Genomic DNA, 57,671 nt, shown 5'->3' on the forward strand with positions numbered 1-57,671 from the left:
TGCTGTTTCTGAGAAGGCCGATTCATAATCTGCCCGTCCTGCCTGGGGGAATTTAGCCGACCACAAGTGGGGGAGTTTGAAGTGACCGTCCGGGTGGATGGCTGCTGCGGGCACGCCAGATGAATCAGGCCTTCGCGGCCCGGTAGCCAGCGCTCGGCGGGGCACCAGACGGCTTAACGTGCAATATTTTCCGTTTTCTGAAGCGACCCCTACGTGCACTGGACGCTCGCGCGCGTCAAGCGCCGCTATGGGTCGCTGGCCGAGGCAGGCCGCCCAGCCGGCCGTGCTCAAGCTGCTGTTGGCGCAACGACGCGGCGATCGAATACTCGGAGCGCGGGCGCCTGCGCACGGTGCCTGCAGACCAGGCGCCGAGCCCGGAGACGGTGTTCAAGCGGCTGCTGCACACGCACCGGCGCCGCTTCCGCTCGCGCCGGGACGCCTCGGCTCGTGGCGGTCGAAATTGCGGGGGGCGTCTTCGTGCCGCGAATGGCACCGAGCAGGCGCGGAAGAAGACAGCAACGGGAATTCGGAGAGTTTGCTGGATCGTTGGCCACGGCTCCGTTATGGAAGGCATTGCCTCGAGTCCCTTTTAAGGATGAGGTCCAGCAGAGGGGAACGATATGCAATCGAGATAGTGGACGACACCGGCGCGCAGTACGGGCAAAGGGCGTTGCCTTTATTGCGGCTGGTGCCACGATGGCTTCCATGGGTCGCTGATCGACACGGCGCGCTTGCTCCAACGATCCAATGTAGCTGTCACTGTAGTCGACCTTATCCCGAATCTCGGCCCAGGTGAGACGGAGGGCAAAAGACCGACGAAGGCCCTTTCTTCTCGCCGCCCGCTGGTCGAGGTATCGGCATCAGCGGCTATCGCCCACATCCGTTTCCCTTACGAGGCGCATACCGACCAGCGCGTAGCGCGTCTGCGGCGTGTTCCAGTTGCGATACGACGACCTGGCGTAGAACGGCCAAGTGTGCCACGATCCACCGCGACGCACGCGCACGTCGCCGGACGCAGGACCGTGGGGATCTTCACTGGGCGCTCTTGCGTAGTAGTTTTCGTCGTACCAGTCCGCCACCCATTCCCACGCGTTGCCATGCATGTCATACAGGCCCAGTGCGTTTGGTGCGAAGCTTCCCACCGGCGCGGTGAATCGGAAGCCATCGTGCCCCTGCGTCACATAGCTCTTCCACTTCGGCCAGTTCTCTTGGGTATCGGCATCGAACGTATTTGCAGTTCATAAGGGCATTCTGGATGCAGCGTAACCTGCTTGCGGTTTTTCACCCTCAATGAATCGCTTCATCCGGCCTCCAAACTGAATGCGTTTGCTCAACGGCGCGGCCGTTCCTACCCCACAGGGCGAATGTGCCTTCGGAACTCGCCCGGCGAGATGGACATCCGTTTGCGGAAAATCTTGGCCAGCCGGTCGCCGTTGCTCATTCCAATCCGGCGCGCGATCTTATCGATCGGCAATTCGGTTTCGATCAGCAAGCTGCACGCGGTATCGAGCCTCGCCTGCAGCAGGTAATCCGAAGGCGTTATCCCCATCTCTAGCTTGAAGCAGCGTAGGAAGTGGCGCTCACTCATGGCCGCGATCTCGGCGGCATCGGCGACGGAGATCGTGCGTTCGCAGTTCTCATGCAGCCAGCGCGCCGACGCGCGGATCTTGTCGCCCAGGCTGGTGGTGCCCGCGTCGTTCAGCCGCGGCACCAGTTCGATGCTCCACGCCGGCATCAGCCGATCTGCAACGCCGCGCGCGACGTCGACCCCCAGGTCGCGCTTGATGATCGCCAGCGCGCTCTTCAAGGAATCGTGGTGGATGCCGGATTCGCTGGGCGAACGTATCGCGCACGCGCGGGGCTCGCGCGGCGCTTCGCGGTTCCGGACGATGCCGGCGGCGGCCAACACGGCGCAGCCTTCCGCAATCGGCGTGACGTTGGCGGTCTTGGGATAGATGGTGCGCAGCCAGCAAAGCAGCCGCTCGTTGCCTGCGGCGCTGTGCGCTCCAACCCCGCCCGCGATGAAGAGGACATCGAAGCCGATGTAGTCGCCAGCATCGAGACCCTCGGTCCAGATCCGGACGGATGAGGAGCACGCGATGTTGCCGCCCTCGAGGGAGAGGAAGCAAACTTCGTAGACGAAATCATCGCTAGCATCCGACGAGGAAATCTTGTTGGCCATATGAAACAATTCTGCGACGAGTCCTGCGCCAAGCAACGAAAAGCCGTCGAACAGCAGAATTGCAACACGGCGCGCAGCCCTTCTGGCATGGTTGTTTGATGCTTGCAACCAATCTACGCTAGCAGGTTTAAGACCGACATACGGCATACGCTCCCCCGACGAATTCAGTTCTGCTGCAGTGCGTCTTATGCGATGCAGCAAAAGCCCAGAAAGGGTGCTGTGGGGAAGTAGCGAGGTGTCGGTGGATTGGATTCCAGCCTTGACTCGCATTCTTCGGACATCCGTCGCACCAACCGAATCGCTACGGCTAGCTCGCTTTATACCCATCGCGGCGCCGCAACAAAAGAGGGTAAACCGCGGCGAATGCGGTGCTGCACACATAGTCCATGGCTTCGTTCATCAAGAACGCATCTTGATGAATTGTTGCAGTGAGATTTTGATTTATGCGCGATTCCGCACAAAACAAGCCACGAGTGGTGCAGGGAGAGTGTGACGCAGTGTGAAACTTGTCCTACAGTGATCGTTTCTGTAGGCGCGCCCGTAACCTGGCATTTTTCGACCGCAAAGGCCACCCGCCATCGAGCATCTTGCCCTGGGCGCGGGCCACGCGCCACCACACCCGCAGGCGTTCGAGCAGCACTGGCGACAGCATCGCGTACCGGTCCCGGCGGCCCTTGCCTAGCTCGATGCGCAAGGTCATGCGCTGGCTGTCGACGTCGCTGACCTTGAGCACAACCACTTCGCTGGCGCGCACTCCGGCGCCGTAGGCAACCGAACAGTGCGGTCTGGTGCTTGAGATTGCCGGCGGCGGCGATCGGTCCGGCCACTTCGTCGGGGCCGTGATCGACCAGATGCAGCTGGTAGCATCGCAGTTCCTCGACGGTGGCGGTGTCCGGCGAGCGTCCGAGGAAGCGGGCGAACTCGCGAACGACGCGAACATAACCGGCTTGCGTCTTCGGTGCGAGCTTGCGCATTCGCATGGCTTCGATCATGCGCTGGCGTAACGCGCTGGTATCCATGAGTCATGGCTCTGCTCCTGTTGAGCAACGAGGCGGCTTGCCTCGTCGATCAACATGAAAACAGAGTCGGCTTCTTGTCCAACACCGACCACGCCGGTTCGGACCCCCTTCGCGCCGCGTGTTCCAGTCTGGGGCAAGACCCGCCGAACCGATGGCACGTTTCCAAAGGTGAATTTCCGTTGGGACGAGCAAGCCAACGAGTACAGCTGCCCCGGTGGGAACGCTCTGCGCAGCGATTGGCGAGCATATACGAACCCACGCACTCACGTCACGAAGACCGACACTGTCATCTATCGAGCCAGCCGGCGCGACTGCGGCGGATGCGTGATGAAGGATCAATGCTGCCCGAACATGCCGTTCCGCAAGATCGCATGTAGCGTCCACGAGAATGCATGCGACGTAGAACGGAAGCTCGCGGCGACACCCGAGTTCAAGCAGTCGCGCCGACAGCGAAATTGCTATTTGCTCATCTAAAACGGATCTTGAAGCAGGATCGCTTGCGGCTACGAGGGGCTAACTGGAGCGCAGGACGAGTTCTTATTAGCAGCAACAGCGTAAAATCGGCGAAGAATGGCAAAGCGGTTGATGCCGTTCGGTGAAGATATGAATGCGATGGCGATCTAGCCGCAATGCCCCGGGTCGGAAGACCCCTCCGAGCTCGGCGCCCGCAGATCAACGCGAGCCCCGCCGGGAGCGCGTGCCTATCCTGGTCGAGATCCAAACCGAGTTTTTCAATAGAATCGTGCGTTAGCAGACATTCGCGACGCCGAGCCAAATGCACCCTAAAAGTCCCACTGGAAGGTTCCTCTCAACCTTTCATTCGCCTCGCCGCGCCTCCCGGTGCCGGCGGGGCCTTTCTCGTCTCTCGTTGGAGGCAGCCAGCAAGGAAATACTCTAAGCGGTGCACTTCTGGAAGGCGGTCATCGATCTATGACCGCCGCGCCCGATTCTGATCTACGTAAAAGTAGCACGAAGAAAAATTCATTCGGCCTAACATCAGATTCAACTAAATCATCAATGGCTCGCTCCTCTCAGAAGCCGAATTCCGAAACCGGCCGGCTCAAAGGCTCCTGCGACGTTTGGCGGGGCACCCTTGGAGCGAAGACTCACGCCGGGCAGGGAGAGGTCGGCGATATCCAGCGTCAGAAGTTGGTCGTCGGGCGTCAGTTTTCCGAGTGAATTTCTAATAGCCCCGATCCAGACTCTGGCGCGGGCATCAGTGATGCCAATAGAGCAATCAAGATGATGGTGGGATTAGCGCCCCAATGTAGGGATTGCTTCCGGGTCCTTCAATGCCGCTCGTGGCTAGGGGCCGCGCTCGGCTGACTTCACAATCCGCCGAGCGTGGCCCGCACCCCCTTCGGCCAGCGCGCCAGATCGAAGCCGTGGTGGCGCAGCAGCGCTAGCGCCATGCGTTCGATGCCGAAGCCAGCGCAGCCGGTATGGGCCGGCGAGCCGTCGGCAGTGCGCAGCGCCCACACCTGGGCAAAGTGGTTCATGTGATAGTTGAAGCTCATGCACGCACTGGGCGGCGCCCCGTCGTGGATAGGCACAAGTAGCTCGAATTTGAGCTGGAGTTCGCGCTGGCTATCGGCCACGATCTTGCCGCAGCGGCCGAAGAAGGGATCGTTGGCCAACCGCACCTCGTGCGGCAACTCGAGCAGTGCCGCGAACTGCTGGCCGCGTTCTATCCAGAGCTGACGAAACGCGATCACCTGCTCGGCAGTGCCCAGACGGACGTACTCGCGCTGGCGGAACATCTGCATGCGCATCGGGTCTAGCGAAGGTTCGTGGCGAAAGCAATAGGACATCGCGTCAACCACGCACCCTTCTGGCGGCATGGCGCCGCGCCGCGCGATCACCGGGTAGATCGGATAGCATGCCGCCGGCGTCAGTACCACGCGCGTTGGCCGTTGTTCGTCAGCCCATTCCTCGCTGTCCTCCAAGCGCGCCAGCAGGCGATGATGATCGCGATCGTTGCCGTAGAAGCTATGCACAGTGCCGGCCAACTGCGGGAAACTCTTCAAATATTCGCTTTTCTCGAAGTCAATGCGGGACATCCCCGGAGGAAAGCGCATCACCTCAGCGTGCTGGTCGACACCGAGCGCAGTGAAGGCAATATTCAGTCCGTCTACAATGGACTCGAACTCGGCGCTGCGCCCGTAAACGCCATCAACCCCGCCCGGGATCAGCAGTCCGGCCTCGATCAGCGCCTGTTGGTAACGATGCTGTCCTGCCTGCAAAGGTTGCGGAGTGGTGGCAACCGGGAAGTCGCCATCGACCACCGACGCGGAATTCGCGCCATCGCGCGCACTGACTTTGGTATCCATGTCATGTCCCTCCGTTGAAACGCTCACGCCGGCAGGAGCCTGGCGATACTAGGTAGTGATCCGCTCCTTGCAGAACATTGGCGGCGCCGACCGGAAATCGTGCAGATGACGTGACCGCGGTACGCGATGCAGCAGACTGCCGTGGCCTGCCACTCCGAAACGAAAGCGTGGACCGTCGACATGAACCTCCTCCACCTGGCAACGTGGCTTGCGCTGAGGACCAATGATTGTGCTGCCTGCGGGTGGGGTATGTTTGCCTGCGCACACACGGATGCGGAAGAGGGTGGTTAATTCTGTCCCGTTCCGCTCCTTCGGAAAACGGCGGCGGCGCACCCCGAAGGCGGCACAATGCGAGATCCGTAGTGATACACCCAGCCGCACGGGAGTAGATCTCCCCCTAAAGGATCGGGACCGGGCGACCTAAGATTGTTTGCAAGCTGCAGCCAAGCCCAGAACTGGAGTAGCGGAGTGCATACCCATCGCGCATGCATTAGAGGCGCCATCGCCATACTATGCGCGATTGCCAGTCTTGGCCTTGTTCAGCGTACGGAAGCCAATCCACTTTTTGCCAGACAAACCGGCTTGAACTGCTCCGGCTGCCATACGGTCTATCCGGAGCTGGCGCCATTCGGACGGAAGTTCAAGCTTGCAGGTTACACCCTGGGGAAACGCGAAAAGGTGCCACTTGCCCTGATGGCAGTGGTCTCACGCAATTCGATCAACGACAATACCGACAAGTCGACCGGCGACAAGCTTTTCGGCAAGAACAACGAGTTTGTTGTGGAGGCCGTCAGCCTGTTTTCCGGCGGAAAGATCACGGATAACTCCGGGGCCTTCATCCAATGGACCTACAACAATGTCAGCACCACGGATAGCCAGACGTTCTCCGGCCATAGCGCGCTCGATAATGCCGATCTGCGCCTGATGAAACTGTTCGGGTCGGAGGAGAAGCCAACGCTCTTCGGTCTGACCCTGCATAACAACCCCACCGTTCAGGACGTCTTCAACACAATTGCGGCATGGAGCTTTCCGTACTGGAGCCCGAGTATCGCGGCGCCAGGCCGAGGCACCTCAACGTTCCTGGAGTCGGGCGTGCGGGTAGCCGGGATTGGAGGCTATGCCTACCTGCTGGATTCGCTCTACCTGGAGGCGACTTCTTATCAAACGGCGAAAGGCGCGCTATCGGTTCTCCGCGCCGGCTCGCCGGACAATCAAAGATTGCGGCCATCCGAGCACTTGTCGTACAGTTTTGGGCTGGACGGACGAACATCTGCATCAGTTCAGCATTCGTGGCAGGCGTTACGGCGAAGCTCATGAGGACGTCCTGCAGTTCTCCACAGTGGCAAACGAACTGACGCTGACCGCGTTTCGTCTCCGCGAACACGAAGGCTTCGTCTATGTGTATGACTTCAACGCGTGGTGGCGCCACGATACACGGGTGGAGCGGCGTATGCTGCGACAGCGTCCTGGCCGGCTGCCACGTTGCATGGCGGGTTGCGGGCCTTGCCCGCCAGGGCTTTGTCACATTGGCGAACGGCTCGCGTAAGATGGCTCGATGACGAAGACGAAATCGCTCTATCACGGTCACCGCTTTCCGGCAGGGGTCATCAGCTGCGCGGTGCGCTGGTACTTCCGGTTCAATCTGAGCCTGCGCGACATCGAGGAGTTACTGTTCGAGCGCGGCGTGGTCGTGAGCTACGAAACCATTCGTCGCTGGTGCCGACTTCGTGAAACATGGCAAGCTTCATCTTTTCTCCAAGGTGGGGTTGCCTGGATGTTCGATCGGGAAAGCCTTTCGGAGAAGGCCAGCAAGCTGTGCCGCGATGGGGCAGAGTGCCTGGCGATTGGGGCCTGCAATGGCATTGAAGACAAGCTGGGCGCCAGCGTGCGATCATCGATACCCCGGATTTCACGCAAAGCCACGTGCCATGCCGGCGGCAGAGGGGGTGTTCACCCTGCTGCCAATCCCCAACGCCAGCGAAGGAAGACTCGCGCTCATGACGCAACAAACCACTTTCGGCCTCGAACCCAACCCGAACGCGCTCGACGCGGCCACCCGAGATGCACTGATGCGCGACCCCGCGTTCGGCCGCGTCTTCACCGACCATATGGTGACGATCACCTGGCGTGAAGGACAGGGTTGGCAGAACGCCAAGGTCACCGCACGCAAGCCGTTCTCAATCGATCCGGCGTGCTCGGTGCTCCACTATGGCCAGGAGATCTTCGAGGGCATGAAGGCCTATCGCGGCGCGGATGGCGCCGTGACGCTGTTCCGCCCGCTCGAGAATGCGCGCCGCTTCCAGGCGTCGGCCAAGCGTATGGCCATGCCGGCGTTGCCCGAATCCCTCTTCCTGGAAGCGATCGAGCAGCTGGTGCGGGTCGACCAGGCCTGGGTGCCGGACGGCTCGGGCAGCCTCTACCTGCGCCCCTTCATGTTTGCGAACGAGGTGTTCCTCGGCATCAAGCCGGCCTCCGAGTTCATTTTCTGTGTGATCGCCTGCCCGGTGGGCCCGTACTTCAAGGGCGGCGACAAGGCCGTCTCCGTCTGGGTATCCGAGAGCTACACGCGCGCCGCGCCCGGTGGCACCGGCGAGGCGAAGTGCGGCGGTAACTATGCCGGCAGCCTGGTCGCGCAGAGCGAGGCCACCGCGAACGGATGCGACCAGGTGGTCTTCCTGGATGCCGCCGAGCACCGCTGGGTGGAGGAACTTGGTGGCATGAACATCTTCTTCGTGATGGACGACGGCACCCTGGTCACGCCGCCCCTTAGCGGCTCAATTCTTCCGGGCATCACCCGGGCTTCGGTGATCGAACTGGCCAGGGAGATTGGCATAGCGGTGGAAGAGCGCCGGTATTCGTACCCCGAGTGGGAGGCGGATGCCCAAAGCGGACGCCTGGCCGAGGCCTTTGTTTGCGGAACGGCGGCGACGCTGGTGGCCATTGGCGAAGTGCGGTCCGCGCGGACGCGCTTTGCGATCGGGAACGGCACCGCCGGCAACACCGTCAAGGTGCTAAGGGAGCGGCTGGTGGAGATTCAGCGCAACCAGGCCGCTGGCCCTGCCGGCTGGGTCCATTACGTCAGTTTGTAAGGATGCCTTGCGGGACGCTTAGTTTCGGGCCTGCCTGATCTGCTGTTTGGCGAACGGCAGGCCAAACGGGAAGCCATCGCCCCCCCGGCTGCCATACGCGCTCAAGTCGATCGCGGCGGAAGCCGTGCTGTCGATCTGCTAGGCCGCGAACGGGGCCGCCACCGGCTAACTCGCGGCGCTGCGTGCGGAGGCCCGCCACCACGCGAGCGAGGCGGAAGCGCAGCGCGACCAGGCGTGGGCCGCAGTGGCGGTGGTCGAGAAGGAGAAAGCCGCCGTACCGGCCGAGCTCGACGCGGTCCAGCGAGTGCGCGTGGCGTTACATGGGAAGTTGGACGCTGAGCGCTAGGCCCACGCGCCCGCGCAGGCGCATCACGGCAAGGTCGAGGCGCTGGAGCGGCAGCTTGGCGAGTCGCGTACCCAATTCTCGACGGTCCTGGAGCGCACCCGCACCGAGCGCTGCGCGAGAGCGGCCAGGATACCTGCCGGCAAAGTAGGGCAGGGTGGCCATCGACGCAGTGCTGTCGTGGCGAAGCTGCCTCGCTTCCCGGTGGAGCGCGCGCGTCGTTTTCTTGACGCGGTCTAGCCATTGTTGTGTGCGACCTGCGACTTGCCTGACCGTCCCTCCGCAGCCAGCTCCTTGATCTGCTCAACGACCTCTGGATTGGCGAGAGTGGACACGTCGCCGGGGTCCTGCTGATTTGAGATCGCTGCAAGTACGCGCCGCATGATCTTCCCCGAACGTGTCTTGGGCATATCGGGAACGATGATGACTCTACGCGGCCGCGCGATTGCCCCGATCTGGGAAACGACGGATGCCGAAACCTTGTTCGCGATCTTCGAGGAAGGGGCCAGTCCCGGCTTCAGCGACACGTAGAGGTCGGGCACCTTGCCCTTGAGTTCGTCCACGACCGGAACCACAGCCGCCTCGGTGACATCGGGCACGAGAAGAGCAGCAGACTCGATTTCCTTGGTGCCAAGGCGATGGCCGGCGACGTTGATCACGTCGTCAATGCGACCGAGGATGCGAAAGTAGCCATCCGCGGCCTGCATCGCACCATCACCGGCCAGATAAGGCCAGTCCCGCCAGTCCTTGCTCTCGGGGTCCTTGCAATAGCGCGCGTAATACTGGCTCACGTATCGATCTGGATCCTTCCAGACCGTCTGCAACACGCCTGGCCAGGGGTTGCGGATACAAATGTTCCCAGCCTTGCCAGACCCGCCCGGGAGTTCCTTGCCATCCTCGTCGAAGATCACCGGATGAATGCCCGGAATGCCGGGCCCCGTGCTGCCTGGCTTCATCCTGTGGATCGCCGGCACTGTGCTGCAGAGGAATCCGCCGTTTTCAGTTTGCCACCAGGTATCCACGATGACCGCCTCGCCTTTGCCAACCACCTTGTGGTACCACTTCCAGACTTCGGGTTCGATCGGCTCGCCCACGGTAGTCATGTGCTTGAAATGGTGGTTGTGCTTCGTAGGTTCGTCGGGTCCGCTGCGCCGCAGCGCCCGGATCGCAGTAGGCGAAGTATGGAAGATGTTGACGTCAAGGTTCTCCGCGATGCGCCATGGCCGGCCGGCGTCCGGATACGTCGGAACGCCTTCGTACACGACCGTGGAGGCGGCAAGCGCAAGTGGGCCGTAGACGATGTAGGAATGGCCCGTGATCCAGCCGATGTCCGCCATACACCAGTAGACGTCCTCGGGATGAATGTCCTGGATGTACTTCGATGTCCACGTGACGTAGGCAAGGTAGCCCCCGGTGGAGTGCTGGCAGCCCTTTGGCCGCCCAGTCGTGCCGCTTGTGTACATCAGGAAGAGCGGTGCCTCCGCCGGCATCTGCACGGCGTCTACGCGCCTGCCACGATACTTCGCCAGGACATCATTGATGATGACATCGCGTCCCTCCACAAGCTTTGTGGGACTCGAGTACTTGCCAGGGTAGCGTTGCCATATCAGTACTTTGTCGATCTGGTGGCCGGCACTGGCGGCCTCCGTGACCGCGATGTCAGTCTTTTCCTTGTGGTCGAGCAACTCGCCGGCGCGGTGGTAGACGTCCATGGTGATCAACAGGCGGCTCTCGGAATCGGCGATGCGGTCCGCGCAAGCCTTTCCACTGAATCCGCTGAAGACTTGCGAGTGAATCACGCCGAGTCGCGCACAGGCAAGCATGGTGATCGGCAGCTCAGGCACCATCGGCATATGCAGGGTCACCCGGTCGCCGGCCTGCAGCCCAAAGGATTCGCGCAAGAGCGCTGCCAGCTCGTTCACGCGTACAAAGAGGTCCTGATAGGTGAGGTGCTGTACTGCTTCATTCTCGGGCTCGGGAACGAAGTGGATAGCTGTCTTGTTCTTGTGCCTGGCAATGTGACGATCCACGCAGTTATAACAGGCGTTGATCCTGCCTCCGACAAACCAGCGCCAGAATGGCGGATTGCTGGCATCCAAGGTTGTTTCCCAGTACTTGTACCAGTCGAGCAGGTCCGCGAACTCTTTGAAGCACTCTGGAAAATGCTCGAGGGAGAAGCGCTCGAAGATGTGCGCGTCGGTCAGATTGGCCTGGGCGATGAACTGGCTGGGCGGCGAGAAATAGTCCTCCTCCGGCCAATGGACCGCAATCTGGGCCTCGGAAATATCAGCTGTTTGCTGCTCCGCGGCATGGCGCGGCGACTTGTCTTCTGACATGACCGTTCCCCCTAGAGCTTTCCGAGACGCCGATGCAGGCAACGTTGATGCCACCTGTCACGTCCGTCCGGAGGCGCCGCAGTGCCGCGATTCCGGCCTTGCCGGCGCGTAAGCGTGACATCTGAAACGACTATGTAAATATTAAGTGTAGGGGTGCCGAGTTGCCAGGCAAACGGAACTGATGTCCTGAGGGCAAAGTGGGCAGTTTATCTGTCCTGCTATTTACCGGACAGGGCACCAGCGCGTCGGGCTTTGCTTGCAGCGTCCCGTGAGCTAGATTTTTACTAGATTGCAACGGGGACTAGGAGATGGCGATGGATCTTCTCGTGGAACGCGTGGATGTGTGGGCGGCATCCATACCAGACAGACCCGGCGGCCTTGCAGAAGTGCTGGCGACCTTGCGCGACGCGGGCGCGGATCTGCAATTCATCATCGCCCGCCGTACCGCGGATGAGCCCGGCAAGGGCGTAGTGTTCGTTACGCCGCTACAGAATGACAGGGAAGTCCGCGCGGCTGCACAAGTCGGGTTCAATGTTACTCACAGCCTTCACTCCCTTCGGGTCATCGGCCCGGACCGACCCGGCATCGCGGCGGACCTGACTCAGCGGCTTGCTGCCGGGGGGATCAATCTGCGCGGCTTCTCGGCCTCCGTGCTCGGAACACAGTTTGTCGTGTTTGTGGGGATGGACTCACTGGAAGACACCATTAAGGCTGAAGACATACTGGCGAAGGCTTGAAGCGCCCGCTCGGCTGTACTTGGGGAGATCGCTCCAGTGTGGTATCGATTTCCTATTCAAATCAGCGGCTTAGCAGAGATGTGGCGGATTTTTTGCGAATCCCCGCCATCCCTCGTACAGGCTCGATGGCGCTTCTGGGCTGGTGTCACGCCGGCGCGGCCCTCTGCAGGGCGCGTCGATCGATGGATCGAGTGGCGGCACGCGCCGCTGCCCGCATTCGTTAAGAGTCAGTCAGCTTGTGCCGAAGACCAAACGGAGCGCTCTCGACACAGCGGCCGTAATATCTGTAGCTAGTTGTCCATCGAGCGCCCGACCCCGAAGGATGGAATGGCGGGGGCCAAGAGGCATTTCGTCACAGCAATCCTGTTCAGACCGGGCACGTCGGATAGGTCACATAGAGGTGACAAAGTCGTTTGCTCAAAGTAAGGCTGCCGTATTGTTTGCCGTCGCCCATCTCGGCGGCCAGTACGCTCGCGGTGATCGGGCCCACTCCTGGAATGGATAGCAGGCGCTGGCCGGTGTCGTCATCGGCGAGCTGGAGGCTCATCTCCTTGTCGATCTCGCCAATCTGTTCGGCGAGGTACTTGAAGTGGCTGTGCAGGCGTTCGAGGATCGCGACCAGTTGCGGTGGCAGCGGATGCTCAGCCAGCACCGCCGGCAGGCGCTTGATGACCGCTTGGCCGACCGGCAGGCTGACGCCGAACTCCAGCAGGAAGCCGTGCATCTGGTTGACGGTCTTGGTGCGATCGCGGATCAGCGATTCGCGCGCCCGATGCAGGGCAGACAGTGTTTGCTGGGATTCCGTCTTCGGTGTCACGAACCGCATGGACGGGCGCGAAGCCGCCTCGCAAATCGCCTCGGCATCCACGAAGTCGTTCTTGTTACTCTTGACGAAGGGCCGCACGAACTGCGGTGAGATGAGCTTAACCTGATGACCCAAGGCAGCCAGCTTGCGGACCATGTGGTGCGAGCCAGCACAGGCTTCCATGATGACGATGGTGCAGGCGTGGAACGTCGCGAAAAACTCGACCAACTGCTTGCGGCTCAGCTTCTTGCGAAACACGCCTTTACCCCTGCGTTCCTGGCCGTGTAGGTGAAAGGAATGCTTGCCAAGGTCGATACCAACCTGGGTCACGTCTTGCAGCATGATGGTCTCCAGTCAATTGGTGCCGCAAGCGTAGCGCACTCGACATCCCATTACGGAAATATTGCACGCTAAGCCGTCTGGTGCCCCGCCGAGCGCCGGCTACCGGGCCGCGAAGGCCTGATTCATCTGGCGTGCCCGTTTGACCTCGTCGCTCTGCAGGTAGATCGAGGTCGTGGCCACCGAAGCATGTCGAAGGTTGTCGCGCACGCTGGTCAATTCCGCGCCGCGGGCCAGGGCATGTGTGGCATGGGTATGGCATCCAGTGTGGGCTGGCTCGGCAGGGTTGCGCCGACCAGTTCGCTGGCGCGCAAGCCGGTGGCATAAGCAAAATCCATGATAAAGCGAAGGCGCTGGGCTGCGGAGGCATCCCAGCCATAGGACCATTCCAGGCCGTCGGCAATGGTACGCACCAGCAGCCATTCGCCCTCGGTAAATCCTCTGGAGGTATCGAGGGCGGCGACGCGAGTGCGGCCACGTACCTTGATCCCCGCAAACGGATTGGCCAACACGTAGCGTTGCTCGATCAGCCAGCGGAACAAGGCGCCCAGCACCGATAGCGCGTATACCGTGGAGTGAGCCGAAAGCGCTCGTGCGAACGGCCGCCAATCGGGGGCGCTACGTGCTCGCGGCGGCCCGACCCACCGCTCGCGCGGCGCCGGCCTTCGCAGAAAGGCGCGATAGGCGATGGCGTCTTCTGTCGTGAGCGATGACAGCGCTCGACGGCGTTCGACAATCGCCCACAGGATCAGCCGCTCGGCTTCCTTCCGATAGGCGCGCTGCGTGGTCGGCGCTTCGTGCAGGGCGAGCCAGGATAACGCGCCAAATCCCGCCTCCCATCCCCAGCGCCTCCGAATCTCCCCCCTTTCCAGATGAAGCCGCGCTTGCCGCGTTGCGCGCGTGGTATGCGGGCCTGTCGCCCTGCGCGGCGGTGGAGCACTATCTGGCCCATGCCAAGGCGCCGGGCCAATCGGCGCGCGGCATCCTCGGCCGAATCCGCCGGCAAGTGATCGCGTTCGCGCAGCACCGCCAGCGCGACGACCTCGCCGACCTGTAGCGGCCGGTCAATCATCGCCGAAGCGGACGTTCGACGCTTTCGTTCAGCGGACGTCGAGGTGGTTCGCTGTCACGAAGGGTTAGGCCTTGCGGCGAGGCCGATCACGGTGTGGTTCGCTGCAGACCTTTGGCCTTTAGTACTGACGTTGCCTCCGGTCCGACGAGGAAGTTGATAAAAGCCTTGGCCGCCTGAGACGCCGGGGCGTTTGACGCTTCGCCCGCCGTGAATACTGTGTAGTTTTGCAGCTCCGGTGGTAAAAGGCCGGCCAATTCGACGCCGGGCGTGCCAATGATGTTCGGGACGGTGATGACGGTTAACTCCGCGTCGCCCTTGGCGACAGCGGTCATTACCCCGCTTCCCGCATATGACTTCAATCGGATTTTCGCCTCGGCGCCAATTCCCAGGCGATCGAACAGCGCAGCGAAGTAGGTGCCACTGGCGCTGTCGGAAGAATACGACATCGACCTTGCCTTGAGCAGTGTTTGCTTGAACGCGTCGACCGTACTGATGTCCGGCTTCGGCGCGCCCGCCCGTATTGCCACACCCACGGCTGCCTGGGCGATATTGGTGCGCGTGCCTGCAGCGATCTTGCCCTGTTTGGTCAGGTCATCAATCATTGGCGGCAACAGAATGGCAATGTCGAAGGTTTCGCCGGCCTCAATCTGTCGCTTGAGCGGCGCAACGCCGTCAAACTTGAATACGAGCGTGTGGCCAGAAGCACGCTCGAACTGCGGGCCGAGTTCTTCCAGAGACGTTTTCAGCGTTGGCGTGCTGAGCACTTTAATCTCGGTACCTATTGCCGACGCCGCGTGCACCAAGAAAATGAGCGCCGCAAGCCTGAGTGCAGCGAAAGCGCCTTTGATCATGGTTTGCTCCTCTACGTAGATGATTGGTTTCACCAGGAAGCCGTGCTGGGCGTCCGATTGTGACTGGTTTCCGCCAGGGTCTTTTTTCGCCGGCCGTGTGGGCTGCATCGCCATCCGGGGAATGCGCTATCGACTGGCGCGAACGAACGCAAGTATTGCCGCGGCCACGGTATCGTCCGTGCTGTTGATCGAATAGACCACGGACATGTGGTTGTGGCCCGAAAAGCGCACAAACGTTGGGCAGCGGTTCTCCTTGCAGAGTGCGTCCCGCAGTTGCAATGCCTGACGCTCGAACTGGACGGGATCCAGTTCCGCCGATGTGACCATCAGCGGCAACGGTGTTTGCAGCAATCCAGGAAGCGATGAGCGTTCGGTGTATCGGCTGGCGTCATCACCAAAATACGCTTTGAGAGATGGGCTGACGTCGGCAGTGGCAGGGTCGAAGATGTTCGCCGACAGAAAAATGGCGCCGGCCAGCCCCACACCGGCCGACCCGTAGAAACGCGGATGCGCGGCATAAGAGGCCACATGCGCCGCGCCCGACGAGTGGCCCACGAGAAAGACCTGCCTGGGGTCGCCGCCCTGCGCGGCAATGTTCTCCTGAACCCAACGCACCGCCAGCCCCAGATCTTCGGCACCTGCCGGCCAGGTGTTCTGCGGCGCCATCCGGTGGTTGAGGTTGACGCCGATCAGACCGCGGTTGGTTGCCCACAGCATCACGTTGTCATAGAACGGGCTGCCGGACGCGTGTTTGTCGCCGCCCACGAAGCCGCCGCCATGCACGAAGATCAGCACGGGCCGTGGCGACAAGACCGCAGCTTCGGATACGAACAGGTCCAGCCGTTGGCTGTCCGCCGACCCGTAGTCAAGATCCCGCGTGACACGTACTCCCGAATAAGACTGCGCCTTCAGCAGCGGCGCATACAGGGCGGCGGTGCCTGGCGCGTCAATGCCACGTCCCAGCGCCTTGAGCTTTTCGTCAATATCGGGCGAGACCTGGGCGAGGGGCATGTGACTGACGGCGCCCAAGCTCAGCGTTGCCAGTATGCAAATGAAGGCTCGACGACGGCTCATCGTAATCTCCTGACACGGGTCGGCGTTGCAAGGGGCACTGACTGACTGTGATAACTGAAAGTCGATTGCGGCACGGCTGGCACAGCCGATCGCGGACGCTACTTCGCAGGTGCGCTGCCTGCGACCGGACTACCCGGCACAATGGCGATATTCGTATTCTGTGCCGCCGTGATCATCCATTTCCCGTCTCGCTTCACAAACACCTGCGTAAAGATGCCTTCACGCGGCTGGCGCGGCGAGCCGTCCGGATTCCTGTCACCCTTAAGCCCCCAGGTCTGATGGACGACGGCCACTTCGGGTGCGAGAAAACGGATGTCGGTGTCGTGATTCGTCCATACGCTTTCCTTGAACATCATCGCGTGGACAAGCGCGTGATTTTTCTTGATTTCGGCAGGACCGTCCCACCGCCGGCCGTTCACCTGAACGAAGGCCGCATCGTCTGTGAAAAGTCCGGCAAGTGCATCCATGTCGTGCCGGTTCCACGCGTCCTCCCAGCGAGCTTCGACTTGTCTGATCGCCTGTTCATCGTCCCTCGGCGACGCCGAGGCGATCGGTGAAATCACGCTTGCCGCGACGGCGCTAGCGAGTATCAATCGGGCCAGAGTGTTCATTTGTTATTCCCCTCGGCATATGCAGTCGCATGACATCCATCACCGTGGATGCATGGCCCGGAACTGAATTTATAGTGGACTCGATAGTCAGCAGCAAGGCGAACCTATCGCTCAATGTCCGCTTTCTGACACAGTTTATGACCGACCACACATGACCGGGAATTGCCTATCAATGCCTGGTTGCAATAGCCCTTGTCAGATGGGCACCGCGGGCCTCAGTTCTCGCCAGGATAAAGGGCCTCAAGGGGTTCGAGCACCGCCCGCACGCGCGCCAGTTCTGTGATGAATTCGTCGATCAGGTCGAGCGCGTCAAGCACCTGCTCGGGAAAGCTGGCTTCCCGGCCCGACGCGACCGATGGTGCACCATTCAGCACGGCATGCGCCATGCTGTGGATCGCCAAAAGATCGTCGCGTAACCCTTCCGGATCGTGGGCGGCCTAACGTCAGGCCGCTCTAATGGGGGCGGTGCCCCCATTTTGTGGTCACTCGGAGGGGTAGGCGGCGTCGCCGGGCATCTCGCCTGGACCAGGTTCTGGTTGAGGGCCGTTTTCCCATCCATCGATGAGGGTGTCCAAGAGTCCACCGGGGCGACGACCGGGGCGATACGGGGTGCCGGTGTGCGCAGGCGTCGGCGGCGTAAGTACCCCGAGAAACTTCACGGCGTCGAGCAATGCGAGGTGACGGGGCGCGCCAGTGCGCACTAAGCTCAGTCGACCATCGTCGTCGAACCAGCGGGTGGAACTCCGCGGGTAGTCGCGGACGAAGGCGATATTCCCGTCAGCGCACGAGACGGTGCTTCGACCGCTAACACTGGTATCCGCAGTGCCAGGAATCACCCAGGGGTGAAGCGGCGCAGAAGACGATGATCCAGAGCCTCCGGTGCCCCCAAACTTGTTCACCTCAACATCTCGATCGAAATCGAGCGGGCGGCGGCCATTACCTGGGTCCGCGTCCAGATGGCCCAACACGGCCTGACCTTGGCAGATCTGCAGGCCGCCGGGTCGGCTGCCCGGACCTACAATATATGGGTGCTCTTTTCTTGGGCACGTTGACTGCCATAGGAGGACTCAAGATGGCAAAGAAACCAATGGGCTATGAGCCGCCAGACCCTCACCGGCAGAATATCTTCCTCGATTCGTGCGCTTTCGATCCCAAATATGCCCCGGAAGACCGAGCTTCAAAGGAAATATTCGAGCGCCACGAGAATGGTCAGCTTCTGGGGCTGAAGATAGCGCATTCCACACTCAAAGAGATCGAGTATCCGAATACACCTGATTGGGTTAAGCGTGCGGCGGCGGGATTACTTTACTCCATTGACGTTAGCCTAACCCCCGAGGAACAAGCGGACAGAGATCGGATACTGGATGTTCTAGCTGGCAACGGAAGCCGAGACAAGATGCGCCAGGACGCAACCCATGTGTTCGAAGCATCAAAGTACACCGGCTACTTCGTCACCACCGACGAGCGCATTTTGAAAAAGAAGAACGAGCTCGAGAACATCTGCGCCGCCACAATCGTCAAACCGACCGAGTTTCTTTCACTCGTGCAGAAGTACGAGACAAGCGGCGCATAATTCGGCGGCCATTCAAGACGAGCTAGGCCGACGGCCCGATATTGAGAAGAAAGATCGGATAACGCCGCGCAACGAGACGCGGCGTTATCGTCCTGCCGGGTAGTTATTACTGCTGCTGCAGCGGCGGGGGGGATTGCAGCGTTGATCTGGGCGATCAGGCGGCATCCACGCCGTCAGCGGATGTTGTTCAGAACGCAGCAGGCGACGCCGCTCTGACAACACAATTACCGCCAAACGAAATCGTTGAGCCATCCCACCGCTGCGCCACGGCCACCGACGAAATCGCGACGATAGCGCCGCGCCTGCACTCGGCCATAGCAGGCCGCACCTGCTGGCAGGCCAGCAGCAGGCTTCCTTAAGCAACCGTGCTTCATCTGCGCAAAAATGCGCGCGGTCGCCGCCTGGTCGGCCAGGTCGATATCGGTGGTAAAGCGCGCGTCGGGATCCGCCGGGGACCTCCTTGTGCGTGGTTGCGAGGATCATGCCAGCGATGCGTTGCTCGTTGTCCTTCGCACCGGGCACGTAGATCACGTCGTGGCACCACGGGCCCAAATCCACCGCCTCGGCATCAGGGATCGCGCCGCGCGCCCTATCCAGGTCGCGCGGGCAGTCCCAGATGTGCCGCGGCGTATGGTAGTGACACGTCAGCTCGTGATAATGCCGCACCAGGTCCGCATAAACGACTTCCGGCTCGACGCGCCGCAGCGCGACCACAGCGAAAACGCGCTTGCGCCGGCTTCATGCCGCCTCCTCTCCGCGTGCGCCCGTTTCAGGCGAACTGCCGGCCCTGCCGACCAGAAACCAGGTATGGAGCTTGCCCGTGCCCTTGGCCGGAATGGTTCCGCGCTCTTCGAACACGAATGCATTGCCCAGCAGCCTGCGAGTGATCTCCGTCACCTGCACGCGTCCGGCCACACCCTGGGATTCCATCCGGCTGGCAATGTTGACGGCGTCCCCCCACAAATCATAGATGAACTTGTGCTTGCCGATGACCCCCGCCACGACCGCGCCGCTGTTCAGGCCGATGCGCAATTGCAACTTGTAGCCAGTGCGCGCGTTGAAGCGGGCCACCGCGTCCATCATGTCCAGCGCCATGTGCGCGGCCCGCGCGGCGTGATCGGCGGTCGGCACGGGCAGTCCGGCGGCGGCCATGTAGGCGTCGCCGATGGTCTTGATTTTCTCGAGGCCGCGCTCCTCGGCAATGCTGTCGAAGGCGGTGAAGATTTCGTTCAGCAGGGCTACCAGGTTCTCGGGGCTCATGCCCGCGGAAAACCGGGTGAATTGCACGATATCGGCAAACAGCACGCTGGCTTGCGGGAAGCTGTCGGCGATGATCTCCGGGAGCCTGCCGGTGACGAGGTCGGCGCGCGCCTTCAGGCGCTCGGCGATCGGGGAGGGCAGCAGATTGAGCAAGAGCCGTTCGGAGACCTTCTGCTCGGCCACGACCTTGTCATACAGGGCTTGCAGTTCGTCCCGCTGGCGCCGGATCACGTCCCGGCTGGCCTGGAGCGCCTCTTCGGCCTGCCTGCGTTCCATGATCTCCTGCTGAAGTTGGGTGTTTTGCGCCTCCAATTGCTTTCGCATCGCGTGTAGGCTCAAGTGCGTGTTCACGCGCGCGATCACTTCCTCGATCTCGAGGGGCTTGGTGACATAGTCGACCCCGCCCGCACCGAAGCCGGTGACCTTGTCCTCGGTGTCCGTCAGCGACGTCATGAACACCACCGGGATATCGCGGGTGCTGTCCAATGCCTTCAGGCGCCGGCAGGTTTCGAAGCCGCTCAGTCCGGGCATCATGACGTCGAGCAGGATCAGGTCGGGCCGGGCGAATTCCGCTCGTTGAAGCCCTTCTTCGCCGTCCTCGGCCACGACGACCTGAAAGCCGCGGCCCTCCAGGCTTTCCACGACGACGCCCAGATTCGCGGGCGTGTCGTCCACGATGAGGATGGTGTGGGTGTAGGATTCGGGTGCCACGGTCTCTGTCATGAGGCTTGCCTCCTTTCCAGATATTGCTCCACGAAGCTGAGGATCGCTTTGGACCGGTAACCCTTGGCCAGCTGGCACAGCTGATCGGCGAAGGGACGATAGCGCTCGTCGAGCTCGGTCAGGTGCGTGGCGTGCTGCACGATGGCGCGCATATTGCCCAGCTGGGCCAACCGGCGCAGCGCCTCCATCTCTTGCGGCGGCGGCGCGACCGGGGGTCCGGCAGGCTCGGCCAGAGGTTCAGCCGTCTGGCCCGGCGCGGCGGCTTGCGCCTTGGGAAACTCGTAAGTCCATTCAACTTTCAGGAGGGCCGCGACCTCTGTCAAGAGCCCGCTGAAATCGATCGGTTTCGGCAGAAAGGCATTCGCTCCGGCCGCCAGGCTTGTCGCCGCATCCGTTTCGGACGCGCTGGCGGAAACCGCGATGATGGGCAGACCCCGGAACTCCGGCAGCTGGCGCAAGCGGCGCGTGGCTTCCAGCCCGTCCATCTCGGGCATGACGACGTCCATCAGGATCAGCGCTGGCCGCAGGGCTTTGGCCTTTTCCAACGCCTCGCGGCCGTTGCCGGCCTCGACCATTCCAAAGCCGAGCTGGCCGAGCATCTCGACCGCCACGGCGCGGTTCTCCGCTAGGTCGTCCGCCACCAGGATGGTCTGGCGCGGCCCCTCGTAGCCGCTCACGGCCCATTCGGGCGGGACCACGGCCGCCTGAGGTTCCACGATCCGGACGTTCAGCTCGAACCAGAAGGTACTGCCCTCGCCGGGGCGGCTCTCTAGATGGATCTCGCCGCCCATCAAGCGCACGAGCTGTCGGCTGATGGCCAGGCCCAGGCCCGTGCCGCCGAACCGGTGCCGTGCCTCGCCCACTTGCTCGAAAGGCCGGAAGATCGCTTCCAGATGCGCTTCGTCAACGCCGATCCCGGTGTCATGCACGTCGAAGCGCAGCCGGCCGGGGGGCAGGAAACCGACCCGCAGGCGCACACTGCCGTGGTCGGTAAACTTGACCGCATTGGACAGGAGGTTGAGCAGCACCTGGCGGAGCCGCTTTTCGTCGACCCGCACGCCCGCGGGCAGATCGGGCGCCATCTCGCAGGCGAAGGCCAGGCCCTTTCCCGCCGCCTTGACCCGAATGGTCTCGGCGATAAAGCGCAGGAACCTGTCGGGCGGAATGTCGGTGAGGTTGAGCTCCACCCTTCCGGCCTCGATTTTGGCCATGTCCAGGATGTCGTTGATGAGCGTGAGCAGATGTTCGCCGCTGCGCTGGATCACCGTCAGCCCGTCAATCTGGCGTTGGTCGAGGGTCTTGTCCCGCCTCAGGATTTGCGCGTAACCCAGAATCCCGTTCAGTGGTGTGCGCAGTTCGTGGCTCATGTGGGCAAGAAAGTCGCTCTTGGCCCGGCTGGCCGCTTCGGCCGCGCGCCGCGCCGCCCGTTCGGCTTCCGCCTGCTTGCGTTCGGCCAGATCGAGCACGAATGCCACTCCTTGCTGCCGCCCTTCGAAAAATGCGCCGCCCATCAGCACCGGAGCGTGACTGCCGTCCCTACGCAGGAAGGCCTTCTCAAACGGCGTGAAGCGGTTCGCATGCATCAGTTCCTCGATTGCCCGCGCGTCGGCGGCGCGGTATTCGGGCGGCGTCAAATCGGTCCAGCGGAGCGTGCCGGAGCGCAGCTCGTCCCGGGTGCATCCGACGATGCTCAGGAAGGCGTCGTTCGACTCGGTGATCCGACCGTCGACATCCCAGAAGAAGACGCCGATGATGTTGGATTCGACCAGTTGCCGGATGCGTGCCTCCCGCTCGCGCAGCGCCTGCTCGGCCCTCTGCTGCGCCAGGGTGCGCTCCTCGATCCGGGCGCTCATCGCATTGATGCCCTCCTGCAGCCTGCCGAACTCGTCGTGCACCGTGATCGCAGGGATGCGCGCCGACAGTTCGCCGCGCTCCATCCGGTTGACGCAATCGAGCGTGGACCGCATGCGCCGCATGAGACGCCGTCCGAAAAGACTGACCACCACGGCGTTGAGGCAGAGAAGAATGAAGGCGATCGCGCCGATGGCACGCAGAAAAACGGCGCGGCTTGCCAGCATCTCCTGCTTGTCGATGGAAATGGCGATCACCCAGTCGAGCGGAGCGAGCGTGGTGAAGACGGCGAAGCGGGAAACGTCGCGGCTGGTGTATTCGATGACGCCGGTCCCCTTGCGAAACATTTGGTCGACGAAATCGGTGGCAAATCGGGTTCCCACGCGACGCGCCGGATGGTACACGATCCTGTCGTCGGGCGCCTCGACGATGAACAGCTCGGCGCTTGTCAGGCCCTCCTTTTGCCGGAGGTGGCCCTGGAAGTCTGCGGCCGCTTCGGCGGCCGCCTGCACGCCGGAACGATCGAGGGCTTGGCGCACGGCCTCACGGGCATTGGTCAGCTCGAGCCGCAAGACATGCTCCTCGAACTTGTACAGCACGTCGTTGAGGATAAGCGTGCCGACGCCTAGGACCAGCGCGGTCGTCGCCAGAACGATTGCTATCGACAGGAAATTGAAGCGGGTCGTGAGTTTCATGAAGAGGCCTCAACCTTCGAGCTGCCATCAAAAATCATACCGGTCCACGTTCTCCCTGGTAAAAACCATGACGGGCAAGGCCACTTCCATGCTGAGCGCATCCTTGGCGGGGGTAAACATGCCCAGCCTGCCCGCCTTGAACGGCACACCTGGCTTCAGCTCCCCGGTAAGCAGCCGATAGGCGCAGTAGACCGTCAGATAGCCATGGTCGCGGGCATTCCAGAGCACCACCCGTTTGACTGTGCCGTCCTTGAGGTAGTCCCGCATCAAGTTCGGCGTGGAGTTGCCGATCACAGCGATTTTTCCCGAAAGCCCGGCCTCCTTGACCGCTCTGGCAACTCCCGGCAAGTTGGGTACGCCCAGCGCGATGATGCCCTTGAGCGTCGGAAAACGCGCCAGGTAATCCCGGGTAACGCGGTATGCCTGCTCCGTGCTCTCCCCGGCCGCCCGGATATCGAGAATGTTCAAGCCGGGATACTTGGCGTAGATGCGTCTTTTGATCGCCTGGATCCACACCGACTGATTCGGCGCTGTAAAGGACGTCGTCAAGATGGCGATATCGGCCTTCGGACCCACCTCCCGTTCCAGACCGTCGACGATTTGGATACCGAAGTCATCGTAATCGACGAGATTGACGAAAAACTCTCGAACCCGGGTATCGCCGTCCCAGCTCATGACATGGATGCCCGCCGCCTGGGCTTTCTGCAACACCGGGACGATGGCCACCGGGTCGTTGGCCGCCACCGCGACCAGATTCGGCCGCGTCGGGATGGCCTTCTCGATCAATTCGATCTGCTTTTCGACCTGGTCCTGGGATGGGCCCATCCAGGTCACCCGCATCTGCGGCAGCTCGCGTGCCGCCTCGTCAATGCCTTCTTTCACCGCGTCGTAATAGCTGATGCCCACCAGCTTGGGCATGACGACCACGCGGTACGTTGGCGGAGCGGAAATTGCGAGCGGAAGCGAGGCGGCGGTCAACAGAAGAGTGGTCGCGATTGCTGCAAGATATTTGCTCATCCGACGCTCCTTTGTTCAACGCGCCTGACCTGTCGATGCTGTCTGCCCTCTTTCCCATAAGGATGAGGTGTCCGCGAAGTCGGGTCAACTCGATCGACGACGCCACGGAACGCAAAAAAACCGGCACGACCCAAGCGACGCGAACCTGCCTTCGCTGCGTCGCCGGGAAGCGTTTTCGCAAAATCGTACGGGCGAAGAAAAAGCCACTTAGGCTTCACATATCTGATCAAGGTCCTGCGCGGCGCCAAGTGGCACCTCTGGCACGGCTGCCCCAGTCCGTAATTGTGACGGCTGGAAAATCTTGGCTGGGATCTCTACGCCGAGGCCAGTCCTGAGGAGGCCAAGCTCCTCGCCAAGCTCGAGGAGTTCATCGTCTACCTCGATAACAACCGGCGCTTCCTCGTGAACTACGGTAACCGCTATCGCCGTGGGGAGCCGATTGCCTCCGGTTTCGTCGAGTCGGCCGTCAACCAGGTGGTAAGCAAGCGCTTTGTCAAACAGCAACAGATGGCCTGGCGCCCACAGCAAGCGCACGCACTTCTGCAAATTCGGACTGCCGTGCTCAATGACCAACTCCGATCTCTCGTCGAACGATGGCATCCCTCCATCGCCGGTGAATGCGTTCATCGCGTCGCGACTTAGCCCCCGCTTTGGCGCGCTCTCGGCGTCGACCGTCAAGCAGCGGCTCGCGGCGATCCGCCACCTGTTCGACTGGCTGGTGACCGGCCAGATCATCGCGACGAATCCCGCCGCGTCGGTGCGCGGGCCCAGCCACAGCGCACGGCAGGGGAAGACAGCGGTGCTGGATGCGGCCGAGGCGCGGCAGTTGCTCGACTGCATCGATGTCAGTACGCCGGCTGGGTTGCGCGACCGCGCGCTGATCGCGCTGATGGTGTTTTCGTTCGCGCGCATCGGCGCGGCGCTGGCGATGCAGGTCGACGACGTCTATGTCCAAAATCGGCGGCTGTGGGTGCGCCTGCGCGAGCAAGGCGGCAAGCTGCACCACGCCATGCCGTGCCACCACACGCTCGAGGCCTACCTGCATGCGTACCTGGACGGCACCGGCATCGGTGAGGACACGAAAGGGCCGCTCTTTCGCACGATCCGGCGCGGCACCTGGCAGCTCAGCACGACGCCACTGCCGCAGGCGAACGCGTATGCGATGGTCCGGCGCCGCGCACTGGCGGCCGGCATCGGCACGAAGATCGGCAATCATACGTTCCGCGCCACCGGCATCACCGCCTATCTGAAAAACGGCGGGACGCTGGAGAACGCCGCCGCCATGGCGAACCGCGCGTCGACCCGCACCACGCAACTGTATGACCGGCGTCGCGATGACATCAGCCTGGACGAGGTCGAGCGGATCCGCGTGCGACCACAGAAAACAGTACCCGTGATATTGCAGAGGATTTTTAGCATAGCGGAGGTACCCCATCGGACCGGCACGGCTGCCTCTCGCGATCCCGTTACCCAGGGACGTCCTGGTTCAGGCCGCTAGTTCAAGACCGTGACTGGTCGTTTAGCAGCCGAGCCGATACTGCTGGTCCCGCAGATTTCTGTGTTGCTGCTTCAGGTTGTCCATCCATTGCCAAGCATTGATCTGGCGCATCTGTATTTCAACGCTGCGTGTCTGTGAGGCAAGGGCGTTGCAGTCTGCTCGGCGGCTGTTCTCTACCGCCAGGATCTGCTGTTGTTCCTGAGCTATTTGCGCTTTGTATTTTCGGTCGTCAGCGGTGCGACCGCTTAAGAATTCCTGCTCTTGTCGTCTGATGGTCTCGCTCTTACCGATGCTCGAGACCGTGCCGCCAACGTTGGAGGTGATATCCGTGTAGCCAGCCGGGCAAACATCATTGAGATAGAGTATTTTTGTGCCGCTGCGGCATTTAGTTGTGCCGTGTGCGAAGCTCGCTATGGTAAGCAGAGCTATAACTGCAACAATTTTTGTCGACATGTCAGAAGACGAGAAAGCCGGAACCTGCATTGGTTCATCCGCACCTATGACCGTAGGCGTTTTGATGCGCTACGACGTGAATACTACCGGAAGATTGAGGGGGGAAAAACGCCTGCTCAATGCAGGCGTTGCAAGAAGGGAGATGCCGGATCTGCTGGCGTGTTGCCGGTCAGCCGTTTTCGTGCGCGCCTGGACTGTCATCAGCGGTCGCGCTGACCACGCGCGAATTTAACATAACCTCTATGCGGCGAAATTTGGCCCTCTCCGCCAATTAGAATTGGAGCAGATGAAGTTGCCGACTGCGAACCAAGTTGAAACGTCTATAAGTGTCAACGATTGAACTCGGCACGTGGGACCAGTGACCACGATCTCCACCGGCCGGCTGAGGGAGCAGGCATGATGCGTCGCGCCGAGCGCGCGGAGGCTGAGGTCGAGGCGACTCCCTGGCTGCTTCTGATCGGGAAGAGACCGGGTGGACGCGCAGCTCCGCGTAGCAAGCCGGGCTGATAGTGTGCCTTTTTGTCGCCAGTCAATCAGCATGGTCGTAGCTCCAGTGCTAAGAATTTGCGGCACATGCTGCGGTTCGCTGAGGATTCCAAAGGGCGAGGACATTGTCTACGCAGTGGGTAGACAATTGAGTTGGAGATGACCCGCTCAAACGCGAGTTCTACCGGAAGGCGTGCCGCAATGGGGGCTGGTGGCACCCTCATCACTCGTGCGGGCCGAACTCGAGGCAGCATAGCAAGCGCGCGGCGCTACAAGGGGGACTGGACGCCGAGCGCCAGGCCCACGCTGCCACGCAGGCACGTCAGGAGGAGGGCAGCGCCAGGCTGAGGCGCTCGAGCGGCAACTGAGTGATCTGCGTACCCAATTCTCGACGGAACTGGAACGCAAGCGCGAGCAGGTCGTCGTCGCGCAGGAGCGGGCCAGTGCGACCGAGCGCCGCGCTGCGCGAGATCGACCAGGAGCGCACGCTGCGCCAGAAGGGCGAGCAGGCGGTCGCAGAGCTGCGCACCGAGCTGGCAGCCGCGGCTGACATGTTGGGATCCCGAGCGCGCGCACACTTTATGCGGGCGTATCCGACGGAGCTGATGGCGGCGGAGCCTGCGCCGCTTTCACCCCGGCTGCCTCGGTAGTCCCTTGTGGGCTTTCCGCACTGATATCATCATGCCTCGTCGTCATCTCGGTATATAGCGGCAAGCTCTTGCTTTGCTGAGGCAATCTCACCTTCTAGAGTGTTGATAACGGCATCCATGGCGTCTGTGCCAGCGTCGCGCGTCATTGCGTAGATCTCGGTCAAGTCCGCTTCGTGGGGCTCCAGTGCAATATCTGTGCGAAGCGCTGCTATGAGCGGAGCCGTTACCTGCGACACCTTCGGCATGTGCTCTTTGAAGGCAAGGAACATGGCGAGTTGCGCTCGATCTCCAGGCCGTCGCTGATTTGGTCGAAGGCATCGAAACCGGATGGCCAGTGTAAAAGGCCGCTGGACGCAAAAATAGCCAGGCGCTTGGGAGTGCCTGGCATTCGGGTAATGCCTGTCGAGGTAGGTCGCCCGGACACCTTACTTTAGGATGCCGTCGTCTCCGCAACTGCAAACTATTGTCACGGCCACCTTTGGGTGGCTTTTTCATGCTCGCCGCGCGCGGGCATATTTCTACAAGAGGAATTCGGCGCCGAACGCCAGGCCCACGCGGCCACGCAGGCGCGTCAGGAGGAGGGCCAGCGTCGAGTGGAGGCGCTTGAGCGGCAGTTGCAGGAGTTGCGTACCCAATTCTTGACGGAACTGGAACGCACGCGCGAGCAGGTCGCGGTGGCGCAGGAATGGGCCAGCGCCACCGAGCGCCGCGCGCTGCGCGAGATCGACCAGGAGCGCATGCTTCGCCAGAAGGGCGCGCAGGCGAGGGCGCAAGACGCCGCCGTGGCAGGGGCCGAGGCACGGGCGCGATTGGAGGCCGAGCGCGACACGCTCAGCCGGCAGTGGGTGGCGACAGAGCAGGCACTCATGCAGGGGCAGGGGGCGCAGGAGCGCCTGCTGGCCGAACTGGCCGAGGCGCTGCGGCGGGCCGAGCGCGCGCAAGCCGAAGCCACCGCGACGCGCGTGACCACCAGGCGCCGGGCGCCGGTGACGCGCACGAAGTTCAGGGCGTGCTGCTGGAACACCCAGCTCACGGTCTCGAGATAGAATTCGGCCGGCAGGTCCATCGCCGCAAAATAGTCGGTGTAGAAGGCCCGGATCGCCTCGGCCTTGGCCGTCTTGCCATCCAGCTTGTACTGGTAGGCCTGGATCAGCGAAGCAATATGCCGATCCAGAAGGAAACCGTGAATCCGAACTGGATTCGAGCGAGTTCCAGCGCTGTGAGTCCGTGCATCGATGTGCTCTCCGTGGGGTTGCCGCCGGCACGACGGCGTGTCGCGCGACACTACGGACAAGCGTAGGGACTACAGCCTGCCCGCGAAGGATACAGTTCTTGCGGAACCGCTAAAGCTCAGTTTGCAGAGCCGGAAGAAGCGCTTACCAGGCGCCACAAAGCAAATACAGATAGCGCTATTGCGCGGGATCACAGTCATGGATGGATCCCGCTGCATCGACGATCCGGAACCAGCTCCATGGGCTGCGCCGGCGGCCGCTGCATTGACGGATCGGGATGCAGCGGACGGCCGGCGCGGGCGCTCAGCTGAACAGCGTCATGGCCTTGCCGAGGGTCGACCAGATGCCCGCGCCCAGCGGGATGAGCACGTAGGCCCAGAACGCGAGCAGCAGCAGGGTCTTGCCGAAAGTGCGGTCGTTTTGCATGGCTGGGGTTCCTGTGTGTTGGGGAATGGCGTTCAGGCGGCGCTGGCCACTTCGCGCAGGTGGTGGCGCTCATGCACGGGCCGGATCAGCAGGTTGCAGACGAAACCCGCCACCAGCAGGCCTGCCATGATGTGCAGGGTGTCGACGTAGACCTCCGACCTGGGCACGCCCATTGCCAGCTTGTGCTCGCGGATGTAGTTCACCAGCACCGGCCCGGCGATCCCGGCGGCGGCCCAGGCGATCAGCAGGCGGCCATGGATGCCACCGACGTAGGCCGTGCCGAACATGTCGGCCAGATAGGCCGGAATGGTGCTGAAGCCGCCGCCGTACATGGTGAGGATCAGGAAGTAGCAGACCACGAACAGGGCCACGTTGCCGGACGCGCCGACGGCCGGCACGGCCATGTAGAGCGCGGCGCCGAAGGCGAAAAAGATGGCGTAGGTCACCTTGCGGCCGAAGTAGTCGCTGGCGGAACTCCACAGGAAGCGCCCCGTCATGTTGCCGATGCTGAGCAGGCCGACAAAGCCGGCCGCGGCGGCGGCAGTGATGGTGCCCTTGAAGGTTTCCTGGATCATCACCGCGGCCTGGCCCAGCACGCCGATGCCGGCCGTGATGTTCAGGAACAGGATCAGCCATAGCAGGTAGAACTGCGGCGTCTTCAGCGCCTGGTCAATATGCACGTTGGCGTGCGTGACCATCTTGCTGGCCTTGGCGGTGGGCACGTAGCCCGGGGGCGCCCAGCCCGGGGCAGGGATGCGGATGGCCAGCGCGCCGATCGACATCGAGATGAAATAGACCACGCCCATGACGAGGAAGGTCTGCGCCACGCCCGCGCTGGTCGCGCTCTTGAAGTGGTTCATCAAGGCGACCGACAATGGCGCGCCGATCATCGCGCCGCCGCCGAAGCCCATGATCGCGAGCCCGGTGGCCATGCCGCGGCGGTCCGGGAACCAGCGGATCAGCGTGGAGACCGGCGACACGTAGCCGAGCCCCAGCCCGACCCCGCCCAGCACGCCGTACCCCAGGTACAGCAGCCAGATCTGGTGCAGCCAGATGCCCAGCGCCGACACCAGGAAGCCGCCGCCGAAGCAGCACGCCGCCGTGAACATGGTGCGGCGCGGCCCGACCTTCTCCAGCCACTTGCCGGCAAAGGCGGCCGAGATGCCGAGGAAGAAGATCGCCAGCGAGAACACCCAGCCCAGCGTGGTTAGTTGCCAGTCGCCTGGGGCGGACTGCGTGACGCCGATGATCCGGGTCAGCGGCTCGTTGAAAACCGAGAAGGCATAGGCCTGGCCGATGCACAGGTGCACCGCCAGCGCGGCAGGCGGCACCATCCAGCGGTTGAAGCCCGGGCCGGCGATGATGGCCTCCTTGGAGAAGGCTGAGGGGCGCGACGATGGCCGGGACGGCGGCGCATGTTGGGACCGCTGCTGCGAGGATTGCGACGGCGTTTGCGCTTGCGCGGGATATGACATGAAGTTGTCTCCTACCTGGAAGTGGCAGCCTCTTTTTGCGCGTGGTGCGATGGGCTGGAGTGCGTCGTTCAGCAAGACCTGTGCCCATGGCGGATTCCGTTTGCCGTCAATGGTTTGCAGCGCGCTGACGGTGCCGCCAGGCGAAGCCGTGGACAAAATGTCCTGGCGGCGGCCCCTCGCCCGGGCCAAACTGTCCATCTGCGGCCGCGATTTCCGCGGCTGGCTCGGTTTACTCCCAATACAGGCGGACAGCGCACTGTCGATAGACTCTCCTCTTGCCCCCGCAACAACTAAAGTGATGAGCGAACGACAAAGCAACGCAGCCGAACCAGACAACTGGCAGCGCCGCGCGATCCTGGTGGTGGACGACGAGGCCGGCATGCGTTCGTTCCTGTCCCGCGCGCTGGAAGGCAAGGTGGACAGCGTAGTGACGGCCGACAGCGCCGAAGCGGGCGCCGCGCTGCTGGAGCAACGCCATTTCGACCTGATCCTGCTCGATGTGGCGCTGCCCGGCATCAGCGGGGTGGAGTGGCTCAAGGCACTGCGCGCGGCCGGCAACCCGGCCGATGTGATCCTGATGACCGCCTTCGCCGACATGGACACGGCGATCGCCGCACTACGCTCGGGCGCAGCGGACTTTATCGTCAAGCCGTTCCGCGTCGACCAGATGCTCAATGCCATCCGGCGCTGCTTCGACCGGACCCGGCTCGCGCGCGAGAACTACCTGCTGCGCCGCGAGCTGGACAAGTACACCATCCACAAGCACTTCATCGGCGAGTCGGAAGCCATGAAGAAGGTCATGGCCCTGGTCGCGCGTGTGGCGCCGATGCCATCGACGGTACTGGTGACGGGCGAGTCCGGCACCGGCAAGGAAGTGGTGGCGCGCGAGCTGCACCGGCTCAGCGGGCGGCAGGGCCAGTTCGTGCCGCTGAATTGTGGCGCGATGGCGCCCGAGATCATCGAAAGCGAATTGTTCGGCCACGCCAAGGGTGCCTTCACCGGCGCGGCCGGGGCGCGTCACGGCCTGTTCCTCTATGCCGACGGCGGCACGCTGTTCCTGGACGAGATCTCGGAGCTGCCGTTGCCGATGCAGGCCAAGCTGTTGCGGGTGATTGAAGACCGGCGCATCCGGCCGCTCGGCAGCGAGCGCGAGATTGCCGTGGACGTGCGCATCGTCGCCGCCGGCAACCGCAACCTGGCCAGCGAGGTTGCCGCCGGGCGCTTCCGGCAGGACCTGTACTACCGGCTCGACGTAGTGTCCGTCGCCATCCCGCCGTTGCGCACGCGGCCGGAAGACATCGTGCCGCTGGCCGAGCATTTCTCGGAGCAGTTGTCCGCGCAGCTCGGACTGCCCCCGGTACCGCAGTCGCCTTCATTGATCCGGCTGCTCAAGGGCTATGACTGGCCAGGCAATGCGCGCGAGCTGCGCAACCTGGTGGAGCGGGCATTGATCCTGGGCGAATACCCGGTCGAGTTGCTGGCGCAGCATGCCGATCCGGCGCAGGCCGGCCTGCCGGAAGAGGCCTGCGAGGACGCAGCCACGCCGGCCGACGACGCCACATTGCTGGAGGCGGTGGAGCGGCGGCACATCCTGCAAGTGCTGGCGGCGGAGGGCGGCAACCGGGTGGAAGCAGCGCGCCGGCTGGGCATCTCGCGCCGCACCCTGGACCGGAAATGCCTGCAGTGGGGCCTGCGTCCTTGAGCCCGGCCGCACTGCTGCGCTGCTATCGCGCCTCGCTGCGCGCCAAGCTTGTGTCGATCGTGGTCGCGCCCCTGCTGGTGGCGCTGGTGGCGCTGCTGCTGATCATGGGGTTGTGGGGCAATCGCGCGTTCCAGGCGTTGCTGGCCTACAAGGTCAACAGCGACCTGCTGGTCGCCCATGAATACTTCGAGCATATGGTGGGCGGCGTGGGCGATCGTGTCCTGCAGGAGGCAAGGTCGTATGCGCTGGTGGACGGACTTGGCCGCCGCGACGCCTTGCCCGGCATCATGGCCGACGCGCGGCGCACGCACGGGCTCGATTTCCTGCAGCTGCTCGATCCGCAAGGGCGGCTGCTAGCCGCTGCGCCGGCCGGCGCGGCAGGGTCGGACTACGCCGCCTGGCGCGTGGTGACCAGCGCCGTGGCCGGCCGCGCGGACGTCGCCACCGACGCCTGGTCCGCCACGCAGCTGACCGCTGTCTCCGGCGAGCTTGCCCGGCGCGCACAGGTGGCGCTGCGCCCCACAGCCAATGCGGCCCCCACCGACAAGACCCTGGAAACCCACGGCATGGTGGTGCATGCGGCGGCGCCGGTGTTCGACGAAGCGGGCAAACTGGTGGCGATCCTGCACGGCGGCACGCTGCTGAACAACAACCTCGGCTTTATCGACACGATCAACGCGCTGGTCTACCAGCCGGAATCCCTGCCCCGCGGCAGCCAGGGCACGGCGACGCTGTTCCTGGACGACACACGCATTGCCACCAATGTGCGGCTGTTCCATGGCGAGCGGGCGCTGGGCACGCGGGTCTCGCGCGAGGTGCGCGACAAGGTGCTGCTGCGCGGCGAGAAATGGCTGGACCTGGCCTTCGTCGTAAGCGACAGGTACATGAGCGCCTATGAGCCGATCGCCGACAGCCGCGGCCAGCGCATCGGCATGCTGTACGTGGGCTACCTGGCCAGGCCGATCAGCCAGGCCAAAGACCTGGCGCTGGGCGTGCTGGTGGGCTTGTTCCTGCTGCTGGCCGTGGCCGGGGCGCTGTTTTCGCTGCTATGGGCCAGGCGCGTGTTCGCGCCGATGGCACGGATGGTCGGCACCATGCGCGCGCTCAAGGCCGGCGATACGGAGGCACGGGTAGGCCCGGTGGGCAGCGAAGACGAACTGGGCCAGCTTGCCGGCCAGTTCGACCAGTTGCTGTCGGACCTGCAGCAGCGCAATGCCCAGCTCAAGGACTGGGCGGACTCGCTCGATCGCAAGGTGGCCGAGCGCACCCGCGAGCTGGAGGAATCCAACGCCGTCTTGCGGGCTGCCCGGCAGCAGCTGATCACGTCGGAGAAGCTCGCCGTCGCCGGGCAGCTTACCGCCGGCGTGGCGCATGAAGTCAACAATCCGATTGCCGTGATCCAGGGCAACCTGGACGTGGCACGCGAGATCCTGGGCCCGGCTGCGGAACCGGTCCGGCATGAACTGCGGCTGATCGACGAACAGGTCCGCCGTATTCAGCTGCTGACCAACCGGCTCCTGCAGTTTGTCCGTCCAGAAGCCTACGCCGGCAGTATCGAGAACCTGGATGTGGGCGAGGTCGCGGCAGGCTGCGTCGAACTGGTCCAGCATATGCTGAAGGGCGCCGCGATCCGGGTCGAGCTGGACTGCCAGGCCACGCGGCAGGTGCGCATCAGCCGCAGCGAACTGCAGCAGGTGGTGGTCAACTTGCTGACCAATGCCATCCACGCCATGCCCGGGGGCGGCACGCTCACGCTGGGTACGCGCGATTGGGACGGGCAGGGCGTGACGCTTTATGTGCGCGACACCGGCCAGGGCATCCGGGAAGAAGACCTGCCCAACCTGTTCAACCCGTTCTTCACCACCAAGAAGCAGATGGGAACCGGGCTGGGTTTGTCGATCAGTTATGCGCTGGTGGAGCGGTATGGCGGCCGCATCACGGTGGAAAGCACGCTGGGGCAGGGCGCCGAGTTCATCGTGTGGCTGCGCGACGACGGGCTCCCGGCGCAGTCAGAGGCAGGCGGCGAAGTGTGATGACGTGGCAAGCGGCAGCGCCATGCCGCTCGATCACGCGCGCATCGCGTCGGGCAGGGCTTCATCCCGGCAGAGCGAACGGATTGAACCCGGTGCGTTGATAGCCCTCCGCCGTCACAGCATCGTCCAGCGCCAGGGTGGCCAGGTCATCGGCCACGGCCTCGGCCTGCGGGTCGCGTTCCAGTGAAATGACCTTCAGATAACCGTGGCACACGCCGCAGCTTTCGGCGCGCACCGTGGCTTCGGCAGTGTCGAAGCTGAGGTAGTCAAGGTCCGAGGCATCGCCACAGTTGGTGCATTTCGCCCGCACCATGTGCCACTCGCTCTCGCAGAGTGCGCAATGCAGATAGCGCATGCTCTGGCGATCGCCGATCAGGATCAGGCTTGCCACGGGGGCAGTGCCGCAGACCGGGCAAGACGCGTGCTCGGCCAGGCCGCTGGCGGGCACGGGAGCGGCGCGCGCGGCGCTGGCACATTGCAGCGAGAGCGCAGCCCAGAGGAAGGGAGCGATTGCCGCCGGCACTGCGTCAAAGCGACCCTCGGTCAGCGCCTGGGCGGCGCCAAGGCGCGCATCCGCGGGGAGGGCGCGCAGTGCCGCAAGATGCGGGGCGACCGGGGCGGGAACATCGTGTGCAAGCTGCTCAATCAGCCGATCAAGCAGGGGGCCCCACTGCCCCTCCTGCGGGAAGGCTCTGGCATTTACTGGTCCGGATCCACCGGCCTCGGGCAGAAGCGATGCCTGCACCTCCGCCACGCGGGCGGCCAGACGGAGGTAGTCGGCAAGGCCGTGCCCTTCGGCCAGCGCGCGCAGGCGCGCGGCGCGGCGGCCGTAAAGACCGGCAAGGTCTGGCTGGAGCAGCGGGGTGAAATGCCGGGAGGCCTCGCCCGATGGCAGTGCTCCCGGCGTTGTCTGATGTTGGTTCATGCCTCGTGCCCCTTCGCTTTCGCCGCTTTCGACTCTTTCGCCTTCAACTCGCCATACCAGCGGTCATGGTGTTGCCTGGCCCAGGCGCGCGAGACGTAGCCCGTCACCATGCCCGTGATCGAGCCGCGGACCCAGATTGCCAGATAGATGTGGCCCACAATCAGTAGGATCAACCCGATCCCCGCGACGGAATGGGCCAGGATCGCCAGACGGAGCACGGAAATCGGGAAGTACTCGGCGAAATAGGCGCGCCACATGATCAACCCCGATATCAGCAGGACCAGTATCGAAGCCATGATGAGCCAGAACAGCACCTTCTGGCCGGCGTTGTACTTGCCGATCTGCAGCGGTTCGCCGCCATGCTTGTTCAAGAGCACTTCCCTGGCGCGGCGGAACCAGATCGCGTCGGTGCGCGCGGGCAGGTTGTAGCCGACGAAGCGCACGAACATGTAGCAAAGCCCCGCGAATACCGCGATGCCGAGAAAAGGGTGGAGCAGCCTCGCCATCTGCGGCGTGCCAAGTAAGCCGCTCATCCAGCTCACCGTCGGGAAGAACCACGAGATTCCCGAAGCCGCCGCGAGGAAGAAGCAGAACACCATCGCCCAGTGACACAGCCGCTCGGCGAATCTCGTACGCAGGATCCTGTCGTTGTTGGTCGCCATTTCCGGTCTCCGCTTATGCCGCACCGTCAGTCGGGGCGTCGTGATCGTCTGTTTCGGTGGTGTTGGGGCCAACCGCCATGAAATGCGCCGCCATTCCCACCACGGCCGCCGCGCCGACGACGGCGGCGACGGGTTTCAAACCATCCTTCCAGCCCGAGACGACCGAGCTGATCTCCGGGGCCTTCGGCAAGCCCGCGTAACGCTTCGGGTCGTCGGCATGTTGCAGCACATACATCACGTGGGTGCCGCCGACCCCCGCCGGGTCATACAGGCCGGCCTTGGCATAGCCGCGCTCGTTCAACTCGGCCACGCGCTCGGCGGCGAGGGATTGCATCTCTGCCTTCGAGCCGAAGGAGATGGCGCCGGTCGGGCAGGTCTTGACGCAGGCAGGCTCCTGCCCGACCGAGACGCGGTCCGAGCAGAGCGTGCACTTGTAGGCCTTGTTGTCCTTCTTGGAAATGCGCGGCACATCGAAGGGGCAGCCCGCGACGCAATAGCCGCAGCCGATGCAAAGGTCGGACTGGAAGTCGACGATGCCGTTCGCATATTGCACGATGGCGCCGGGCGCCGGGCAGGCTTTCAGGCAGCCGGGATCCTCACAATGCATGCAGCCGTCCTTGCGGATCAGCCATTCCAGCTTGCCCGCCTGGTCCTCATGCTCGGTGAAGCGCATCAGGGTCCAGGTATTGGGCGACAGATCGCGCGGATTGTCGTAGACGCCGACATTCTCTTGCACGTCGCCGCGCAGGTCGTTCCATTCGTTGCAGGCGACCTGACACGCCTTGCAGCCGATGCAGATCGACACGTCGATCAGCTTGGCCACTTCCATCTGATGGTCGCGGATTCGAGGGGCCGGCGTCAGTTCCGACGAGGCGGAGCGACGGATGATGTTCTGCGAGTTCATGCCTGTGCTCCCGTCATCTTTTCAATGTTTACGAGGAATGCCTTGAATTCCGGGGTTTGCGAATTGGCGTCGCCAACGCCCGGCGCCAGCGTGTTGGCGAGATAGCCCTTGCGGGTCGCCCCCTCGAAGCCCCAATGGCAGGGGATGCCGATCTGCTCGACCGCCTGCCCGGCCACCTGAAGCGTGCGCATGCGCTTGGTCACCACGGCCTTGGCAGTGATATGGCCGCGTTTGGTCGTGATCTTCACCGTGTCGCCATGGGCGATGCCTTTGTCCGAGGCCAGCTTTTCGCCGATCTCGACGAATTGCTCGGGCTGAAGCATGGCGTTCAGATGCGAGTGCTTGGTCCAGTGGCGGAACAGTTCCGTTATCGAATAGGTCGTGGCGACGTAGGGGAACTCGGTGCGGTTGCCCATCCGCTGCGCATCGTTCTGGAAGATGCGGGCGGTCGGGTTGTGGGTGACCTTTTCGTGCAGCGGGTTTTTCGCGATCGGGCTCTCGACCGGCTCGTAATGCTCGGGGAAGGGGCCGTCGATCATGCCGCCGACCGAGAACAAGCGCCCCACGCCTTCGGGCAGCATGATGAAGGGTCCGACGGGTGTGCCGGGCGCCGCAGTGAGCGGAAAGTCGGGCACGTCCGCGCCCACCCATTTCTCGCCGTTCCAATGCAGGATCTGGCGTTTGGGGTCCCAAGGGTTCCCCATCTCGTCCATCGAGGCGCGGTTGTAGAGGATGCGGCGGTTCGCAGGCCAGGACCAGGCCCAGCCCGGCGTGTTGCCGAGGCCGGTGTCGGTGTTGTCGCGCCTGGCCATCTGGTTGCCCGCCTCGGTCCAGGAACCGGTGAAGATCCAGCAGTAGCTTGAGGTCGTGCCGTCGTCGCGCAATTGCGCGAACGAGTCCAAAAGCTGACCCTTGCGCAGGATCTTTTTCCCGGTCTCTTCGAACACGTCTGCCAACGCGTAGCCGTTGGCTTCCTTGGCCATTTCCTCGGGATGGGGGCTGTAGGGATCGTGATAGGTCTCCTCGTCCCAGGTCATGTGCAGCACCTGCTCAGGACAGGCGCCGCCTTCCTTTTCGTAAAGCCGCCGCAGTTCCATCATGATGCCGCCGAGGATGGCCGGATCATGCCGCGCCTCGCCCGGCGGCTGCTGGCCCGCGTAATGCCATTGCAGCCAACGGCCGGAGTTCACGACGGTCCCGTCTTCTTCGGCAAAGCAGCTCGACGGCAGCCGGAAGACCTCGGTCATGATCTCTTCGGTCTTGACGTCGTTGAACTTGCCTTCGTTGCGCCAGAAGTTAGAGGTCTCGGTCACCAGCGGGTCGATGACCACGAGGAACTTCAGTTTCGACAGCGCGGCCGAGGACTTGTTCTTGTCAGGCATCGCCGCCAGGGGGTTGAACCCCTGGACGACATAGCCGTTGACCTTGCCCTCGTACATCAGGTCGAAATAAGCCAGCATGTCGTAGCTGCGGTCCCATTTCGGCAGCAGATCAAAGGCCCAGTTGTTCTCCGCCGTGGCATGCTTGCCGAACAGGTTCTTCTGCAGTGAGACGAAGAATTTGGGCAGGTTCTTCCAGTAGTTCACCTGATCGGGCAGCATGGCTTTTGGCGTGGCATCGGCCAGGAATTGCTTCAGCGTCTGCTGCCTGTCGATGGGCAGGTCCATGTAGCCCGGCAGCCGAACCGACAGAAGACCAAGGTCGGTATAACCCTGGATGTTGGAGTGTCCGCGCAGCGCGTTCACGCCGCCGCCGGACATGCCGACATTGCCCAGGAGCAGTTGGATCATCGCCGCGCCGCGGATGATCTGCGCGCCGCCGGTGTGGTGCGTCCAGCCGAGCGCGTAAAGCCAGGTCAGCGTCTTGTCCTTCGCCGAGCACGAGCCGACGATCTCGGCGATCTGCAGGAAGTCGGCCTTCTTGACGCCTGTCGTCTCCTCGACCTTCTCGGGCGTGTAGCGTGAGACGTGCTTCTTCAGCAGGCTCAGCACGCAGCGCGGATGGCGCATCGAGGGATCGCGTTTCGCGTTCCCCGCCTTGTCGAGTTCATAGTTCCAGGAGGATTTGTCGTAGGCGTGCTTCTCGGGATTGAAGCCCGAAAACAGCCCTTCGTCGAATCCAAAATCCTCGCGCACGATCAGGGACGCGTTGGTGTAAGCGCGCACGTAGTCGTGCTGGATCTTGTCTTTCTGCAGAAGCCAGTTGACCATACCCATTAGGAAGGCGGCGTCCGACCCCGCCCGGATCGGCGAGAAGATATCGGCAACCGAGGCTGTGCGGTTGAAGCGCGGATCGATGACGATGACCTTGGCCTTGTTCTTGATCTTGGCCTCGATCACCCATTTGAAGCCGACCGGATGGGCCTCGGCCGGGTTGCCGCCCATGACGACGACGACATTGGCGTTCTTGATGTCCACCCAGTGGTTCGTCATCGCGCCGCGGCCGAAGGACGGCCCCAGCGCCGAAACCGTTGGCCCGTGACACAGGCGCGCCTGGCAGTCCAGGCCCAGCATGCCCAGGGAGCGGGCGAACTTGAAGTCGAGAACCCCCGTTTCGTTGGAGGCCGCCGACGAGGCGAGCATGCCCGAGCTCAGCCAGCGGTTCACTAACAGGCCCTTCTCGTTGCGCGCGATGAAGTTCTTGTCGCGGTCGTCCTTTAGCAGGCGGGCGATGCGCTTCGTCGCATCGTCCCAACTGATGCGCACCCACTCCTTCGACCCCGGCGCGCGGTATTCCGGATACAGCAGCCGGTTTTTCGAATGGACGATGTCCAGCAGCCCCGCGCCCTTGGGACAGAGCGAACCACGGCTGACCGGGTGATCGGGATCACCCTCGATGTGGAAGATGCGGGGCTTCGCGTTCTTGGCGCCGTCACCCAGCGAATACATCAAGAGGCCGCACCCGACCGAGCAATAGGTGCAATTGTTGCGCGTCTCTTTCGCACGCAGCAGCTTGTAGGGGCGCACGCCGGCCGGAGCCTGTGCCCAAGCTGTACCCATGCCCAAGGCCGAGGCCGAGACGGCAACAGACCCAACGCCAAGAATTTTGAGGAACTGTCGACGTCCGATATTGGTGGGTTTAGTCATCGTGGTCTCATCGTCATTTCTTCTTCCGCCCATCCCGGCTACCAGGGTTGGGGGTCTCCGCTAGGAATGTCTGATAAGGTTTGCTGACGCGTGTGCCGAAGCCTCTGCGCATGGTGTTCCGCGGTTGAACTGAGAGCCATCCTTGAACTGACTCGTCGCCTTGGCCGGCGTGTTGATTGCCTCCAGGCGTTGGGACATGTCACCGCGGCCCAGAGAATCACCGGCAAGACCAGCACCTTCCGCCCAAAGATATCCGCCTGCCCACTTAAGGTAAATTCAGCAATTCTTTGCCCACCTATAAGTGATTCCTTAAGTGGCGGCTTTCTGAGCAGATTCGGCAGGTCTACCCAGGGTCCAGGATGGATAGAGTGACCCGCCGGCCGGGCTTACGAGTGGACATCTTGTCCATTGCAGCGGTCCACAGCCCAGGCCGCGCCCTGCAGTGCCTGACTGCAAAAGGAATCCGACATGGGTATGGCTCTTGCTCATCGACTCTGCAGCGGGCCATTTAAGCGGGGCGCCTCGATCCTCCCTGGGTGCGCGAGCTTACGAGTGCGCATGGTATCCCGGAGGACAGGGTGCGGCAGATGATGCGCAAGCTCGCGCGTCACGGCGAGACCTTTCAGGTCGTGCCCGACCTCTTTTACGCTCCGGATGCGGTGCGCGACCTGGCCTTGCTCGCCGCTGCCGAAGCCCATAAGAAAGCCGGCACGGTCTGCGCTGGGACGTTTCACAATGCCACCGGATTTGGACAGAAACGTGCGATTCAGGTTTTGGAGTCTTTCGACAGCGTTGGTTATGCTCGCTTCGACCGTGGCCGCCATCTGGTGCGCACGGACAGTCATTGGCTTGAGCTGCTCTGACAGGCGACGACCGATTGATTTCCCACGGGAAGGCGTCCGTATCCGGTGGTACGGCGATTGCCTGTGAGCGTCTTGAGCCGGTACATCAAGTTCTCGACGAGAGAACGCCGGTGATAGCCGCTGGACTTCCTCCATTCGCGTCGGCCATTTCGGGCAATGCCGTCAATGGCCTCGTTGTGCCATGGTGCGCCGGGCGTGCGCTCGGGCCATGGCATCGCTCCCAGGCAAGCTGGTCGGCCTGATTCTCCCGATAACCCTGACTGCCACCATTTCGCCTGACCTCTCGGCTAATGGAAGATGGGGCTCGTCCGAGCCGGGCTGCTACTGAACGAATCGAGTGGCCAGCAACCATTGAGCGCGAGATCTCCTCTTGTTCGGCAAGCGTCAACGCCACCCTGGAGCGGTGTCGTTGTGCTGGCTGGATACCGCCGGCCTCCGCAAGAATCCCCTGTACTGACGAGTGGTTCCGATCGAACAGCCGGGCAATCTGATGAAGCGTTTCACCTGTCCGCCAGCGCTCCCACATAAATGCCTTCTGGCTTTCGGTGTAGTAGATCCGTCGTCTTTGCTTCATTTGCAACACCTCCGCTGCTCATGCAGTCTCTAGTGTGTTGCATCAACCGGTTGAATCCTCAGGCCAAAGCGGTCAACCTGACCCAACCGGCTGCAGTCGCCGTTGCGCCGTTCTTGTAGCGGGCCTGACAACGGGGGGTACCAACACCGGCTCGCTAAATCCGGCCAGCCTTACGGCTGCCCCGCCCGGCCCACCATTAACTGAGGAGACATGCACGCGCGAATGGCTGCGTGATACAGCCATCTTTAGCGAGTTCCGGGTTGGTACGCCCGATCACCGTTGTTTTTGGTGATGGCGCTGTCCCCAACGCCGTCGCGCTTGGCGATCAGAGGATTCGCAATCTGCCTCGTAGTCGATGGTCGCCAGTGCCTCGTCAGGGAGGGCTCAAGCCACGCGTCGCCCGGGCATCAGCCCGCCGTATTCCTTCCCCAGAAACTCCGCCGTGTGCTCCAGCAGGTAGGCGCGGCAGCTCTCGCTGGCCGGCGACAAACGCTTGCTGGACATATGCGCGACATGCCAGATGCGCTCGATCGGCGTGCCGGTCACGTCCAGCAGTGCAATCTCGCCGGTGCGCAGTTCCAGTGACAGCGTGTGCAGCGACAACAGGCTGATGCCCATGCCGGCCATCACGGCCTGCTTGATGGTTTCGTTGCTGCCCAGGGTGATGACCTTGGCTGGCGTGAACAGGTGGTCCCGGAACATGTGCTCCGCCACGGTGCGGGTGCCGGAACCCGGTTCGCGCAGCAAAAAGGTCTCGTGACGCAGTTCCTGCAGGTCGAACCCCTTCGCGTCGTGCAGTGGGTGCTGCGGCGAGGCTACCAGCACGTGCGGATGCGCGGCGATGGGTTCCGACACGGCGTCCAGTTCGCGCGGCGGGCGGCCCATCAGCGCGAGGTCGATCGCATTGTCCTGCAGCAGCCGCAACAGCGTTTCACGATTGCCTTCGGCGATGCGCAGGTCCACGCCCGGGTGCAGCGCCGTAAAGCCGGCGAGCAGCTTGGGCGCGAAGTACTTCGCGGTGCTGATCAGCCCGATCGTGATCGAACCCTGCTCGACGTCCTTGACCGCCTGCAGGCCTTCTTCGGCGTCCTTGACCTCGCCGAGGATCCGCGACGCGTGGTGCAGCAGGCGGTCGCCGGGCTCGGTCAGCGTGAGCTGCCCCTTGATCCGTTCGAACAGCGCCAGGCCGACCACCGATTCAAGCTGCTTGACCTGCATCGAGACAGCTGGCTGGGTCAGGTGCAGTTCCTCGGCTGCGCGCACGAAGCTGGCGTGCCTGGCCACGGTGACAAAGATCTGCAACTGGCGAAGAGTGAGGGCACGCAGGAAGGACATGGGCAGAGGGGGCGGCTTTGGATGTTCCCGTGATGTGCATCTTGCTTCGCACTTAAGGGATTGCTTATGCGGTGACTAAGAATATCTGAATTTACCTTATGTGGGTGGGCCTATATCTTTTCATCAACGCAGCTACACGCCGCTCAACCACGCAAGGAGACAAGCATGAACGCACCTGAATCGGTCCAAGCCAAGCCGCGCAAGCGCTATGACGCCGGCGTCATGAAGTACAAGGAAATGGGGTACTGGGACGCGGACTACGAGCCCAAGGACACCGACCTGCTGGCGCTGTTCCGCATCACGCCGCAGGACGGCGTGGATTCGGTCGAGGCTGCCGCCGCGGTGGCCGGCGAATCCTCCACCGCCACCTGGACGGTGGTGTGGACCGACCGTCTGACCGCCTGCGACATGTACCGCGCCAAGGCCTACCGGGTCGATCCGGTGCCGAACAACCCGGAACAGTTCTTCTGCTACGTGGCCTATGACCTGTCGCTGTTCGAGGAAGGCTCGATCGCCAACCTGACCGCGTCGATCATCGGCAATGTCTTCAGCTTCAAGCCGATCAAGGCTGCGCGCCTGGAAGACATGCGCTTTCCGGTTGCCTATGTGAAGACCTTCGCCGGCCCGTCCACCGGCATCATCGTTGAGCGCGAGCGGCTGGACAAGTTCGGCCGCCCGCTGCTGGGCGCCACCACCAAGCCCAAGCTGGGCCTGTCGGGCCGCAACTACGGCCGCGTGGTGTATGAGGGCCTGAAGGGCGGGCTGGACTTCATGAAGGACGACGAGAACATCAACTCGCAGCCCTTCATGCACTGGCGCGACCGCTTCCTGTTCGTGATGGACGCCGTCAACAAGGCTTCGGCCGCCACGGGCGAGGTCAAGGGCAGCTACCTCAACGTGACTGCCGGCACCATGGAAGAGATGTACCGGCGCGCCGAGTTCGCCAAGTCGCTGGGCTCGGTCATCATCATGATCGACCTGATCGTGGGCTGGACCTGCATCCAGTCCATGAGCAACTGGTGCCGCCAGAACGACATGATCCTGCACCTGCACCGCGCGGGCCATGGCACCTACACCCGGCAGAAGAACCATGGCGTGTCCTTCCGCGTGATTGCCAAATGGCTGCGCCTCGCCGGCGTGGACCACATGCATACGGGCACCGCGGTGGGCAAGCTGGAAGGCGATCCGCTCACTGTGCAGGGCTACTACAACGTCTGCCGCGACGCCTACACCCATACCGACCTGACGCGCGGGCTGTTCTTCGACCAGGACTGGGCGTCGCTGCGCAAGGTGATGCCGGTGGCCTCCGGCGGTATCCACGCCGGCCAGATGCACCAGCTGATCCACCTCTTCGGCGATGACGTGGTGCTGCAGTTTGGCGGCGGCACCATCGGCCACCCGCAGGGCATCCAGGCCGGCGCCACCGCCAACCGCGTTGCGCTGGAAGCGATGGTGCTGGCGCGCAACGAGGGCCGCGACATCCTCAACGAAGGGCCGGAGATCCTGCGCGACGCCGCGCGCTGGTGCGGGCCGCTGCGGGCCGCGCTCGATACCTGGGGCGACATCAGCTTCAACTACACGCCGACCGACACCTCGGACTTCGCGCCCACCGCGTCGGTGGCTTGAGCCTGGCCAGACGACACCAAAGCACGCCACCACAGCGAACCCAAAGAACGAGAGGACATCATGCGTATTACTCAAGGCACTTTCTCCTTCCTGCCCGACCTCACCGACGCGCAGATCACCAGCCAGCTTGAATACTGCTTGAACAAGGGCTGGGCGGTGGGCATCGAGTACACCGACGACCCGCATCCGCGCAATACCTACTGGGACATGTTCGGCCTGCCGATGTTCGACCTGCGCGATGCGGCCGGCATCCTGCTGGAGATCAACAACGCGCGCAGCACCTTCCCCAACCACTACATCCGCGTCACGGCTTTCGATTCGACCCATACGGTGGAGTCGGTGGTGATGTCGTTCATCGTCAACCGTCCTGCCGACGAGCCCGGCTTCCGCCTGGTGCGCCAGGAAGAGCCCGGCCGTACGATGCGCTACTCGATCGAGAGCTACGCCGTGCAGGCACGCCCTGAGGGCAGCCGCTACTGAGCGGCACCGGCTGAACCGCCGCGCAGCGCCGCCACGGCGCTGCCGCCGGCGATTTCCTGACTGTGCAATCCCGCGGCTGCGCCGCCACTAGGCTGCGCATCGGGGGGAGCTGCGCCTCGAATCTATCGAGCCGAATGATCGAATGATCCTCACGGAGCTTGCCATGTCCGCACCTGAAACGACCGCACCGCTGCAGCCGCCAGCTGCTCAGGCCGGATCGCTGGCCGAATCGCTGGCCAGCTCGGGCATCACCGAGCTGCTGGCCCAGCTTGACCGCGAGCTGATCGGACTGAAGCCGGTGAAAGCGCGCATCCGCGATATCGCCGCCTTGCTGCTGGTGGACAAGCTGCGCGCCGCGCGCGGCTTCAGCGCCGGTGCGCCCAGCCTGCATATGTGCTTCACCGGCAATCCCGGCACCGGCAAGACCACCGTCGCCATGCGCATGGCGCAGATCCTGCACCAGCTGGGCTACGTGCGGCGCGGCCACCTGGTGGCGGTGACCCGCGACGACCTGGTCGGCCAGTACATCGGCCATACCGCGCCCAAGACCAAGGAAATCCTGAAGAAGGCCATGGGCGGGGTGCTCTTCATCGACGAGGCCTACTACCTCTACCGGCCGGAGAACGAGCGCGACTACGGCCAGGAGGCCATCGAGATCCTGCTGCAGGTGATGGAGAACAACCGTGACGACCTGGTGGTGATCCTGGCCGGCTACAAGGACCGCATGGACCGCTTCTTCGAGTCCAACCCGGGCATGTCCTCGCGCGTTGCCCACCATGTCGATTTCCCTGACTACCAGCTCGACGAGCTGCGCCAGATCGCAGACCTGATGCTGGCCGAGATGCAGTACCGCTTCGACGACGAAAGCCGGACCGTGTTTGCCGACTACCTGGCCCGGCGTATGGCGCAGCCGCACTTTGCCAATGCCCGCAGCGTGCGCAATGCGCTGGACCGTGCGCGGCTGCGCCATGCCTCGCGCCTGCTGGACGACGCCGGCACGGTGGTCGACGACCGTACCCTGACCACCATCACGGCGGCTGACCTGCTCGCCAGCCGCGTGTTTTCGAAGGCTGGGCCGGCCGCGCCGGCCGCGCAGACGCCGGCCAAGGAGTAAGCCATGCAAGCCCTGATTTTCGATGTCGACGGCACGCTGGCCGATACCGAAAGCGCCCACCTGCAAGCCTTCAATGCCGCTTTCGCCGAGGTCGGCCTGGACTGGCACTGGGATGCGCCGCTCTACACGCGCCTGCTCAGGGTGGCGGGCGGCAAGGAGCGCCTGATGCATTACTGGCGCATGGTCGACCCGGAAGAGGCCCGCGGCTGCAAGGTGAAGGAAACCATCGACGCCGTGCACGCCATCAAGACCCGCCACTATGCCGAGCGCGTGGGGGCGGGCGGCCCGCCGCTGCGCCCGGGCATTGCCCGCCTGATCGCCGAGGCCGGCGAGGCCGGCCTCCCGCTGGCGATTGCCACCACCACCACGCCGGCCAACCTCGACGCGCTGCTGCAGGCGCCGCTTGGCGCGGACTGGCGCCGGCGCTTTGCCGCCATCTGCGACGCCGGCACCACCGCGATCAAGAAGCCGGCGCCTGATGTGTACCTGGCCGTGCTGGAGCGGCTCGGCCTGGAAGGCGGTGATTGCCTGGCCATCGAGGATTCGGAGAACGGACTGCGCGCCGCCCGGGCGGCCGGCATCCCCACCTTGGTCACGCCCACCGCCTTCAGCGGGCAGGACTCCTTCGAGGGGGCGCTGCTGGTGCTGCCGCATCTTGGCGATCCCGGCGAACCCATGCCCCAGCACGTGCCCGGCGCCGCTCAGCGCTGGGCCGATCTTGCCGCATTGCGCGCCTGGCACTGCGGCACCCTGATTGAGGCGACCTGATATGCATGCCACCGAACCCAACACCGGCCACGGTAGCCAACGCGCCATCCGCCTGGCGCCATCGATCCTGTCGGCCGATTTCGCGCGCCTGGGCGAACAGGTGTGCGCGGTCGAGGCCGGCGGCGCGGACCTGGTGCACTTCGATGTGATGGACAACCACTATGTGCCCAACCTGACCATTGGGCCGCTGGTGTGCGAGGCGATCCGTCCGCTGGTCTCCATCCCCATCGACGTGCACCTGATGGTGGAGCCGGTCGATGCGCTGATCCCACTGTTTGCCAAGGCCGGCGCCAACATCATCAGCTTCCATCCGGAGGCGGGCCGCCATGTGGACCGCACCATCGGCCTGATCCGCGACCACGGCTGCAAGGCCGGACTGGTGTTGAACCCGGCCACGCCGCTGAGCTGGCTGGACCATACGCTGGACAAGCTCGACCTGGTGCTGCTGATGAGCGTGAACCCGGGCTTCGGCGGCCAAGCCTTCATTCCGGGCGTGCTGGACAAGGTGCGCCAGGCAAGGGCGCGCATCGACCGGCAGCTGGAAGCCGGCGGCCGGCCGGTCTGGCTGGAGATCGACGGCGGCGTCAAGGCCGATAACATTGCCGACATCGCCCGCGCGGGCGCCGACACCTTCGTGGCCGGCAGCGCCGTGTTCGGCGCGCCGGATGCCGACGGCGGCTACTGGAGCATCCTGCGCCGCCTGCGCGAGGCCGCCACTATCACGTAGGCCATCCGCACCGGCACTACACAAGAACACATAGTCAATCTAGAGGAGACCTGTCATGCCTGAAGTCCAAAGGATGACCCTGACGCAGTTCCTGATCGAGGAACGCCGCCGCTATCCGGACGCCAGCGGCGGCTTCAACGGTCTGATACTCAACGTTGCCATGGCCTGCAAGGAAATTGCGCGCGCGGTTGCCTTCGGCGCGCTGGGGGGCTTGCACGGCAAGGCCAGCACGCAAGCTGGAGAGGAAGGGGCCGTCAACGTGCAAGGCGAAATCCAGCAGAAGCTGGACGTGCTGAGCAATACCACCTTCCTGCGCGTCAACGAGTGGGGCGGGTACCTGGCCGGCATGGCGTCGGAGGAGATGGAGGCGCCTTACCAGATCCCGGAGCACTACCCGCGCGGCAAGTACCTGCTGGTGTTCGATCCGCTCGACGGCTCGTCCAACATCGACGTCAATGTCTCGGTGGGCAGCATCTTCTCGGTGCTGCGCGCACCGGAGGGCGCAAGTGCTGTCACCGAGCAGGACTTCCTGCAGCCCGGCACGGCCCAGGTGGCGGCCGGCTACGCGCTCTACGGTCCTACCACCATGCTGGTGCTGACCGTAGGCAACGGGGTCAACGGCTTCACCCTCGACCCCAATCTGGGCGAATTCTTTCTCACCCATCCCGACCTGCGGGTGCCGGCCGATACCCAGGAATTTGCCATCAACGCCTCGAACAGCCGCTTCTGGGAAGCGCCGGTCCAGCGCTACATCTCCGAGTGCATGGCCGGCAAGAGCGGGCCGCGTGGCAAGGATTTCAATATGCGCTGGATCGCGTCGATGGTGGCCGAGGCGCACCGCATCCTGATGCGTGGCGGCGTCTTCATGTACCCCCGCGACACCAAGGATCCCGCCAAGCCGGGCCGCCTGCGCCTGCTCTACGAGGCCAATCCAATCGCTTTCCTGATGGAGCAAGCCGGCGGGCGCGCCAGCACCGGCCGGCAGACGCTGATGTCGGTGGCGCCGGGCGCGCTGCATCAGCGCATCGGCGTGATCTTCGGCTCGCGCCATGAAGTGGAACGGATCGAGCACTACCACACCGACCAGACCGATCCCGACCTTCCGAGTCCCCTGTTCAACGAGCGCAGCCTGTTCCGCGCGTCTGCCTGAGGTGCCTGGCCATGTCAGAACGTTATCCCATTATCGCCATCACCGGCTCCTCGGGCGCCGGTACCACGTCGGTGACCCGTACCTTCGAGAACATCTTCCGCCGCGAAGGCGTGAAGTCGGTGGTGATCGAAGGCGACAGTTTCCACCGTTACGACCGCGCCGAGATGAAGGTCAAGATGGCCGAGGCCGAACGCACCGGCAATATGAACTTCAGCCACTTCGGCCCGGAGAACAACCTGTTCGGCGACCTGGAGAGCCTGTTCCGCTCCTACGCGGAATCCGGCACCGGCATGCGCCGGCGCTATCTGCATAGCGCGGAGGAGGCCGCCCCCTTCGGGCAAGAGCCCGGCACCTTCACCGAGTGGGAGCCGTTGCCAGCCGACACTGACCTGCTGTTCTATGAAGGCCTGCACGGCGGCGTGGTCACCGACGAGGTCAATGTTGCCCAGTATCCCAACCTGCTGATCGGGGTGGTGCCCGTCATCAACCTGGAGTGGATCCAGAAACTTTGGCGCGACAAGAAGCAGCGCGGCTATTCGACCGAGGCGGTGACCGACACCATCCTGCGCCGCATGCCGGACTACGTGAACTTCATCTGCCCGCAGTTCTCGCACACGCATGTGAACTTCCAGCGGGTGCCGTGCGTGGACACGTCCAACCCCTTTATCTCGCGCGAAATCCCCGCGCCCGATGAAAGCATGGTGGTGATCCGCTTTGCCAACCCGAAGGGGATCGACTTCCAGTACCTGCTGAGCATGATCCACGACTCCTTCATGTCGCGCGCCAACACCATCGTGGTGCCCGGCGGCAAGATGGAACTGGCCATGCAGCTGATCTTCACGCCCTTCGTGCTGCGCATGATGGAGCGCCGCAAGCGCGCCGCGCTGTGACCCTCTTGCAAGGACACCAGAGATGAACGCCCCTGAACGCATCGATTCCGCAGCGCGTTGCGCCAACGCGCTGCGCTTCCTGGCCGCCGACGCGGTGGAGCAGGCCCGCTCCGGCCACCCCGGCGCACCCATGGGCATGGCCGAGATGGCCGAAGCCCTGTGGCGGCGCCACCTGCGCCACAACCCGGCCAACCCGGCCTGGCCCGACCGTGACCGCTTCGTGCTGTCCAACGGCCATGCCTCCATGCTGCAGTATGCGCTGCTGCACCTGACCGGCTACGACCTGCCGATGTCGCAGCTGCGCCAGTTCCGCCAGTTGCACGCGGCCACGCCCGGGCATCCGGAGCTCGGCGTGACGCCGGGCGTGGAAACCACCACCGGCCCGTTGGGGCAGGGCCTGGCCAATGCGGTCGGCATGGCGCTGTCGGAGAAGCTGCTGGCCGCCAGCTTCAACCGCCCCGCCTTCGACATCGTCGACCACCACACCTATGTGTTTCTTGGCGACGGCTGCCTGATGGAGGGTCTCAGCCACGAGGCCGGCTCGCTCGCGGGCACGCTCAAGCTGGGCAAGCTGATCTGCCTGTACGACGACAACGGCATTTCCATCGATGGCAATGTTGTCGGCTGGTTCGCCGATGACACCCCAAAGCGCTTTGCCGCCTACGGCTGGCATGTGATCGCCGGCGTCGACGGGCACGACGCGCAGGCCATAGACGCCGCGCTGTGCGCGGCCAAAGCCGAGCGCGAGCGGCCCACGCTGATCTGCTGCCGGACCGTAATCGGCAAGGGCGCGCCGGCCAAGGCCGGCGGGCACGACGTGCATGGCGCACCGCTGGGCGCGCAGGAAGTTGCCGCCATGCGCGAAGCGCTGAGCTGGGACGCCGAGCCCTTTACGGTGCCGGTGGACGTGGCCGACGCCTGGGACGCGCGGGCGCAAGGCGCCGCGCGCGAGGCCGAATGGGAAGCGCGCTTCGCCGGCTATCGCGCGGCGCATCCCGAGCTGGCCGAGGAGTTCCTGCGCCGTGTCAATGGCCGCTTGCCGGAAGGCTTCGATGCGGAACTGATGGCGCTGCTGGATGCGCCTTCGGCGCTGCAAGGCAAGATCGCCACGCGCAAGGCATCGCAGCTCTGCCTGGAGGCGCTCACGCCCGCCTTGCCCGAACTGCTGGGCGGCTCGGCCGACCTGACCGGCTCCAACCTGACCAATGTCAAGGCGTCGGTCTGGGTCAACCACGCCGGGCACGGCAACTACGTGAGCTACGGCGTGCGCGAGTTCGGCATGGCCGCCGTCATGAACGGCATCGCGCTGCATGGCGGGCTGATCCCCTACGGCGGCACGTTCATGACGTTCTCGGACTATTCGCGCAATGCCATCCGCATGGCGGCGCTGATGCGCCTGCGCGTGGTGCACGTGCTGACCCATGATTCCATCGGCCTTGGCGAGGACGGTCCCACCCACCAGCCGGTGGAACACGCCGCCAGCCTGCGGCTGATCCCCAACAACCAGGTCTGGCGCCCCTGCGACGGCGCCGAGACCGCGTACGCGTGGCTGGCCGCACTGCAGCGTGAGGATGGCCCGACCTGCCTGGTGCTATCGCGGCAGGCGTTGATGCCGTTCGAGCGCGATGCGGCCCAGCGCGCCAGCATCGCGCGGGGCGGCTATGCGCTGCGCGATGCGACGGCGCCGCGCGTGGTGCTGGTGGCCACAGGCTCCGAAGTGGAGATCGCCGTGCGCGCCGCGCACGAGCTGGCCGATGCAGGCATCGCCGCGCGCGTGGTGTCCATGCCCTGTGTGGAACTGTTCTACGCGCAGGACGCGGCATACCGGGACACGGTGCTGCCGCCGGGTGTGCCGCGCGTCAGTGTCGAGGCCGGCGCCACCTGGTACTGGCGCGGCGTAGTGGGCGAAGGAGGCGTGGCGCTGGGCATCGATACTTTCGGCGAATCGGCGCCGGCCGAGGCGCTGTACCAGCATTTCGGCCTGACCCCGACGCATGTCGCGGCTGCAGCACGCGCACTGCTGGAGGGCGAGTGATGGCTACCGCGTCCATGCCCTGCAGCGCGGTGCTGATAGACCTGGATGGCACGCTGGTCGATAGCGCGCCTGACATTGTCGAAGCCGCCAACCGCATGCTGGCCGACCTCGGCAGCCCGGCGCTGCCGTTCGATACCGTAGCCGCCTTCATCGGCCGCGGGGTGCCCAACCTGGTGCGGCGCGTGCTTGAGACCGCCCAGATCGCGCCGCGGGTGGACGCCGCCGATGCGGTGGCGATATTCCACCGCCACTATGTAGAGACCAACGGCCGCCTCGGGTCAGTGTTCCCGGGCGTGGAGGCCGGACTGGCCGCGCTCCAGCGGCAAGGCTACCGGCTGGCCTGCGTGACCAACAAGCCGCGCGCGCTGGCGGCGCCGCTGCTGGCGCTGACCGGGCTGGCGGCGTACCTGGAAGTGCTGGTGGCAGGCGATTCGATCGCACAGATGAAACCGGACCCCGAACCGCTGCGCCATGCCTGCCGCCTGCTCGACGTCGATCCGGTGCACGGCGTGTTGGTGGGGGACTCAGCGGTGGACGTGGCGGCGGCGCGCGCGGCCGGCATCCCGGTCTGCCTGATGCGCTATGGCTACGCCGGCCCCGGCGGGCCCGCGGCGCTGGGCGCCGACGCGCTGGTCGATTCGCTGGAGGCGTTGCCGGCGCTGCTGACGCCGGCGCGGCTGGTGCCAGCCACCTGATGTTGCGCCGGCGCGCTGGCGCGACCGGCAAGGATACCAAGACAAGCAAATGGAGACAGCATGACTATCAAGGTTGCCATCAACGGCTACGGACGCATCGGCCGCAATGTGCTGCGCGCCCACTATGAAAGCGGCAAGCGGCACGATCTCGAAATCGTGGCCATCAACGATCTCGGCAACGCCGCCACCAATGCCCACCTGACCCAGTACGACACCGTCCACGGCCGCTTCCCGGGTGAGGTCTCGGTCGACGGCGACGCCTTCCGTGTCAACGGCGACCGGATCCGCGTGCTGGCCCAGCGCAACCCGGGCGAGCTGCCATGGGGCGAGCTGGGCGTGGATGTGGTGATGGAGTGCACCGGGCTCTTCACCAGCAAGGACAAGGCCTCGGCCCACCTGAAGGCCGGCGCGAAGAAGGTGATCATCTCCGCCCCCGGCGGCAAGGACGTGGACGCCACCATCGTCTACGGCGTGAACCACGGCGTGCTGAAGGCGACCGACACGGTGATCTCCAACGCCTCGTGCACCACCAACTGCCTGGCGCCGCTGGTCAAGCCGCTGCATGAGAAGCTGGGCGTGGTGAACGGCCTGATGACCACCGTGCATTCCTATACCAACGACCAGGTGTTGACCGACGTCTACCACGAGGACCTGCGCCGGGCGCGCTCGGCCACCATGTCGATGATCCCGACCAAGACTGGTGCCGCCGCCGCGGTCGGGCTGGTGATGCCTGAGCTGGACGGCCGGCTGGACGGCTTTGCCGTGCGCGTGCCGACCATCAATGTGTCGCTGGTCGACCTGTCCTTCGTGGCGGCGCGGCCCACCGCCGTGGAAGAGGTGAACGGTATCCTGAAGGCGGCTGCCGAAGGCGAGCTCAAGGGCATCCTCGACTACAACACCGCGCCGCTGGTCTCGGTGGACTTCAACCACAACCCGGCCTCGTCCACCTTCGACGCCACCCTGACCAAGGTCAGCGGCACGCTGGTCAAGGTGTCGGCCTGGTATGACAACGAATGGGGCTTCTCCAACCGCATGCTGGATACCGCGGTGGCGTTGGCCCATGCACGCTAGCAGGTGGCCATGATGAGTCTATCCCATGCTACGGACCCGCAACCGAAACCCGCGGCGGCGCCGCACACGCTGGCCGCGCTGCTCGCCGCAGGCGGGCTGGCTGGCAAGCGTGTCTTTATCCGGGCCGATCTAAACGTCCCCCAGGATGCCGCGGGCCTTATCACCGACGATACCCGCATCCGTGCCTCCGTGCCCGCCATCGCGGCCTGCCTGCAGGCGGGGGCTGCGGTGATGGTCACCTCGCACCTGGGCCGGCCCCAGGAAGGGGATCCGGACCCGCGCCACAGCCTTGCACCGGTGGGCCGCCGCCTGTCGGAGCTGCTGGGCCGCCAGGTACCGCTCTTGTCCGGCTGGACCGAGGGCGGCTTCCAGGTTCCGCCCGGGCAGGTGGTGCTGCTGGAAAACTGCCGCATGAACACGGGCGAGAAGAAGAACAGCGACGAACTGGCGCAGAAGATGGCCGCGCTGTGCGATGTCTATGTGAACGATGCCTTCGGCACCGCCCACCGTGCCGAAGCCACCACGCATGGCATCGCCCGGTACGTCCCGATCGCCTGCGCCGGCCCGCTGCTGGCCGCCGAGATCGACGCGCTGGGCAAGGCCCTGGGCCAGCCGGCGCGCCCGCTGGTGGCCATCGTGGCCGGCTCCAAGGTCTCGAGCAAGCTGACCATCCTGAAGTCGCTGGCCGACAAGGTGGACAACCTGGTGGTGGGCGGCGGCATCGCCAATACCTTCATGCTGGCTGCCGGCCTCAAGATCGGCAAGTCGCTGGCCGAGCCTGACTTGATGGTCGATGCCAGGGCCGTCATCGACATCATGGCCGCCCGCGGCGCCTCGGTGCCGATCCCGGTCGATGTGGTGTGCGCAAAGGAATTCAGCGCCAGGGCCGCCGCCACCGTCAAGGACGTGAAGGACGTGGCCGACGACGACATGATCCTCGATATCGGCCCGAAGACCGCGGCCATGCTGGCTGAGCAGCTCAAGGCCGCCGGCACCATCGTCTGGAACGGCCCGGTCGGCGTGTTCGAGTTCGACCAGTTCGGCAACGGCACCAGGGTGCTGGCGCAGGCCATCGCCGAATCGAGGGCCTTCTCGATCGCAGGCGGCGGCGACACGCTGGCCGCCATCGCCAAGTACGGCATTGCCGACCGCGTGGGCTATATCTCGACCGGCGGCGGCGCGTTCCTGGAGTTTCTCGAAGGCAAGACGCTGCCCGCACTGGCCGTGCTGGAGCAGCGCGCCGCCACCTGAACCAGGCCTCATCGAATCCGCATCAAGTAAAGGAGCTTCACCATGGCACTCATATCCTTGCGCCAGCTGCTGGACCACGCCGGAGAGTTCGGCTACGGCGTGCCGGCTTTCAACGTCAACAACCTGGAACAGATCCACGCCATCATGGAAGCGGCCGAGGAAACCGACAGCCCGGTCATCCTGCAGGCCTCGGCCGGCGCCCGCAAGTACGCCGGCGAGGCTTACCTGCGCCATATGGTGCTGGCCGCGGCCGAGACCCATCCGGACATTCCCATCGTGCTGCACCAGGACCACGGCTCCAGCCCGGCGGTGTGCCAGGCCTCGATCCGCTCCGGCTTCACCAGCGTGATGATGGACGGCTCGTTGCGTGAAGACATGAAGACCCCGTCCGACTACGACTACAACGTCGACGTCACGCGGCGCGTGTGCGAGATGGCGCATGCGATCGGCGTGTCGGTGGAGGGCGAACTGGGTTGCCTGGGCTCGCTCGAAACCGGCCAGGCCGGCGAAGAGGACGGCGTGGGCGCGGCGGGCACGCTGTCGCACGACATGATGCTGACCGACCCGGCGCAGGCGCGCGACTTCGTCGCCCGCACCGGCGTGGACGCGCTGGCCATTGCCATCGGCACCAGCCACGGCGCCTACAAGTTCTCGCGCAAGCCCACCGGCGACATCCTGGCAATGGACCGCATCCGCGAGATCCACGAGCAGATCCCCGACACCCACCTGGTGATGCACGGCTCCAGCTCGGTGCCGCAGGAATGGCTGGAGATCATCCGCCAGTACGGCGGCGACATCAAGGAGACCTATGGCGTGCCAGTCGAGGAGATCCTGCGCGGCATCAAGATGGGGGTGCGCAAGGTGAATATCGACACCGATATCCGCCTTGCCATGACCGGGGCGATCCGCAAGTCCTTGTCCGAAGACCGCAGCGAGTTCGATCCGCGCAAGGCGCTGCGGGCGGCCAAGAAGGGGGCGAGGAGCGTGGTGAAGCTGCGCTTCGAGGCCTTCGGCTGCGCCGGGCAGGCATCGCGGATCAAGCCGATGGCGTTGGAGAGGGTGGCGAAGCTTTATCTCTGAAGGAGCCGCCTGCAGCACGACGAACCCACGCATACGCTCCCCTCTCCCGCACGCGGGAGAGAGGAGCAAACCGGCAGCAGGAAACCGCACGCGTGACTAACCGCAACGCCGTCTCCAGAAAGCTTGGATCGATCCAAGGAGCGAACATGGCCAAACGACGCCGCGAAGTGCCGGGCATTCGACAGTACGACGGTCCCGCCGGAGACTGGGGCGCGCTGAAGGCAACCGCCACGGCGATCCGGTCGCAGATGGAGACCGTCAAGGCCCCGATCACACTGATGCGGACCAACCAGCCCGACGGCTTCGATTGCCGCGGGTGCGCATGGCCCGACAAGGAGCACAGATCGACGTTCCAGTTCTGCGAGAACGACGCCAAGGCCGTGACCTGGGAGGCAACCACGAAGCGGGTGCCCCCGAGTTCTTCGCGGCCAACACGGTGTCGTCGCTGTTGAACCGGACCGACTACGAGCTCGAAGACTTTGGCCGGCTGACGCATCCGCTCGTCTACGACCGCGCCACCGACACGTTCCGGGCGGTGGAGTGGGAAGCTGCGTTTGCCCGCATCGGCGAGATCCTGCGCGGGCTGGCGCCGGAGCAGGTCGAGTTCTATACGTCCGACAGGGCTTCCAACGAGGCCGCATACCTGTACCAGCTGTTCGCGCGGGAATATGGCACGAACAATTTCCCCGATTGTTCGAACGTGTGCCATGAGCCTACCAGCGTGGGCCTGCCGCGCTCGATCGGCATCGGCAAGGGCACGGTGTCGCTGGACGAATTTGACGAATGCGAGCTGATCATTTCGATCGGCCACAACCCGGGCACCAACCACCCGCGAATGATGGGGACATATCACGAGGCGTCGCGGCGCAAGGTGCCGATCCTGGTGCAACCCGCTGCGCGAACGGGCGCTGGAGCGCTTTGCGGATCCGCAGAACATGGTGGAGATGGCCACCTATGGTTCCACCCGGATTGCGTCGTCCTACTTCCTGGTCCGCGCCGGGGGCGACGCCGCGGCCATCAAGGGGGTGATGAAGGCACTGCTGGATCTGGAAGCCAGCCAGGGCAATGTGCTGGACTACGACTTCATCTCGGTCCACACCGAGGGCTTTGAGGCGCTGGCCGAAGACCTGAAGGCGACCGAATGGGCGGATATCGAAAAGACCAGCGGCCTCAGCCGCGCCGACCTGGAACTGGTCGCGGCGGCCTATGCGAAGTCGAATGCCACCATCGTCACCTACGGCATGAGCGTGACCCAGCACAACGAAGGCACGGCCAATGTCCGCCTGCTGTGCGACCTGCTGATGCTGCGAGGCAACTTTGGCAAGCCCGGCGCCGGTATCTGCCCCTTGCGCGGCCACTACAATGTGCAGGGGAACCGGACCGTCGGCATCACCGAAAAGCCGTCGGCTGGCTTCCTGCCGCGGATCGAAGACACCTTTGGCTCCAGCCCGCCCGCCGGACACGGGCACGATGCCGTCAACGCGATGCAGGCAATGATCGATGGCAAGTCCAGGGCCCTGATCTGCCTGGGGGGCAATTTCGCGGTGGCATTGCCGGATACCGACCAGTGCTTCCCGGCAATGGGCAAACTCGACCTGAGCGTCCATATCGGCACCGGGTGCTGGCGGGCACAATGCCTAATTAAAGTGGACGAAAAGACATATTTACCATCTTTCAAAGTGATGGGCAGTCGCCATGAACCAGAGGTAGGGGTGCTCGACCGCTACGCGCTTGGCCAAAATGTTGGCGTCATGAACTTCATGAACTATCATATGTTCATGACCCTACACCGCCGTATCTCTCTTCGCGCGCGTTTCCCGGCCGCCCCTGTCCGGCTCGAAGCTACGCAGCTCTCGAGTGCCCGCGCTCGTCGTGCTGCATCGTCTGCGGTAGCGCGCGACCAGCAACACGCCACCCCCTGTGAGCTAATTGAGACGGCAGTGGCGCTCGTCAACGACGCATCCCGTGAGGTCGCGTTGTCCGTCGAAGTCCAACACGAACTAGACGCGGCACTCGGTAGGATCGTTCGCATCTTTGCGAAGCCAAACCGTCCGCTCCGCGAGCGTCCTTTTATTGCTGCCGGGGAGACTGTGGCACATGCCGGCGGGGCAGCGCATTCCGATCCGCTGCAAGAGGCGCGCGAACGTGGTCGACTGGCAGCCGCCCGGGAGTGGGAACAGCCAGAAAACCTGTCTCTTAAGGACGCGGCGCTTTATGCGGGACGTTCGGACCGCGCCATCAACCAGGACCGCCAGGCGGGTCGCCTCTATGCCCTCGTGCTGCCGGGGCGCGAGCGAGGGTTTCGCTATCCGTCGTGGCAGTTCCACGTCGATTCCGAGCGGCTGACCGCTGTGCTTGCACCATTTGTGGCTGCCGGCGCGAGCAGTTGGGTTATCCATAATTTTCTGCATCGCCCGCAAGTAGGCCTGGAGGGACGCACGCCGGCGGATTGGATCGCCGATGCAGCGGCCCCGATAGACGTCGTTGTGCGGCTCGTCGACGCGCGGTACCGCGACGAGCAGGGCGCCGCATGACCTTTAGCGCAGAAGATTTGGGGTGTCCGCTGCCGCCGG

The 57,671-nt window shown here is 63.8% G+C and carries 42 protein-coding genes and 10 pseudogenes; 25 read left to right on the forward strand and 27 right to left on the reverse strand.

The window, feature by feature from the left end; genetic code table 11:
* Positions 1–860 precede the first annotated feature (860 nt).
* The 4 genes and pseudogenes from ACYP5B_RS05200 to ACYP5B_RS05215 all read right to left on the reverse strand — a co-directional run.
* A pseudogene (locus ACYP5B_RS05200) lies at positions 861–1,235 on the reverse strand (formylglycine-generating enzyme family protein); the annotation flags it as partial.
* 113 nt (positions 1,236–1,348) lie between these two features.
* Positions 1,349–2,329: a GlxA family transcriptional regulator gene (locus ACYP5B_RS05205; RefSeq protein WP_459568880.1), complete on the reverse strand. Its 981-nt coding sequence runs from the start codon at positions 2,327–2,329 to the stop codon at positions 1,349–1,351.
* Positions 2,330–2,750: 421 nt separating this feature from the next.
* Positions 2,751–3,201: pseudogene (locus ACYP5B_RS05210) on the reverse strand (phage integrase N-terminal SAM-like domain-containing protein); the annotation flags it as partial.
* 1,328 nt (positions 3,202–4,529) lie between these two features.
* Positions 4,530–5,531: an amino acid--[acyl-carrier-protein] ligase gene (locus tag ACYP5B_RS05215; RefSeq protein WP_459568827.1), complete on the reverse strand. Its 1,002-nt coding sequence runs from the start codon at positions 5,529–5,531 to the stop codon at positions 4,530–4,532.
* Between the two features lie 468 nt (positions 5,532–5,999).
* On the opposite strand from ACYP5B_RS05215, the gene ACYP5B_RS05220 reads away from it, so the two are divergent.
* The 4 genes and pseudogenes from ACYP5B_RS05220 to ACYP5B_RS05235 all read left to right on the forward strand — a co-directional run bounded on the left by ACYP5B_RS05220 (position 6,000) and on the right by ACYP5B_RS05235 (position 8,620).
* Positions 6,000–6,848 (forward strand): hypothetical protein, encoded by an 849-nt coding sequence (locus tag ACYP5B_RS05220; protein ID WP_459568828.1) that lies wholly within the window; start codon positions 6,000–6,002, stop codon positions 6,846–6,848.
* Positions 6,781–7,077, forward strand: coding sequence for an IS1096 element passenger TnpR family protein (locus ACYP5B_RS05225; RefSeq protein WP_459568829.1), 297 nt, complete (start codon positions 6,781–6,783; stop codon positions 7,075–7,077). Before ACYP5B_RS05220 ends, ACYP5B_RS05225 begins: the two co-directional genes overlap by 68 nt.
* A 9-nt stretch (positions 7,078–7,086) precedes the next feature.
* A pseudogene (locus ACYP5B_RS05230) lies at positions 7,087–7,251 on the forward strand (IS6 family transposase); the annotation flags it as partial.
* Positions 7,252–7,528: 277 nt separating this feature from the next.
* A complete protein-coding gene (locus ACYP5B_RS05235; RefSeq protein ID WP_459568830.1) occupies positions 7,529–8,620 on the forward strand; it encodes a branched-chain amino acid aminotransferase in 1,092 nt (363 codons plus the stop codon).
* 579 nt (positions 8,621–9,199) lie between these two features.
* Here the strand turns inward: ACYP5B_RS05235 and acs are convergent.
* Positions 9,200–11,299 carry an acetate--CoA ligase gene (gene acs / locus ACYP5B_RS05240; RefSeq protein WP_459568831.1) on the reverse strand — a complete coding sequence of 700 codons (2,100 nt, stop codon included), beginning with the start codon at positions 11,297–11,299 and terminating at the stop codon, positions 9,200–9,202.
* Positions 11,300–11,613: 314 nt separating this feature from the next.
* On the opposite strand from acs, the gene ACYP5B_RS05245 reads away from it, so the two are divergent.
* Positions 11,614–12,036 (forward strand): ACT domain-containing protein, encoded by a 423-nt coding sequence (locus ACYP5B_RS05245; protein ID WP_459568832.1) that lies wholly within the window; start codon positions 11,614–11,616, stop codon positions 12,034–12,036.
* A 430-nt stretch (positions 12,037–12,466) separates the two neighbouring features.
* On the opposite strand, the pseudogene ACYP5B_RS05250 reads toward ACYP5B_RS05245, so the two are convergent.
* Positions 12,467–13,180 (reverse strand): annotated as a pseudogene (locus ACYP5B_RS05250) (IS110 family RNA-guided transposase); the annotation flags it as partial.
* 102 nt (positions 13,181–13,282) lie between these two features.
* A pseudogene (locus ACYP5B_RS05255) lies at positions 13,283–13,995 on the reverse strand (tyrosine-type recombinase/integrase); the annotation flags it as partial.
* A gap of 11 nt (positions 13,996–14,006) precedes the next feature.
* Between ACYP5B_RS05255 and ACYP5B_RS05260 the strand changes: the two are divergent.
* Positions 14,007–14,234: pseudogene (locus ACYP5B_RS05260) on the forward strand (integrase); the annotation flags it as partial.
* 104 nt (positions 14,235–14,338) lie between these two features.
* On the opposite strand, the gene ACYP5B_RS05265 reads toward ACYP5B_RS05260, so the two are convergent.
* The 4 genes from ACYP5B_RS05265 to ACYP5B_RS05280 all read right to left on the reverse strand — a co-directional run bounded on the left by ACYP5B_RS05265 (position 14,339) and on the right by ACYP5B_RS05280 (position 17,174).
* Positions 14,339–15,217, reverse strand: coding sequence for a molybdate ABC transporter substrate-binding protein (locus ACYP5B_RS05265; RefSeq protein WP_459568834.1), 879 nt, complete (start codon positions 15,215–15,217; stop codon positions 14,339–14,341).
* A 12-nt stretch (positions 15,218–15,229) separates the two neighbouring features.
* Positions 15,230–16,177, reverse strand: coding sequence for an alpha/beta hydrolase (locus tag ACYP5B_RS05270; protein ID WP_459568836.1), 948 nt, complete (start codon positions 16,175–16,177; stop codon positions 15,230–15,232).
* Between the two features lie 98 nt (positions 16,178–16,275).
* Positions 16,276–16,788, reverse strand: a complete 513-nt coding sequence (locus tag ACYP5B_RS05275; protein ID WP_459568838.1) for a YybH family protein — start codon at positions 16,786–16,788, stop codon at positions 16,276–16,278.
* Between the two features lie 215 nt (positions 16,789–17,003).
* The gene (locus tag ACYP5B_RS05280; protein WP_459568839.1) at positions 17,004–17,174 is read right to left on the reverse strand and encodes a hypothetical protein; all 171 of its coding nucleotides are present in this window, start codon (positions 17,172–17,174) and stop codon (positions 17,004–17,006) included.
* Positions 17,175–17,860: 686 nt separating this feature from the next.
* Here ACYP5B_RS05280 and ACYP5B_RS05285 point away from each other — a divergent pair.
* Positions 17,861–18,361 (forward strand): hypothetical protein, encoded by a 501-nt coding sequence (locus ACYP5B_RS05285; protein WP_459568841.1) that lies wholly within the window; start codon positions 17,861–17,863, stop codon positions 18,359–18,361.
* Positions 18,362–19,099: 738 nt separating this feature from the next.
* Here ACYP5B_RS05285 and ACYP5B_RS05290 read toward each other — a convergent pair.
* From ACYP5B_RS05290 to ACYP5B_RS05300, 3 genes are read right to left on the reverse strand one after another with little or no spacing between them, the layout of a single operon-like run.
* Positions 19,100–20,344, reverse strand: coding sequence for an adenylate/guanylate cyclase domain-containing protein (locus ACYP5B_RS05290; RefSeq protein ID WP_459568843.1), 1,245 nt, complete (start codon positions 20,342–20,344; stop codon positions 19,100–19,102).
* The gene (locus ACYP5B_RS05295) at positions 20,341–22,890 is read right to left on the reverse strand and encodes an ATP-binding protein (protein WP_459568845.1); all 2,550 of its coding nucleotides are present in this window, start codon (positions 22,888–22,890) and stop codon (positions 20,341–20,343) included. The genes ACYP5B_RS05290 and ACYP5B_RS05295 overlap by 4 nt, the downstream gene beginning before the upstream one ends.
* Positions 22,891–22,917: 27 nt before the next feature.
* The gene (locus tag ACYP5B_RS05300; protein WP_459568847.1) at positions 22,918–23,907 is read right to left on the reverse strand and encodes a substrate-binding domain-containing protein; all 990 of its coding nucleotides are present in this window, start codon (positions 23,905–23,907) and stop codon (positions 22,918–22,920) included.
* A gap of 222 nt (positions 23,908–24,129) precedes the next feature.
* Between ACYP5B_RS05300 and ACYP5B_RS05305 the strand changes: the two are divergent.
* Positions 24,130–24,549, forward strand: a pseudogene (locus ACYP5B_RS05305) (ISKra4-like element ISBte1 family transposase); the annotation flags it as partial.
* Positions 24,473–25,405, forward strand: a complete 933-nt coding sequence (locus ACYP5B_RS05310; protein ID WP_459568848.1) for a tyrosine-type recombinase/integrase — start codon at positions 24,473–24,475, stop codon at positions 25,403–25,405. The pseudogene ACYP5B_RS05305 and the gene ACYP5B_RS05310, both read left to right, overlap by 77 nt.
* A gap of 21 nt (positions 25,406–25,426) precedes the next feature.
* Here ACYP5B_RS05310 and ACYP5B_RS05315 read toward each other — a convergent pair whose 3' ends face one another.
* From ACYP5B_RS05315 to ACYP5B_RS05340, 6 genes are all read right to left on the reverse strand, one after another.
* Positions 25,427–25,888, reverse strand: a complete 462-nt coding sequence (locus ACYP5B_RS05315; protein ID WP_459568849.1) for a hypothetical protein — start codon at positions 25,886–25,888, stop codon at positions 25,427–25,429.
* A gap of 778 nt (positions 25,889–26,666) precedes the next feature.
* Entirely contained in the window at positions 26,667–26,897 is a 231-nt protein-coding gene (locus ACYP5B_RS05320) for a hypothetical protein (protein ID WP_459568850.1), read from the reverse strand.
* 126 nt (positions 26,898–27,023) lie between these two features.
* Positions 27,024–27,263 (reverse strand): hypothetical protein, encoded by a 240-nt coding sequence (locus ACYP5B_RS05325; RefSeq protein ID WP_459568852.1) that lies wholly within the window; start codon positions 27,261–27,263, stop codon positions 27,024–27,026.
* A 302-nt stretch (positions 27,264–27,565) separates the two neighbouring features.
* Positions 27,566–28,183: a hypothetical protein gene (locus tag ACYP5B_RS05330; protein ID WP_459568881.1), complete on the reverse strand. Its 618-nt coding sequence runs from the start codon at positions 28,181–28,183 to the stop codon at positions 27,566–27,568.
* 346 nt (positions 28,184–28,529) lie between these two features.
* Positions 28,530–28,652 (reverse strand): MFS transporter small subunit, encoded by a 123-nt coding sequence (locus tag ACYP5B_RS05335; protein ID WP_459568854.1) that lies wholly within the window; start codon positions 28,650–28,652, stop codon positions 28,530–28,532.
* 32 nt (positions 28,653–28,684) lie between these two features.
* Positions 28,685–30,127 (reverse strand): L-lactate MFS transporter, encoded by a 1,443-nt coding sequence (locus ACYP5B_RS05340; protein WP_459568856.1) that lies wholly within the window; start codon positions 30,125–30,127, stop codon positions 28,685–28,687.
* A gap of 298 nt (positions 30,128–30,425) precedes the next feature.
* On the opposite strand from ACYP5B_RS05340, the gene ACYP5B_RS05345 reads away from it, so the two are divergent.
* Together ACYP5B_RS05345 and ACYP5B_RS05350 are read left to right on the forward strand one after the other, a co-directional pair.
* The gene (locus ACYP5B_RS05345; protein WP_459568857.1) at positions 30,426–31,829 is read left to right on the forward strand and encodes a sigma-54-dependent transcriptional regulator; all 1,404 of its coding nucleotides are present in this window, start codon (positions 30,426–30,428) and stop codon (positions 31,827–31,829) included.
* Complete coding sequence (locus tag ACYP5B_RS05350) at positions 31,802–33,862, forward strand: sensor histidine kinase (RefSeq protein WP_459568858.1); 2,061 nt, start codon at positions 31,802–31,804, stop codon at positions 33,860–33,862. The genes ACYP5B_RS05345 and ACYP5B_RS05350 overlap by 28 nt, the downstream gene beginning before the upstream one ends.
* 61 nt (positions 33,863–33,923) lie before the next feature.
* Here the strand turns inward: ACYP5B_RS05350 and fdhE are convergent, their stop codons facing one another.
* From fdhE to fdnG, 4 genes are read right to left on the reverse strand one after another with little or no spacing between them, the layout of a single operon-like run.
* Complete coding sequence (gene fdhE, locus ACYP5B_RS05355) at positions 33,924–34,787, reverse strand: formate dehydrogenase accessory protein FdhE (protein WP_459568859.1); 864 nt, start codon at positions 34,785–34,787, stop codon at positions 33,924–33,926.
* Positions 34,784–35,449: a formate dehydrogenase subunit gamma gene (locus tag ACYP5B_RS05360; RefSeq protein ID WP_459568860.1), complete on the reverse strand. Its 666-nt coding sequence runs from the start codon at positions 35,447–35,449 to the stop codon at positions 34,784–34,786. The genes fdhE and ACYP5B_RS05360 overlap by 4 nt, the downstream gene beginning before the upstream one ends.
* Positions 35,450–35,462: 13 nt before the next feature.
* Complete coding sequence (gene fdxH, locus ACYP5B_RS05365) at positions 35,463–36,353, reverse strand: formate dehydrogenase subunit beta (RefSeq protein WP_459568861.1); 891 nt, start codon at positions 36,351–36,353, stop codon at positions 35,463–35,465.
* Positions 36,350–39,439 carry a formate dehydrogenase-N subunit alpha gene (gene fdnG / locus ACYP5B_RS05370; RefSeq protein ID WP_459568862.1) on the reverse strand — a complete coding sequence of 1,030 codons (3,090 nt, stop codon included), beginning with the start codon at positions 39,437–39,439 and terminating at the stop codon, positions 36,350–36,352. Before fdnG ends, fdxH begins: the two co-directional genes overlap by 4 nt.
* A 536-nt stretch (positions 39,440–39,975) precedes the next feature.
* Here fdnG and ACYP5B_RS05375 point away from each other — a divergent pair.
* Positions 39,976–40,302, forward strand: coding sequence for a hypothetical protein (locus tag ACYP5B_RS05375; protein WP_459568863.1), 327 nt, complete (start codon positions 39,976–39,978; stop codon positions 40,300–40,302).
* A gap of 56 nt (positions 40,303–40,358) precedes the next feature.
* Here ACYP5B_RS05375 and ACYP5B_RS05380 read toward each other — a convergent pair.
* The 3 genes and pseudogenes from ACYP5B_RS05380 to ACYP5B_RS05390 form a co-directional block, all read right to left on the reverse strand.
* Positions 40,359–40,523, reverse strand: a pseudogene (locus tag ACYP5B_RS05380) (IS5/IS1182 family transposase); the annotation flags it as partial.
* Positions 40,505–40,876, reverse strand: a pseudogene (locus ACYP5B_RS05385) (helix-turn-helix domain-containing protein); the annotation flags it as partial. The pseudogenes ACYP5B_RS05385 and ACYP5B_RS05380, both read right to left, overlap by 19 nt.
* 384 nt (positions 40,877–41,260) lie before the next feature.
* A complete protein-coding gene (locus ACYP5B_RS05390; RefSeq protein WP_459568864.1) occupies positions 41,261–42,211 on the reverse strand; it encodes a LysR substrate-binding domain-containing protein in 951 nt (316 codons plus the stop codon).
* Positions 42,212–42,376: 165 nt separating this feature from the next.
* On the opposite strand from ACYP5B_RS05390, the gene ACYP5B_RS05395 reads away from it, so the two are divergent.
* The 13 genes and pseudogenes from ACYP5B_RS05395 to ACYP5B_RS05455 form a co-directional block, all read left to right on the forward strand.
* Complete coding sequence (locus tag ACYP5B_RS05395; RefSeq protein ID WP_459568865.1) at positions 42,377–43,837, forward strand: form I ribulose bisphosphate carboxylase large subunit; 1,461 nt, start codon at positions 42,377–42,379, stop codon at positions 43,835–43,837.
* Between the two features lie 60 nt (positions 43,838–43,897).
* Entirely contained in the window at positions 43,898–44,317 is a 420-nt protein-coding gene (locus ACYP5B_RS05400) for a ribulose bisphosphate carboxylase small subunit (RefSeq protein WP_459568867.1), read from the forward strand.
* Between the two features lie 163 nt (positions 44,318–44,480).
* Positions 44,481–45,431 (forward strand): CbbX protein, encoded by a 951-nt coding sequence (cbbX, locus tag ACYP5B_RS05405; RefSeq protein ID WP_459568868.1) that lies wholly within the window; start codon positions 44,481–44,483, stop codon positions 45,429–45,431.
* Positions 45,432–45,434: 3 nt separating this feature from the next.
* Positions 45,435–46,199: an HAD family hydrolase gene (locus tag ACYP5B_RS05410; protein ID WP_459568870.1), complete on the forward strand. Its 765-nt coding sequence runs from the start codon at positions 45,435–45,437 to the stop codon at positions 46,197–46,199.
* 1 nt (position 46,200) lies between these two features.
* Complete coding sequence (gene rpe, locus ACYP5B_RS05415; RefSeq protein WP_459568871.1) at positions 46,201–46,926, forward strand: ribulose-phosphate 3-epimerase; 726 nt, start codon at positions 46,201–46,203, stop codon at positions 46,924–46,926.
* 55 nt (positions 46,927–46,981) lie between these two features.
* Positions 46,982–48,076, forward strand: a complete 1,095-nt coding sequence (locus tag ACYP5B_RS05420; RefSeq protein ID WP_459568872.1) for a class 1 fructose-bisphosphatase — start codon at positions 46,982–46,984, stop codon at positions 48,074–48,076.
* Between the two features lie 11 nt (positions 48,077–48,087).
* The gene (locus ACYP5B_RS05425; RefSeq protein ID WP_459568873.1) at positions 48,088–48,966 is read left to right on the forward strand and encodes a phosphoribulokinase; all 879 of its coding nucleotides are present in this window, start codon (positions 48,088–48,090) and stop codon (positions 48,964–48,966) included.
* 22 nt (positions 48,967–48,988) lie between these two features.
* Positions 48,989–51,001, forward strand: coding sequence for a transketolase (tkt, locus tag ACYP5B_RS05430; protein WP_459568874.1), 2,013 nt, complete (start codon positions 48,989–48,991; stop codon positions 50,999–51,001).
* Entirely contained in the window at positions 51,001–51,696 is a 696-nt protein-coding gene (gph, locus tag ACYP5B_RS05435; RefSeq protein ID WP_459568875.1) for a phosphoglycolate phosphatase, read from the forward strand. Before tkt ends, gph begins: the two co-directional genes overlap by 1 nt.
* A 60-nt stretch (positions 51,697–51,756) precedes the next feature.
* The gene (gene gap / locus ACYP5B_RS05440) at positions 51,757–52,767 is read left to right on the forward strand and encodes a type I glyceraldehyde-3-phosphate dehydrogenase (RefSeq protein ID WP_459568876.1); all 1,011 of its coding nucleotides are present in this window, start codon (positions 51,757–51,759) and stop codon (positions 52,765–52,767) included.
* A 9-nt stretch (positions 52,768–52,776) separates the two neighbouring features.
* A complete protein-coding gene (locus ACYP5B_RS05445; RefSeq protein ID WP_459568877.1) occupies positions 52,777–54,018 on the forward strand; it encodes a phosphoglycerate kinase in 1,242 nt (413 codons plus the stop codon).
* A 42-nt stretch (positions 54,019–54,060) separates the two neighbouring features.
* A complete protein-coding gene (fba, locus tag ACYP5B_RS05450; protein ID WP_459568878.1) occupies positions 54,061–55,098 on the forward strand; it encodes a class II fructose-bisphosphate aldolase in 1,038 nt (345 codons plus the stop codon).
* Between the two features lie 146 nt (positions 55,099–55,244).
* Positions 55,245–56,765 (forward strand): annotated as a pseudogene (locus ACYP5B_RS05455) (FdhF/YdeP family oxidoreductase); the annotation flags it as partial.
* Positions 56,766–57,671 lie beyond the last annotated feature (906 nt).

The organism is Cupriavidus sp. 8B, assembly GCF_054589115.1.

Coding starts and splice junctions, on each gene's coding strand:
- ACYP5B_RS05395 (WP_459568865.1), top strand. CDS start 42,377: ATGAACGCACCTGAATCGGTCCAAGCCAAGCCGCGCAAGCGCTATGAC.
- cbbX (WP_459568868.1), top strand. CDS start 44,481: ATGTCCGCACCTGAAACGACCGCACCGCTGCAGCCGCCAGCTGCTCAG.
- ACYP5B_RS05245 (WP_459568832.1), top strand. CDS start 11,614: ATGGATCTTCTCGTGGAACGCGTGGATGTGTGGGCGGCATCCATACCA.
- ACYP5B_RS05315 (WP_459568849.1), bottom strand. CDS start 25,888: ATGCAGGTTCCGGCTTTCTCGTCTTCTGACATGTCGACAAAAATTGTT.
- ACYP5B_RS05350 (WP_459568858.1), top strand. CDS start 31,802: ATGCCTGCAGTGGGGCCTGCGTCCTTGAGCCCGGCCGCACTGCTGCGC.
- ACYP5B_RS05285 (WP_459568841.1), top strand. CDS start 17,861: ATGGCAAAGAAACCAATGGGCTATGAGCCGCCAGACCCTCACCGGCAG.
- acs (WP_459568831.1), bottom strand. CDS start 11,299: ATGTCAGAAGACAAGTCGCCGCGCCATGCCGCGGAGCAGCAAACAGCT.
- ACYP5B_RS05325 (WP_459568852.1), bottom strand. CDS start 27,263: ATGTTCCTTGCCTTCAAAGAGCACATGCCGAAGGTGTCGCAGGTAACG.
- ACYP5B_RS05290 (WP_459568843.1), bottom strand. CDS start 20,344: ATGACAGAGACCGTGGCACCCGAATCCTACACCCACACCATCCTCATC.
- ACYP5B_RS05270 (WP_459568836.1), bottom strand. CDS start 16,177: ATGAGCCGTCGTCGAGCCTTCATTTGCATACTGGCAACGCTGAGCTTG.
- ACYP5B_RS05410 (WP_459568870.1), top strand. CDS start 45,435: ATGCAAGCCCTGATTTTCGATGTCGACGGCACGCTGGCCGATACCGAA.
- ACYP5B_RS05300 (WP_459568847.1), bottom strand. CDS start 23,907: ATGAGCAAATATCTTGCAGCAATCGCGACCACTCTTCTGTTGACCGCC.
- fdhE (WP_459568859.1), bottom strand. CDS start 34,787: ATGAACCAACATCAGACAACGCCGGGAGCACTGCCATCGGGCGAGGCC.
- rpe (WP_459568871.1), top strand. CDS start 46,201: ATGCATGCCACCGAACCCAACACCGGCCACGGTAGCCAACGCGCCATC.
- gap (WP_459568876.1), top strand. CDS start 51,757: ATGACTATCAAGGTTGCCATCAACGGCTACGGACGCATCGGCCGCAAT.
- ACYP5B_RS05400 (WP_459568867.1), top strand. CDS start 43,898: ATGCGTATTACTCAAGGCACTTTCTCCTTCCTGCCCGACCTCACCGAC.
- ACYP5B_RS05425 (WP_459568873.1), top strand. CDS start 48,088: ATGTCAGAACGTTATCCCATTATCGCCATCACCGGCTCCTCGGGCGCC.
- ACYP5B_RS05320 (WP_459568850.1), bottom strand. CDS start 26,897: ATGTCAGCCGCGGCTGCCAGCTCGGTGCGCAGCTCTGCGACCGCCTGC.
- ACYP5B_RS05280 (WP_459568839.1), bottom strand. CDS start 17,174: ATGGCGCATGCCGTGCTGAATGGTGCACCATCGGTCGCGTCGGGCCGG.
- ACYP5B_RS05310 (WP_459568848.1), top strand. CDS start 24,473: ATGACCAACTCCGATCTCTCGTCGAACGATGGCATCCCTCCATCGCCG.
- fba (WP_459568878.1), top strand. CDS start 54,061: ATGGCACTCATATCCTTGCGCCAGCTGCTGGACCACGCCGGAGAGTTC.
- ACYP5B_RS05265 (WP_459568834.1), bottom strand. CDS start 15,217: ATGGCGATGCAGCCCACACGGCCGGCGAAAAAAGACCCTGGCGGAAAC.
- ACYP5B_RS05445 (WP_459568877.1), top strand. CDS start 52,777: ATGATGAGTCTATCCCATGCTACGGACCCGCAACCGAAACCCGCGGCG.
- ACYP5B_RS05390 (WP_459568864.1), bottom strand. CDS start 42,211: ATGTCCTTCCTGCGTGCCCTCACTCTTCGCCAGTTGCAGATCTTTGTC.
- fdxH (WP_459568861.1), bottom strand. CDS start 36,353: ATGAACTCGCAGAACATCATCCGTCGCTCCGCCTCGTCGGAACTGACG.
- tkt (WP_459568874.1), top strand. CDS start 48,989: ATGAACGCCCCTGAACGCATCGATTCCGCAGCGCGTTGCGCCAACGCG.
- ACYP5B_RS05335 (WP_459568854.1), bottom strand. CDS start 28,652: ATGCAAAACGACCGCACTTTCGGCAAGACCCTGCTGCTGCTCGCGTTC.
- ACYP5B_RS05275 (WP_459568838.1), bottom strand. CDS start 16,788: ATGAACACTCTGGCCCGATTGATACTCGCTAGCGCCGTCGCGGCAAGC.
- ACYP5B_RS05345 (WP_459568857.1), top strand. CDS start 30,426: ATGAGCGAACGACAAAGCAACGCAGCCGAACCAGACAACTGGCAGCGC.
- ACYP5B_RS05360 (WP_459568860.1), bottom strand. CDS start 35,449: ATGGCGACCAACAACGACAGGATCCTGCGTACGAGATTCGCCGAGCGG.
- ACYP5B_RS05205 (WP_459568880.1), bottom strand. CDS start 2,329: ATGCCGTATGTCGGTCTTAAACCTGCTAGCGTAGATTGGTTGCAAGCA.
- ACYP5B_RS05295 (WP_459568845.1), bottom strand. CDS start 22,890: ATGAAACTCACGACCCGCTTCAATTTCCTGTCGATAGCAATCGTTCTG.
- ACYP5B_RS05340 (WP_459568856.1), bottom strand. CDS start 30,127: ATGTCATATCCCGCGCAAGCGCAAACGCCGTCGCAATCCTCGCAGCAG.
- fdnG (WP_459568862.1), bottom strand. CDS start 39,439: ATGACTAAACCCACCAATATCGGACGTCGACAGTTCCTCAAAATTCTT.
- gph (WP_459568875.1), top strand. CDS start 51,001: ATGGCTACCGCGTCCATGCCCTGCAGCGCGGTGCTGATAGACCTGGAT.
- ACYP5B_RS05215 (WP_459568827.1), bottom strand. CDS start 5,531: ATGGATACCAAAGTCAGTGCGCGCGATGGCGCGAATTCCGCGTCGGTG.
- ACYP5B_RS05420 (WP_459568872.1), top strand. CDS start 46,982: ATGCCTGAAGTCCAAAGGATGACCCTGACGCAGTTCCTGATCGAGGAA.
- ACYP5B_RS05235 (WP_459568830.1), top strand. CDS start 7,529: ATGACGCAACAAACCACTTTCGGCCTCGAACCCAACCCGAACGCGCTC.